Here is a 57,671-nt window from a genome sequence, read left to right on the forward strand (position 1 = left end):
CACTGGCCCGGGCCGCCCCCGGGGCGCCGGCCCGCGCTGGGCCCCCGCCACCTGCCGCGCCAGGGGTTCTTGCCGCCGGCGCTCCGGCTTTCTGCTGCCGCCGCATGTTCACCGTGTGGCCCCGGTGCCGGCCGGCTCGCGGCCGCGTCCCCGGCAAACCTGCCCGGGTGTCGCGGCCGCGGGGCTGCCGCAGAAATGCGGCTGACCTCTTGTGCCCGGGTGATGAACGTGCGGGCGGGTCCTTTCCCTTGTCGGTCGGAGTGGGATGCCCCCTCACGCCGGCTCCCCCTCACGCCGGCTCCCCCTGCCCCGGGAGGGATTGAGCACGGCCGTCGTCACCGCCGCCCGTGCCGCCCATGGGATCGTGTGCTCCACCCGCGGGACGCCGTCCCGGGACCGCCTTTGTGACTGCGGCAGGCGTGTGCGTGCCATGGGGTGCCCGGCCTTGGCCGGGGGACCGCCTGGACGTCGTCACCGCCTGCGACGAGATCACCGAGGCTGCCGGTCAAGTGCCGGCCGGGCCGCTGTTCGGTGTGCGGGTGCTGCTGTGATCAGCCGCACGGCGGCCGTGGCGGCACACCGTCCCTTGCGGCAGGGCCGGCCCGGGGGCGAGGAGATGGCCAGGGGCCCAGCAGGTCGCTGCCTGCGCGCGGTCCTGTGCGGCTGGGTCAGGTCCACGGGATGGCCGGTAGGTGTGCCGGTGGGGGCGCGTTGTGGTCATGAATGCCACGGCGGTCGCCCCATCCCGCTGAGGGGCAGGGTGTGCCGTGGTCGTGCTGCACGCACGCGGTGGCGGTGGAGGGCCGGTAGGTGTCGTCGCCGGTGAAGGTGGCGGTGTAGCAGGTTTTGTTGTGGTGTCGGCCCGGCACGGTGCAGGTGGCCTGGCCGTGACGGTCGGTCGTGGCGGTGCACAGCAGGGTGGAGTCGGTGGTGAATGTGATGGTCTTGCCCTTTAGGGGCCGGCCCTGGGCGGTCAGCGTGGCCGTCAGGGTGACACGGTCGTTGCCCCTTGCACCCGGCTCGTTCTTCTTGTGTTCGTGCCTCTTTTCTGCCTTCAGTTTCAGCGTGGTGGGGATCGTCGGCGGCTGCTGCAGCGGGGTGATCCCGGTCGCCACATCGACGGGGTTTGCGAAGCCGGTGATGGTGTCGGGCAGGACGGTTGGCGCAGTGGTGGTGTTGTCGATCACCGATACGGTGCTGGAGATGGTGTTGGTGACGTAGACGCGGGTGTTGTCCGGGGTGACCGCCGCGCCCTGGGGCTGGCGGCCGACGGGGAGGGTGGCGATCCGCGTCGGGGGATGGCCGGCATTGGTTTGGATCACCGACACGGTGGCGTCGGCGAAGTCGGTGACGTAGACGCGGATGCCGAACGCAATGGTGGCAACCGCCAGACCACGCGGCTGGCGGCCGACGGGGATGGTGGCGACGGGTCCAAGCGTGGTGTCGATCACCGACACGTTGTTCGAGCCCGAGTTACTGACGTACAGGACGGTGGTGCCGCCGGGAGAGGCCACGGCCGCCACGTCCCAGGGGCCGACGCCGACGGAGATGGAGCTGAGGACGTGGGGGGGATTGGTGGTGGTGTCGATCACCGACACGTTGTTCGAGCCGGTGTTGGTGACGTAGAGGCGGGTGCCGTCCGGGCCGAACGCGACGTTCTGAGGGAAGGCGCCGACGGTGATCGGTTGGCCGATCACGGTGTTGGTGGCGGTGTCGATCACCGACACGTTGTTCGAGCCGGAGTTGGCGACATAGACGCGGGAGTTGTCCGGGCTGACCGCCAGGCCGGCCGGGGAAGTGCCGACGGTGATCGGTTGGCCGATCACGGTGTTGGTGGCAGTGCTGATCACCGACACGGTGTTCGAGCCGGAGTTGGCGACGTAGACGCGGGTGCCGTTGGGGCTGACCGCCACACCGACGGGCGCGTCACCCACGGTGATCGGTTGGCCGATCACGGTGTTGGTGGCGGTGTCGACCACCGAGACGGTGTCCGCGCCGAAGTTGGTGACGTAGGCGAGCGAGCGGCCCGCCTGTGCCGCAGCGGGCGTGACCTGGGACAGCGGCACCACCACTCCTGCCAGCACCACCAACCCCGCCACCCAGACACGCAACAGTCTCCGCCATGCTCCCCCGCCCCCGCCCCCGCCCTCGGCCCCGTGACTTCGCCCCGCGCGCCCTTGCCCCAGCTTGCTCGCCACCGAGCCACCCGTCATCACAACCTCCTGCCACGCACACGCCGTGCGTTGTGTGCTCCGGATGAAGGCGGCATCCCGGCGGGGACGTCCGAGATCACCGCGGAGCTGATGATCGCTGCTGGTGGACGCTATGCCGAGACCGACCTGTACCTGTACTCAAGCCAGTGAGAAAGGCCCGTACGGGCGGGCCGCATAGCCCGAATGGCCTGCCGTCACGGACGCCTCGGCCCGCTCACCGCCACTCCACTGCCCGAAGAGCACCGGGTGGACGCGGCGTTTCCATCGATGGGTGCTACTTTGACGGCTTTTCCGTTGGCCGTCGGACTCGGCCGCGGCCGGCAGGCCGCGCACCGGCCAGATCTCCCGCGTCCCATCCGCCGCGAGGGGGTGCGCACGTTTGTCCACTGCCGCCGTCACCGGTGCCGCGCGTCGTCGGGAGTGTCAACTTAACGGCCGGTCCTGGTTGTTGAGGTGGCCAGTGGCTGCTTGGGCTCAGTCGGCCGTCGACGGCGATCTGGAAGGCGTTCAGCGGCGCCAACAAGCCCCGTTTCCGCCTGAGTGTCGACGGCGTGCCAATTGTTGCTCCATGCGTGCGTACCTGCGGTGTCGGCGGCGCGCGGTGCAGGTTGATGACGCAACGATCGGTGTTCTCAACAGCAGTTTCCTGGGTAGAGGGATTTCCGAATGAGAGATAGCCTGCGCCGCGGCGTCGACCGGCGGTCTGTGTTGAGGACGGCGAGTGGAGTGTCGGTCGCGGCAGCCGTGCCGGCGGCAGGAGTCCCGGTAACGGGCACGAGCACGGTAGCTCTTGCGGTTGGGATGTCGCCGGACGGCAGTTGGCCGGAGCCTGAGCATCTGCCTGTTACTGAAGGCTGGCTGGCCAAGAAGTTCGCCGCGGGGGACGACGGAGAGCACTTGAGTGATCCCGACCACAGCTTCTCCGGCGTAGGGTGGATCAGGGCGAGGGTTCCGGGGACGGTGCTCGCGACGCTTACGGAAAGGGGCCTGGTCCCCGACCCTTACTTCGGGTTGAACAACCTGCAGATCCCTGATGCCGGCGAGGTGGGGATCGGAGAGTACACGTACTGGTTCCGCACCCGTCTTCATGTACCGAAGAAGCACGGTAGCAGGGGTGGCCGGTTCTTCTTGGAGCTGCGTGGCACCAACTACAGGGTTGACGTGTATCTGAACGGCTCCAAGATCAACAGGGATCCCTTGGTGAGCATGTTCCTGCGTCATCGGCTGGACATCACGACTGCCGTGCATCGGGGCAGAGAGAATGTGCTGGCTGTTCTCGTCACGCCACCGGATCCGCCAGGAAATCCACAGTCGGGAGCAGGTCTGTTTGAACCTGCCGGATCCAGCTGCCAGGGCGGGGACCACCTCATCGGACGGCGCACCGTCGACCAGGTAAGCGGCGGGTGGGACTTCTGGCAGCCGGTCAGGGACCGCAACACGGGCATCTGGGACAAGGTCAGCCTGGAACTGACCGGTCCGCTGGTGTTCGACTCCGATCCGAAGATCACCACCGACATCACATGGCAGTCAGGGTCCGCCACGCAGGCGACGGTCTCGGTCACCGCGTCCGTGCGGAACACAGCCGCTACCCCGCTCCCAGCTCAGCTCAAGGTGCGCTTGGGACGACGCACGGTGAGAGGCCACGTTCTCACGGTCGACGCCGCTCAGACTGCGACCTTGACGGCCTCGGTGGTGGTGGACGATCCACAGCTATGGTGGCCCCACGGGTACGGCACTCCTCACCTGTACCCGGCGACGGTGGAGCTGATCAGCGAGCGCCGGCTGTCCCAGTCCTACCAAACGGACGTCGGGATCCGGGAAGTCTCCTCCGCCGTGGACCCCGTTACCCTGGGGCGCAAGTTCACCGTCAACCGCACACCGATCTTCATCCGCGGTGGCGCATGGGTGGCCGCGGACGCCCTGCTAAGACTGTCCGCACAAAACTACGACGACCAGATCAGGCTCCACCAGCAGGCGAACCTGAACCTGATCCGTATCTGGGGCGGCAGCATCACCGAACGGCCCGAGTTCTACCAGGCCTGCGACAAATACGGTGTGCTCGTGTGGCAGGAATTCTGGATCACCGGCGACTGCGACCCCGACGAAGGAAACCCAGCAGACCAGCAGCTGTTCCTGGACAGCGCCCGGGACGCGGTACGGATGCTGCGCAACCACCCCAGCCTGTGTCTGTGGGTAGGAGGCAACGAAGGGCCGCCCCCCGGTGACCTCGACAGCCGGCTAGCCGCGATCATCCAGGCCGAAGACGGCACCCGCCCCTACGTGTCCTACTCCACAGACCCAAACGCCGGACTTGGCACCGACGAAGGACCCTACACCGACGGTCCTTACGGAATTCTCTACCCTCGCCAGTTCTTCGACGGCACGTGGACCACCCATCATGTCGCGACCGGTGGCCCCCTGCCTTTCACCCCGGAGACCGGCTCGGTGGGCACCCCAGTCGCCGAGACGATCCGCGCGATCATGACCAAGGCCGACGCCGAGGACTTCCCGCAGATCACCCAGGAGACCTGGCCACCCAACAAGGCCTGGTACTTCCACCTGTGGATCCCGTTCTTCAACGGGACCAACACCACCAAGGACCAACTCCTTCTCTACGGGCAGCCGGCCACTCTCGAGGAGTTCTGCGAGCAGGCGCAGGCGGCCCAGTTCCAGCAGTACAAGGCCATGTTCGAAGGCCGCAACGCCGCGATGTGGCGCTGGTACACCGGCGGCGTCATCTGGCGCTCCGCGCCCGGCTGGACCGGCCTGCGCGGCCAGCTCTACGACTGGTACCTGGAACCAACCGGAGGCTACTGGGGAGTGCGCAAAGCCGGAGAACCACTCCACCCCCAACTCGACCTCAGCAACCTCAACGTCGCCGTCGTCAACAACACCCGCGCCACCAGCAGTCCCACCCACCTGGTCATCACCGTCGTCGGACCAGACGGCCACATCGACCACAGCAAGACCCAACGACTGGACATCGGCCCCATCCCCGCCGCCAGCCAACAGGTCGTCACCAGCCTCACCGGCAAGCTCACGCCCAACGCCTTCCAACTGGTCAAACTCCAGCTCCACGGCCATAACGGCGCTCTCATCAGCGACAACACGGACTGGCTCTACAACGCCCCCGGCCCCCAGCCCGACCTCGCCTACGCTCCCCTCCGCCACCTCGCCCCCGCGCACATCAGCGCACACGCCCGTCGCAAGCACGACGAGGACTCAACCATTGAGATCACTCTGCGCAACCGCAGCGAGGTCATTGCCTTCCAGGTCCGCATTCAGCTCATCGACGCCAGGACCGGCAAACGAGTCACCCCGGTGTACCTGACCGACAACTACCTCAATCTTCTGCCCGGCGAAAGCACAACCATCCAGGCGCACTTCCCTCACTCCCGACGCACACAGACCCAACTCCTCATCACCGGATGGAACACCTTGCTGAAGGACTCAGGCTGCGTCCCGATCCACTGGGACTGACGACCACACATGCCGTGCGCGAGCGTATCTGAAAGATCATGTAAGTCCGTGATGTGACAGGCTGGCCGTGGGCTCTGACCTGGGCCTTCGGCCAGCCGGGACGGACGGACATGAACGACAACGAGATCCCGGCCGTCGAAGAGATCCCGGCTGTCGAACGGGTCGAGGACAAGCTCGTCGACGAGGTCGTCGAGCGGCTGCTGGACCGCGCCGACGCCTCGGGCGCTGCCCTGCTGGGTGAAGGCGGGCTGCTGACGGCGGTGGACCCGGGCCGTGCTGGAGAAGTTCCTTACACGCCCTGATGTGCGGCCGGTTTTTCGCCTGGCGCGCTGTTTCCGGCCTGGCTGCTGTGTCTGGTGTGGTGGTTTCCGGCCGGTCTTTTCGTGTGTGGCCGGTCGTTTAGTTGGGGGCGGGTTGGAGGAGGAGTAGTGGTGTGCCGGTGAGGAGGACGGCGACGCCGGTGATTGCTCCCCATCCGGCGTAGAAGAGGCTGGAGCAGCCCACCCACAGGCAGGCTAGGGCGAGGATCGCGGGTGTCAGTGGATACAGCGGCACCCGGTAGTGGGTTTCGCTGCCGGTTTCCCGGCTGCGGAAGATGTACAGACAGATCGCGACGAGCAGTATGAAGAACCAGAACACTGGGGAGGTGTAGGCGACCATGGCCTGGAAGCCGGTGCGTGTGGCGGCTCCGAGGGCCACCAGCACGGCGGATACGGTGCCTTGGAGCAGCAGCGCGTTCGCGGGGGTCGAGCCGTGTTCCTTCCACCTGCCGATCGAGTGGAGTGCGGCCACGTCGCGGCCGAGGGCGTAGTAGGAGCGTGAACCGGTGATGATCAGGCCGTTGAGGGTGGTCAGGGTGGACAGGACGACGACGATGCTCAGCAGGGTGGCGCCCATGTCGCCGGCGACGATACGCATCATCGCGGCGCCGACGGCGTTGCTGCTGCGGATGGCGTCGAGTCCCAGCACGTGCAGATAGGCGGCATTGATCGCGACGGATACCGCGATGACGATGACGACGCCGACCACGAGGGCGCGGGCCATGTTGCGTCGTGCGTCCTGCAGTTCGCCCGACAGGTAGGCTGCTTCGTTCCAGCCGCCGTAGGTCAGGAGAATGAACATCATCGCAAGGCCCGCGTCGCTCAGGGAGAGGCTGTGGGGTGTCTGGGTGCGCGAGGTGGGCACCGTCGCGAAGATGGCGGACACGATGATGGCGATCATGGACAGCACCGCGATGATCTCGACGATGTTCTGGGTGACCTTTCCCGGCGTGGTGCCCAGGTAGTTGACGAAAGTGAACAGCAGGATCGAGGCAAGGGCGTAGATGCCGGGGCCGTAGGTCCCCAGCCGCCATACGGTGTTGGCGTAGTCACCCATCACGAAGGCGGCGGCGGCGATGGCGCCGGGCTGGATCACGCTGCACCGTGCCCAGGCGAACAGCAGGGCCACTTTCGGTCCGTAGGCCTCGCGCAGGAACGCGTATTCGCCGCCCGTGTTGGGCCGTGCGCTGCCCAGTTCGGCGTAGCACAGGGACCCGACCACCGTGATCACTCCGCCGAGCAGCCACAGCAGCATGAACACCGTGGCGTTGCTGGAGTAGCTCGCGACCAGTGACGGCGTTTTGAAAATGCCGATACCGAGGACGATACCGATCACCATGATCGAGACGTCGGTGGGCGTCATGCTGGCCGGGACAGCCGCACGGGTGGAGGCGGGCATGCGGGCACCTTGCAGGGGGAGGGCGTAAGAGCGGTCGAGGGCCGCTCGGCGGCAGCCCTCGCTCACCGGGGGGCAATGCGCGCATTGATGCTAGCGGGTGGATGAGGCCGCGTTCGCAAGGACGCGACCAAGCGGCACGGGGCACATCGAAGGCCCCTGCCACCGTGCTGCGCCGCTCCTTGCGGCGATGGCCTGCTCCAGCCCGGCGAGCGGTCACGCAGGTCCGCCTGGAGTGCGGGGTACGTCTCCGGGGCTGGGGGAGTCTTTCGTGCCGTTGGCCGCCTGCGTACGTGCTGCGGCCGCCGGGCCGCAGGATGCCGTCCCGGCGGCCGGGGACAAGACGGTGGGGCGTGGGCCGTTTGCCGGCTCGGCGGCAGCCGGGCCTGACGAGGAGAGTCTGCCCGGGTGCGGCAGATCACCTGATGCTGCAGGACAGGAGGCGGTATCCGAATCCACGTGTCCGGGCGGTGTGCCCGGTGAACGTCGCCTGGGAGGAGACCACGCGCGGGCCCTGAACGTCCCCGATCTTCGCTATCTGGCCCTGGGGTGGGTGGGCCCGATGGGACGCGGGCAAGAGGTGCGGTCTGCCGCACCAACCGTCACCGCCGGTCATGGCAGTGCCCGTCACCGGCTTTCGCAGATGTGGGCCAGCGCCTGGTCCAGGCCCGTCTTGTGGACGGCGTCCAGGCCCAGGGCCCGGGCGGTCGTCTCCTTTTGCTGCCTCAGCAGTGCGCTGCAGCCGGGGCCGTCCAGCAGGGGCCGGGCCTGGACGATGGCGGCGAGCAGCCGGCCGTCGATGCGGTCCAGGACCGGCCGGACCTGGGTGGCAAGGTCGGGGCGATGGGTCGGTTGCTCGGCGGGCTGCGCGTGCCACCTGGTGTAGAGCGCACGCTGAACGTCCTTGTTCGCCGCGATCTGGTCGGTGAAGATCCGCCGGACGGTGGCCGGGGGGATCCCGAGTTGTGCTCCCTGGGCAGCCGCACTGTCCAGGACCGTCTTCTCGCGGGCCGGGTCGTCGATGGGCTGGCGGGTTCCCCATTTGGCCGCGGCCACCGTGTCCGCGGTCATCACGCGCTCGCCGGCGAGCCGCGCGATCGTTCCCAGTGCCGTTTCGGCCGTTGCGGTGCCCTGCCGGGCAGGCCTGCTGCTCGCATGGGAGGAGTCGCAGGCCGCGAGGGCGGCCGCTGCGACACCGGTCAGGGCAAGCACGGCAACCCAGCTTCGGATAGCGCTCATGAGATACGACTATCCGTTGCCACGGGGCCATGGTGCAGTCGCCAATCGGGGGATGCGGGGGCGGAGCCGAAGACTGCGGGCAATGCGACGTCACCCGGATGCCTCACAGCACACACGCACCCCCCTCGAAGACCACATGACGGGTGCAGGGCGGGCAACTGCTCATGACTGCCACAGCACGGGCACCTACCCTTGCTCCCACCGCGCACTACGACGCACGACATGCCGCCGCGCAAGGCATCGAGCGCCCCTGGCCCGCCCCTCGCCACGGGTGTTCAGCGGCGTAGTGCGCGGTGCTCCTTTTGCCGAGGGGACTTTGGCCGGCCCGGGACCTGTGCCGTGCGGCGCCGCCCGGCCAGGCAGGGCTTTGCCCCGGGGTGCCGATCCCGGCGCCGGGCGGCACGCGTGCATCGGATCACCGAGCCGCCTGCCGGTGCCTGCCGGCAGCACCGCCCCACCGCACGCCACCGGGTGTGCCGGCACACCCACCCCATGCCATGCGCCGATCCGGCCGGGCGCATCCGCCTGCGACCGCGGGGCGCCGGCTTTCAGCACGAGGCGGCGCAGCCGCCGCCCGTTCCCCTCCCCACGGTGGTCACGGCAAGCACCGGCCCCCTGCCCGCCCCACCCGCAGCCCATGCACCCGTCCCGGCAAGGGCCGTGCCGTCAGGGCGGTCGCACGTTGCGGGGCCGTGCAGAGCGCCCGTGGCCCGCGCACGTGGACGCGCCGCCAGCACAGGCACGACACCAGTGATCACCGGGGTGCCTGTGCCTGTCTCACCCCGCCGCCTGGACCGGCCCGGCGATGTCCCCCAGGCGGAGGGTCTGGCGGTTGACCCTGGCGATGAACCGCGTACTGCCACCGCGGTGCCGTGGTGCCGGCCCGGTGCCGGAAGCGGGCTGGGCGACATGACGTGCCGGCCGGCGCGGGGCCCACAGCAACGGCTGAACGCATATACCTGACGTCCGGTCAGCATCTCTTCGCCCTTGCACGGGCCGGGATGCGACGGCGACTCATGCACGCTTGTGTTTCTCCTCGACGATGACCCGATCCGACAGCGGACTTCGCAACGGCCCCGGGGCGTGGCCGGCGCCGCCTGCCCGGCCTCGGTCCGTCAGGGCCGTTCAGGCGCAAACCGGCTGACGGGTGCGCACCTTTTCAGGGCGCGGCTTCACCGCGAGCGCACCGAACACCATGTACGCCGGCAGACACCACCTGCCGGCCGGCTGGTGTTGGCGAGTTCCTGTGTCCGGCGACGGTGATCGGCTGCTTCTTGTGCCGCCTGGCCGGCCGGCCCCCGGCGGTGATCACGCCGAACCACCGGCCTCCCGCTCGTCGCACTCGTCAAGCATGCACATGTCGCGGTCCGTTCGCGTCATCCGGCCCGAAGGCTTCACCGGCCTCGGCCCTGGGAGCCAGAACCCTGAAAAGGGCGGCTGGCTTGCTCCTGCACCCGCAACCCCTGCCCGGCCGGACAGGGGCTTGACGAGTCGTCAATTTCCTTTCGTGTTCTTCTCGGCACCGTCACACATGCGCGTGCCGGCAGTCTCTTGCACATAAAAACGCCCCTCCCTCTTTTTTACGCTTCGGTGACGACCGTGGTGTCTTTCTTACATCGTGTATTGGGGCGGGCATCCGCGTCGTTGCCCGCTGGTTATGATCCGCAACGGCTCGGGCTGCCTTGAGCGACCGCATCTGATGCCTTGCGTCCGGCCCGGCCATTGCGGTGCATGTCCGTGCCGCTTTATGGCGCCGCCTGCGCCGAGGGGGAATACGGCAGGACCGAAGTCGTTTCAGGAGCAGATACCCACCAGGTGCCGGGTGCAGGCCTTCACCCGCGAGGGAGAAGAAGGGCCCGGCGCGACTGCTCGCGGGGGACTGCGGCTGTGCCGACGCCGTCGGTTGCACGTCGTCGAACGCGGCTGCTGTCGGGGCTCGTTGACTCGGGTCGCGTCATGCCGTTGGGGCGTGTTTGCCGGCAGCGCGGGGAAATCAGGGGAGAGGATTGGCAGTTGCGTTTCGACGCAGGGGAGAAAGTTAACAACGGGCGAGGGGAAAACGGTGGGCAGGTGCAGCCGTGGCCTGTTGACGGCTACACGTTCCAAAAGGAGCTCACCAACGGGGCCACGTCGTCCACGGTGCTGGCGCGCCGGGGGACTTCACGCCGTGTCGTGATGATCGAATATCTCTGCTGGGACGGACTCGGAGATGCGGTGGCCCTGGAGCGTGTGCAGGCCGACAATGCGGCGCTCTGCCTGGTCAGGGATCCGCGTCTGGCCCGCATCTACAGCTGCCACGTCGGTGTGCACGGCATCGCGGCGATAAGAGAGTTCATTTCCGGCAGCAGCCTTCGGCAGGTCCTGGATATGGTGGGCACCCTCGGGCCGTCCGTCGCGCTGTTTGTTGTCCTGCAGTGCCTGCACGGTATCGCCGCCGTACACGAGAACGGCATCGCGCATGGAAACTTCCGCGCGGAGTCGGTGATGGTCCTTCCCGACGGAAGGATCAAGATCGTGGGCTGTGCGCTGCGCGGTGACACGGCAGCCACCGCCGAGGCGCACCACGACATTCGTGCGGCCGCGATGTTGCTGATCGAGTGTCTTGCCGGCCGGCGCGGTCCGTTCGAGCCGCCCGGCTGGACCGGCCGCACAGCCGCAGAGCAGGCCGGCGTGGTGCGCTCGCTGTTGTCCCTCACCCGCCAGGCCGTGGCCACGTCCACGGCCGGACGGCAGCTGCAGGCGGCGCAGTTCATCCGGCTGCTGACCGAGTGGGCCGAGACCACCTTGGAGGAGGGCTGGCAGGCCCGTGCACAAAGCGAGCTGGCGGCGGCCGTCCGGCACGCTCCCGCACCCGTGGACGGCGCCGACTGGGCCGGGAGCACATGGCCCGTCCTCGTCGGTCTTTCCACCTCGGTCGTGCTCAGCGTCACCGAGTACTTCGCAACCCTCCAGGGCAGCGGCATCCACGATGTCTGGCCCGTCTGCGCGGGCCTTGGATCCTTGGCGGCGCTCATCGCCACCGCGGCCCTCGCCACCCGCCACAGCACCGCGCCCGAAAGGTCCGTGACGTTTTTGCCGATCCCGCCGGGGCCGGCGGGGCGGGCACCGACGGCATCCCCGCCCAGTGATGCGGCGCAGGATGTTCCTGACCCGCCCGGCCACCCAGCCGCCCCGGACGGGCCCGGGCCGTGATGCGCCTTGGGGCCGGTTCGGCACCGGCCGGCCTCCTGACGCAGCAGCGGCTTGCAGTGTCCGCCGTGCGAGCCCCCTACCCGGTGCAGGGCCGCCCGCAGCCATTTTCCGGACGGCCGTGCTGTCGTGCGATCAGGCCGTGACGAGGCATCGACGTGCGGCGCGGCCGGCCGCTGGTGCGGGGGTGCCGGTGATCCCTGCCCGCGCATGGGGTCTGAACCAGCTGCGGAGGCCGGCCCCTTGATGCCGGCATGGTGCGCCGCCAAAGCAGGACCCCCGGCATCCGGATCAGCGGAAGTGGATCACCACTCGGGCACTGGTGACGGGATGCACGGTGAGGTGGGCGACGCCCCTGGCATTCGCGTAGTCCTTCGTGCCTCCCGTCACCTGCTTCGTGAGATGCACGACCTTGGGCAGCGTGGCGGGCTTGACGGCAGGCATCGTCCGGGAGCCCTGAAGGGTGATCTGACCGTCGGGAGTGTTGAGGGTCTGCGGGCAGTCCACCGTCCGGTTGCGGCCCTTCACCGACTTCACCGTGCATTCGTACCTGAAGGTCCCGTAGGCCTTGCCCGTCTTGGTGTTGGTGGTCTTCCCCGAGCCGCCGAACGTCGAACCCACCGGCCCGTACGGTGAACCGTGGTGCTCGGTGTTCGTGGTCGTGACGTCGAGAACATGGGCGGAGCCGCTGCTGTGCTGCGGCGCGGCGACAGCAGGCAGGGCCAGTCCGAGAGCGCCGGCTGTGCCCAGCGCGCCCACCAGCACCGCTCGAGGGCCGAACTTTCGCATGTGTCTGTCCTTTCGCTTGAACCCAGGTGAATGTGCGCCGGACGAAGAGCACACGGTCGGCTGCCGGCGGCCGGACACCCGAAGGAGCCGGCCTGCCGCGCCATGACGAAGCCAGGCATGTGCCCGCACCGTCGCCGCAACCGTGGCACTCGTCTCGTGGTCGGCTCGGCCGCCTTTGAGGAGTGCGCACCACGCAGTCCGTTGTGAACTGGCTGTTCTCTACCGTCTGCCACCACCCACACCGCCGGTGTCCGACGGTCGGGGGAAAGCCCGGAGGAGCGTCCCCCACCGCGGCCGGCACCCGCTTCGCGCGGCCGGGCCGGCGAACCGCCACGGCGCGGCCCGCCGGCAGGCCGGGCGGGGACTGCGGCGTGCCCGGGACGTGAAGCGGGACCGTAACCGGCCCGCTCCTGGTGGCCGCCCGGCCGTTGCCGCCCGGCCTCCTCGCGGCACCCGCACTGCGCGCCCTCGCCCTTGACGCGCATCCTGCGCGTCAAGAGCGAGGTGGCCGGCCGGGCCGGGCGAGGCCCGTCGCGCGAAACGATGCCGCACGGCCGGCACGCGCACGCGGCCCGCCCCCTCTTTTTCAGCGCCGGTGCCTGCCCCGCGTGGCCGCCTCCGGCGGCCGGTGCCTGCCCCGCGCGGCCGCCGCCGGCGCAGGACGCACCGACCACCGCACGCGCAGGTAGTCCTGAGCGCCCCAGCCCAGGACGGCCTGGGCCAGCAAAGACGGCAGCATGGTGTCACTGTGGTCGAACTGCTGCACCGCGGTGCGGCAATGCCAGCACCTGGATATGTGGGTATTGACATCCCCCGACACCGGCCGGTTCAGCGATGCCAGAAGCAGCCGGGAATACCGGCTGCATTCAGGATAGGGCGCCTCCTCGGCGTGAATTTCCAGGCAGCGCTGCAACAACAGCCCCCGGGAACGGGCAGCCTCCGCGGCCGCGGTGACTTCAGGAAGACCGATCAGAACGGCAACGGTGGCAATGTCCTCCCGCTCGACATGCAGGTGCCACAGCAACGTCTGCGTCACGGCGGGCAGAGCGCGAAAGGCCCGCTCCGCCAGACGGCGATCGGGTTGTATCCCCGATCTGCGGCTGCGAATGGCATCGTGAAGCGCCGCGTCCAGCACGACATCGTCCCCGTCGACGCCGGCCTCGGCCGCCACCCGCACCGCTCGCAGCAGGTGGGGGCGCACCACGGGCGGATGCGCGTAATGGATGACCTCGGCGAGAAACGACTGAGCCGCGCAGGTCTGCAACCTCGATTCCGAGGCTGCTCCGGCTGCGCACAGGCTCGTGTAAGCACGTACGGATTTCCAGTGCCGAGCCAGCAGTGCGGCGACGCAATCTTTGCGCGAGCCTTTGCTGTGTGAAATCTCGGTCATGAGTGCCGAGTCTGACATGGGAACAACATTGTCCATTTGTTTCGGCTCCAGAAAGATGTGAGCTTCAGAACGACGGGGCATGCGCCTTTCCAAAAGATGTTGATTACATGATTCGTGGCACCGGATGACGCCTGCCCGCTCTTCCCACGGTGCAATCGTCATAAAAAGGCCGCAGTTTTTACAAGGTTGAAACCCCGGCGACGGCCGGTCGGGTCTCAACGCCGGGACCGGCTATGCCCCCTTCCACCCAAGGTGATGGCCGCGAATGAAAAAAGAGGGGCAATCCCTGCCTCGTGTCGCGTGCTGCGGCGTCGGGGATTCACGCTCTCCCGGGCCGGGGCGGGGCGGCCGGGGCGTGGGACCCGCCGTCGCCTGGCTCAGCGGATCCGGGCGCCTGCACCGCCGCCGCCCGGGGCGGGTTCGGCCGCAGGTGCCGAGGTCCTCACGCTCCATGCGATGCCGGTGGGGGTGGATGTAGCGGATCGCGGCGGAGGGTCTGTTGCGGATCAGGCCCGCGGGCTGCCCTGCCGGGTTTGGCCTGCGAAGGCGGCGGCCGGGCAGGGGGCAGGTGGCCGGACAGCCGTGGGCAAGCCCGTTTTCACCCCTAGTCTTTTGTGCCCCCGGCTGCCGCGGCCGGGCACACGTGGGTCTTCGCCGTGAGCAGCCCGGCGAAGGCGGGCCGACTCGCTTCTCGGCCCGCCCCGGGCCGGTGCCGGCCTCCGGTGTCCCCGGCCGGCATTCCGGCACCGCACCCCGGCCGGTATGCCGGCACCGCAGCCCGGGCGGACGGCAGCCGCCGGTGTCTCTCGTTCGGGCCCTCCGGCGGTCCTCGGCGCCGGCCTCCTCGCGGTGATCACCCGGGAGGAGGCCGGGACGGGCACCAGCGGTGGCGGCCTGCCGGTGTGCTGCGTCCGTCCGGCGGTTCCCGGCCGGCCGCGGAGCGTGTCGTCCGGGCGGCGGGGCAAGGGGGTCCTAGTTTCGGGCCTGGTGGCCGCCGTCGCCGTATCGGCCCCGCCCCGACTCCCAGGTCAGCAAAGGGACCAAGGCATGACCCACTCCTTGCACCACCTCTCCTGCGGCCCCGGCGCCATGCCCGCAGGGTCCACGCCGTTCGCCGGCAGATGCCGCATCGGCGTCCGTATGGCCCTCGCCACTGTCACAGCCGCGGGAATGATGTCGCTGGCAGGACCAACACCCGGATGGGCCGTCCCAGGCCACCAGCCGTCCCGGCAGGCGCCCAGCTACTGCATCAGTGTCAACGGCACTGTGGTGGCGCGCAGCGGCAGCGCCTTGTGCCAGTCCGCGTCCGGAAGCGTTGCCGTCGCCATCGGTGCCCAAAGCATCGCGCACGCGCTCAATGGCCAGAACAGCACGGCCGTCGCTGTCGGCGTGGGCAGCACCGCCTACGCGACCCAGGCCAACAACAACACCGCCACCGCCGTCAACGACCAGCTGGGCCATGTGGCCAAGGCGACCGCGACCGGAAACGCCGTCACCGGCGCCGGCAGCTACACCGCCATCGCCGTCGGCTGCGGCGCGCACGCCGAGGACGACAACAACCTCGACACCTGCCCCGGGACCGGCGCCGTGCAGGCAGCCCCGCAGCACAAGCCGCACAAGCCGCACAAGCCGCACAAGCCGCACAAGCCGCACAGGCCGCGGCCGCCGCTCGGCGCACCGCCGGTTGTCGGCAACATCTGCGTCCGGGTCAACAACATCCAGCTGATCGGACGCGGCTCGGCACAGTGCTCACGTGGCGCAGGCGTGGCCATCGCTGTCGGCGCGGGGAGCAGGGCCACGCTCGCCGGTGGTCTGGGAGCCGGACCCAACATCGCCGTCGCTGTCGGGGCGAGCACGAGTGCGTTCGCGGGCGTCGGCGGCAACAACATCGCCGTCGCCAACAACGCCAACAGCACCGCGACGGCCAGTTCGCTGGGCGGCAGCAGCATGAACACCGCCATCGCCGCAGGAGGGTGCACCGCGGACGCCGAAGGCACCGGTGAGGTCGTCAACTGCGCCCCCGACTGACGTCCCTCGCCCCGTCACGCCCGCTGCCTCGCGCCGTGCGGTGCGGCCGGTGTCCGGCCACGGCGCCGCCCGCATCATCCGGCGGAACCAGGGGGCATCAGTGCTGATGCATGCGGGTTCGCCGGTGATGGTCCGGCGCGGATGTGTCGGTGGGCCGGGGCGATCCCAGAAGGAAGGTAGAGCTGCGTGATCGGCGGCCTCGCGTGGGCGGTGGCCGCCGGGCGGGGCTCGCGCGGCGCGGCCCGGATCGCGGCGGCTTGCCTGGTGGCGGCGATGGCGGCGGTGCCGCCCGGCCCGGCACTGCCGGGCCCACTACGGCGTGGGCGCCTTGATCAGCAGTACCGGGGCATCGCCTGCCGGGCAGCTCCAGGCAGGCGCAGGCTTCAGCGCACCGGGGACGTACGCGCGCGGCGTGCCGCGCGGCCGCTGGAAGGTGCGCCTGCGCTCCCGGATCAGGCACTGGGGGGCGCGGGCGAGGGCCCCGTACGGCCCGGGCCCGGCCGCTGCCCGGCCGCTGCCCGGCCACGGGTCCGATCCGGGCGCCGTCGATGTGTCATGGCAGCCCGGTCAGCAGCGAGCGGGTGTGCGCAAAAGCAGCCGGGAGCCCGTCTTCGCCGGTGTTTCCATGAGGCCCGGGACCTGCGGTGAGGAACGGATGGCCGGGGGCCTGCAGTGCGGAGTGCACGGTCGAAAACGACGGAAGACGAGCCGATCCGTTGGAGAGCGCCTGATGGGAGGCCTCCCTGCTGTTGGCATACACCTGGTCCGGGGCGCCGGCGGCGGAACTCACCCAGACCGACGCCAGAATGACGAGGAGATCCACCTCGCATTCCGGGATCACGTTGTGCAGGACCGCGTCCGCCACACCGGCCGCCACTCCCGCCTGGGCCGGACCCAGGATCATTTCCCCGTGCCATCGGCTGATGACCGGCACTTTGCTGATGAAGAGAGTCATGGGCTGGACGGGAACACCGGGCCGCACGGCGGCGAGGAAGGGCGCGGGCTCCCGCGAGCAGGTGGCCAGCGCCGCAGCCCAGGCCGTACCGACCGGCCCCGACCGGGGGCCGACGACCGTGGTGATGCGAGCGCCGTTCGGGCCCTCGCCGATGAAGGATTCGCCAATGTCCACGCCGGTACCTCATCCGGTTCGACACGTCAGCGGGAAGCGGATGGTGCAGCGGCCGCTCCCCCTGGCCGTCCGGTTCCCGCGGCGGCCGCGGGAACCACGGGGTGCTCACTGTTCGGGGGAGTGGATGCCAGGGACGTCTTTGCCGTTGCGTTTGTGCGTGCGCGCCTCCCCGGTCTCCTTGCGCGCGTGCCTGCTGCGCAGGATGTCTCTTGCCAGGAGCAGGTCGTCCTCGGTGAGCCCGAGTTTTTGGGCGATGAGCCGCACGGCGGGAGCGTCGACCTGCGGCGCGCCCGCGAGGACGATGGCGAACCGGGCCCTTGCCGGAGCGCCGCAGTCCCGCCGCCCCAGAAATCCGCCGTTGTCCAAAAGTGGCGGCACGATGGTCGCCGGTGAACGGGGAGCGCGTCGATCAGATGTATCCATGGTGCGCACTCCTGACGGATATGCGAAGCGGAGAACGGGGCAACGTTATGAGGCGCTCATCAGTCCTTCAACACGGGTTGTCCGCACCGCAACAGGCATGGCGAAAGGGCTGTTCCTCCCCTCCCTTTCCGGGCGCCCTCCAGCCCTGTGCGCAAGGAAAGAGAGGCGTCCTTGCCCCCTTCACAAAGCCGCGGATCCGCCCAAGGGAGCGGGGCCGCGAGAGGCAGGGGCGGGATTTTTGCGGCCACCCGCCGCCAGTCCCGGAAATTTTTTTACGGCACCCCGCTCAAACCGGGCGGATATGTCCATCCGGCCTGCCGGGCGGTGTACCGGCGGATGGCGCTCGGCCCGCCGCCGGCGCATCCTGGCCCCGCCTTCGGCTGTCCCGGCGGCCCCGCCCGGCCCCACGGGCGGGCGGGCGCGGCGCCGCCTTGGCCCGTGGCGGCCCGCACCTGTCCTGCATCCTCCCGCAGCCGGGCGTGCCGTCCCGGCCGCGGCAAGCGTCAGCCGTCCGCACCCGGTACACGGGCCTCGCCGCGCGGCCGTGCCGTAGGGGGCGGATGCTGGAAGGGGTCGGGTACCAACCGTCCGCGGCAGTGCGTGCGTGAAAAGTGGTGGAACCGCATGTCTGGAATGGCGGCGCGAGTACGGGTGGTCGTCGTGGACGATCATCCGATCTACCGGGAGGGAATCGCCCGAGGTCTCACCCTGAGCGGCCAGATCGAGGTCGTTGCCGAAGCAGCCACGGGGCGTGAGGCACTGGAGGCGATCCGCGCGGAGAATCCTGCCGTGGCCGTGGTTGACTACCGGCTGCCCGACCTGGACGGCATCGCGGTGGTCCACGCCGTCCATCGCGACGACCTGCCGACGAGAGTGCTCATCTTGTCCGCGACCACGGAAAGCTCGGTCGTCTTCCGGGCCATCCAAGAAGGGGCCGCCGGATACCTGGCCAAGGAGTCCCGCCGCGCCGAGATCGTCGATGCCGTGCTGAGAGTCGCCAAGGGGCTGACCGTCGTGCCGCCCGAGCTGACCAGCGACCTGGCCGCCGAGATCCGCATGAGAGCGGCACACGACACCCCCGTACTCACCGAGCGTGAACGGCAGGTGCTGCAGGCGTTCGCCCGAGGCCTGAGCATCCCGGACACCGCCAAGGAACTCGTGCTGGGTGCCAGCACGGTCAAGACCCACGCCCAAAGACTCTACGAGAAGCTCGAGGTCTCCGACCGGGCCGCCGCCGTGGCCGAAGCGATGCGCCGCGGCCTGCTGGAATGACCGATCCCTTCACACCGTGTGAGCGGGCCGCGCCCGTGCGGTGCGCGGGCGTACCGTGTGCGGGCTGCCGGTGCTGCCCGGGCCCGGCGGCACCCGGCCCGGAGGCAGGGCGGGCGTCGAGCGCGGCCTGGATGCCTCCACGCCCCGAGATCACAAGACAACCCTGATTCGGCCCCGTCGCTCTGCAGCTCATCGAAGCAAATGTCCTCGGCCTTCGCATACAGAGCGTATCCGGCGAAAATGGCGGTCATGTCCATCAGAATCTCCGCTTCCTCAAGGTCACTCGTCGGGCAATGCGAAAGTCGTCGACGTCTGCCGCAAGGCCGGCGCACGTTTCTCGCTCGCGGTCGCGGTCGGGAAGGAGATCCGTGAAGCCATCACACACCTCGCCGAGGACGCCTGGACACCGATCAAGCACGCTGCCGCCCTCGGGGACGCCGAGGAGGAAACACCCGGAACCCGCCCGAGCCCCGTGATCAGAATTCACGCGCGGTGGATCGGCTGAAATGCTTACGACCTCGGGGGAAAAAGGGACTGTAATCGTTTGGCTCTGTTCTGTTCCGTAATCGGTGGTGACCTTGCGTGACTATGTGCTGAGCGGAATGCGGTGGCGGAGGAGTATCCGAAGCCTGCACGGCCCGCGCATCTGCCACATGATCCGTTTGGTGCGGGTGTTGACGCCCACGGTACGGCCGTTGCTCCAGGGCAGGGCCAGGCCCGCGTTGACGGCTGCACGGTCGAGTTCGGGGCCGTTGCAGAAGCTGTGCAGGTGGGGCAGGTCGGCGCCGCGGGCCTGGGTGATCCAGTCGGTGAGCTTGGAGTCGTTGCTGCCGTCGGGGGTCAACAGGACGGCGAAGTCACGGATGAGTGCCGCAAGTTCAGTCATCTCGGAGCAGGCCGCAGTGATCAGCCCGAGCAGATCGGTGTCCTTGGTCCGTAGGTGTTCGGGGTGCGTGAGCAGGAGCCGGGCAAGACGGCGAGGGGTGGTCACGGGCCGGTCGCCTTCGGCACGGCCCTGGTGGATGGGGGCGCCTCACGTGAGCTCGCGGCCCCGGGTCTCGGGCAGGCCGAGCAGCGCCAGTACGGCGATGGCGTACCCGACGGCGCCGAACACGAGCGCTCCGCCCACGCCGCAGCTCGCCGCGAGGAACCCCACCAGGGTCGGGAAGAACGCGCCCGCCGCGCGGCCGGTGTTGTACGTGAACCCCTGGCCCGTCGCCCTGAGCGCGGTCGGGTAGAGCTCGGCGAGGAAGGAACCGAACCCGCTGAAGATGGCCGACATGCAAAAGCCCAGCGGGAAGCCGAGGACCAGCAGCAGGTCGTTCATGCCGGGCGGGATGTGGGTGTAGGCCAGGATGGCCAGCGCCGAGAGGACCGCGAAGAGGGTGATATTGCGCTTGCGGCCCAGCCGGTCGGTGAGGTAGCCCCCGGTAAGGTAGCCGATGAACGCGCCGGAGATGAGCAGGGCCAGATAGCCTCCCGTGCCGACGACGGTCAGGCCTCGGCCGGTCTTGAGGTAGGTCGGCAGCCAGGTGGCGAGCGTGTAGTACCCGCCCTGGACACCGGTCGAGAGCAGTACGGCGCACAGTGTGATGCGCAGCAGCCCCGGCCGGAAGATCCCCGTGAAGGAGCCCCGCCCGGTGCTCTCGGCCCGGGTCCGGGCGAGGGCCGGCGCGTCGGTGACGTGCCGCCGGATGTAGATGACCAGCAGGGCGGGCAGGGCCCCGGTCCAGAACATCACCCGCCACGCGCTGTCGTCGTCGAGGAAGCCGAACACCAGCGTGTAGACGGTCACCGCCAGCGCCCAGCCGACCGCCCACGCACTCTGGACGCCGCCGAGCGTGCGCCCGCGGTGCCGGGCGCAGGCATACTCGGCGACCAGGACAGCGCCGACCGCCCACTCGCCGCCGAAGCCGATGCCCTGCAGGGCACGGAAGACCAGCAGCGCCTCGTAGCTGGGTGCGAAGCCGCACAGGACGGTGAAGAACGCGTACGTGATCACCGTGACCATGAGCGCCTTCGTCCGGCCGATCCGGTCGGCGAGGATGCCCGCGAGGACTCCTCCGACGGCCGAGACGACCAGGGTGACGGTGGTGAGGAGGCCGCTCTGGCCGCTGTTCAGCCCAAAGTGGGCGGCGATCGCCACCATGGTCAGCGGCAGCGTGAAGAAGTCGTAGGAATCCAGGGCGTAGCCGCCGAACGCTCCGGCGAAAGCGTGGCGGCCACGCGGGCCGAGCGCGCGCAGCCAGGCGAACGGGCCCGTGTCCTCGCGCCGTTCGCCATCGTCCGCGCTCACGCCGTCATGCGCCGTCATTCGCGTCTGCACCCCGTACGAAGAACCGGCCCTGTGCCCAGGACCCTACGTCGTGCCCGGCGTGATGTCCCGGGGAACCGCCGGGCGGGACGGCGCGACCGCGACCGGGCTCCTCCCGGCCGGGGGGTGCCCCTATCTCCTTCGTCAAGGGGCAGGGCGGTTGTTCTGTCGTAGTTCAGGAGGTTTGGGGGACGGGGTGTGGTTCGAAGAAGGTGCCGTCGCGGAGCATGGCGAAGAGCACGTCGACACGACGGCGGGCGAGACACATCAGGGCCTGTTTGTGACGCCTGCCCTCGGCCTTCTTCCGCTCGCAGTATGAACCGCCCCGGCGTGTCCGGAGACTCAGTGGATGTCAAGTCCGTTTCTGGTAGCGGCCTCGTCCGGGTTGGGTGAGGAAGCCTTGGCGGGTGAGGCGTCCGAGGCGGCTGCGGGTGATGTCGACGGATGCCTCGTCGGTGGACATGTCGAGGAGTTCGTGCAGCTCTCTTCGGCCCGGCTTGCTGCGCCGGCGGCCGGTCGGGTCTGCGGTTGTCGGCCGGCGTCGCGAGGCGGCCCTGGCGGGCTACGGCCCAGGCCGTGTGCCCGCAGGGCTCGTACCTCGCCCCGGCTCCGGTCACTGCTTGGGTGCGGTGGTGTGCCGGCTGAGGAAAGCGAAAGCCGCCGGATACAGCCGCGCCCAGGTGTTGTAGTTGTGGCCGCCGGTGGGCAGCACCATGGTCTGCGTCCGCACCCGGGTACCGGCGGCCGCCTTCGTGAACTGCTGCAGACAGCGCGGCGGGCTGAAGCGGTCCTGGGCGGAGGTGGCCAAAAACAGGTTCACCGGGGCGGTGGTGTGCGCCACCATGTGCGTAGGGCTGGTGCGCTTGCGTACCTGCGGGTTCGTGATCACGTCGGGGTCACCGGTGAGCGGATCGGGATCCAGCGCGGCACCGGTGCCGAAAACCTTCGGATAGGCCAGCGGGAGCCGGGCTGCGCAGAACCCCCCGGTGGAAAAGCCCATCACTGCCCAGCTCTTGGAGCCGGGAAGGGTGCGGAAGGCGTGGCCGAGCAGGTGCGGCACGTCACGCGCCAGCCAGGTGCCCACGTTGGTGCCGGCCTGGTTGGTGCAGTCGGTGTTGATGCCGCCCGGATCGATCACCGGCATGGCCAGGATGAAGGGGTGGGTGGTGCCTGCTTTCATCAGCTGCCGGAAGTCCTGGGGCATGCCTCCCTGGTCGACCCAGGATTCAGGGCTGCCCGGTACGCCGTGCAGGAGCAGGACGACCGGGAAGCGGTCATGGCGGTAGCGGGGCTGGTCGTACTGCGGAGGTGTCCACACGATGACCTGTCCGGACAGCTTGGACTGCTTGCCGCGGAAGTAGGTCTGCTGCACTCCTGTGGTGCTGTGGGTGAACTCGGCGCGGTCGGCCGCAGGCCCGGGCATGGCGGCGGTCTGGGTGTCCCTTCCCATCAGGTCGTTCCAGGAGGCGTACAGGCCGTAGTCGTTGTTGATCCGGACGGCGACCACGCAGATCGCGGTGAGCTGGCACAAAAGGATCATCACGAGCCGCACGAGCCAGCGCAGCGGGCGGGGGCCCTTCACACGCGAGCAGAACATGATGGTTGCGGCCACGCACACGATGGTGGCCGCGATCAGCAGGTGGAAAAGGGGTGTTCCCGTCAGGCTCATGGGTCGGTCCCCGGCAGATTGGTGTCGGACAGTGACAGCCGTGCACGCCGTGGGCCGCTGTACGGCCGCGGGCGGCGTAGGCGTGTGCGGCGTCACCTCACGGCTTCGCGTCGCCGCGGCCGGGGGCATTGCCGCTGTGGGTGGGTGTGCGCTGCAGTGCGATGAGTGTGTGGGTGCGTTCCTCCGCCTCCGCACTGCAGGCGAACTCCGTGCACCCCGGCCGGCTCATCAGCCTGCGGCGGCCTCACCGGGCCCGGGTGGCGGTCCTACGATCACGGTGAAGCCGACGGGAGCATCCGGCGGCCGGTACTCGACGGCGGTGTCCCCGAGCTGCTTCACGTAACGCGTGTCCATGTCTTCAGGCTGGCGGTGTGATGCGCCGCAGGAGAACGGCCGATCGCCGTAGCCGCCGGATGAGACCGCCTCCCCCGATCAGCGGGACACTGCGGCCACACTTTGCCGGCGCCGCATTCTTTTCCCGGCCGGGCAGGCGTTGGCGGCGCCCTCTGTCGCCCTCGCTTCCCTGTCGCCTCGCCATCGGCCGGCCGGCGCCTTCCGGGGACGAAAGTGGCTGCGGACCGGCCTGCCGGCCCGCGCTGCCCGGCTGCTTGACCCGCGCACGGCCCGGGGAGTGAAGACCGGGCCGGCCCCGGGCGGCACGGCCGCCGATCAGCCCGATGAGGACAACACCCCCGCTGCGACTGCCGTCGTGCCGTACCGCCCGGCCGCAATGCAGCGCGGTGACGGCGGCGGCCGGGCCGGCGCACCCTGGGGTGCGCCGGCCCGGCAAGGCGTTGGTTCATATCAGTGCGGCGGCCATCTGAGCGGCGATCAGCTGCGGGTGACTGGCCGGCAGGTGGTGCGTGGCGTGCGCTACGAGCTCCAGCCGGGCCTGGGGCAGTTCCCCGGCCAGATGGCAGGTCTGGGCCGCGGGGATGTGCACGTCCTGTGCGCCGGCCAGGATCCGCACCCGCCAACCCAGCGCCCGCACAGGAGCGAGGTCGTGCTGTTGGCCGGTGAGATCGTTCCAGAGGGCGGCGATGTCGGCCGTGCGTAGCAAGTGCAGCCCCGCCCGGTGCGGCGGCTTTGCCGGCACGTGCGAGGGGACGAACGGGCGCAGCGCCCAGCGGTTGGAGGCCGGCAACTGCCGCCGCACGATGTCCATGAGCCCGGGCGCATGGGTGCACACGGTGGCCAGCAGGTCGCGTCCTGCGGCAGCGAACAGGTGCTTGATCCCGGTTTCGGTGCGCGTGCTCGCCCCGACAGGCGGCGGCGAGATCAGAACGAGGCCGCTGATCTTGTGGGTGAGATGCGGATGCCGGGCGGTGGCCCGCATGAGGACCATGGCGCCCATGGAGTGCCCGCCCAGCACCAGGGGCCCCCTCGGCGCGACGTGGTCGATGACATAGGCCAGATCGTCGGCGAGCCGGTCTAGGGCGAGCGGTGCCGTGCCAGGGGTGGACCACCCGTGCCCGCGCTGGTCGTAGCGTACGACGCGAAGATTTTGGCCCGTCAGCAGCGGGACATGGCGGTGCCACAGCGCTGAGGTGGCAAAAAGCCCGTGAACGAGGAACACGGTGCCCTGTGCGCTGTCGGGGCCGTCGATGTATGTGGACAGCCGAGCGCCGTCCGGGAACGGCACCATCACATGCCGGGCAAGGCCGGAGGCAGGGGTGTGAAGGTCACGGGAAGCCATCAACTCTCCTGGACGAAGGACGAGGTGGTGCCGTAGTCGGCTGCCACCGGGTCTGTGTCCGGGTGGGCTCCCAACGCCGCCCGCACCCGGAGATACGCCGCGAGTCGGGCTTCGGCCAGGACGCCATCGCATTGCCGACCCCTGCCCCGGCACATTCCTTGCTCGCGCTCGACGCTATCGATGGCCACCGTGAGCGGTGCTCCCCCGACCGGCCCAGTCAGTGGAGGAAACTCCCGGTCACCCTCAAGCCCCGACGTCACTCATCAGGGCGCATGGCAGGGTGGGCGCGGACCGGGAGGCAACGGACACCCCCCGCAGAGCCGCTTTTTCGGGTTCGCAGGCTGCCCGGTCACCCGGCGGCGGTGAACCAGCGGGCGCCACCCACGAACTGCTGACCGCTCGCCGTGCGGGCAGTCACCGTTGCCTGCGTGTCCCGCATCCGGGCCTGCGCCTGTGCACGGCCCGGAATCCGCCGGCGATGAGTCTGTGCTGCCAAGGGGTGCGCCTGACAGGTCCACCGCCACACCCTCCGGTTGGGGGGCGTGATCCGGCCGGGCAGGTGACAGTGTTGACCACCATGGCAGACAGGCTTCGGCCGGGAAGGCCGCGACCCTCGCCGAAAGGCCGGCGCGGCTGAGAAGACACCCTCGACCGGCCGCCGCAGCAGTCGGACGTCGACTGCGGCAAGGTCATGAGTGCTCCCAAGGGCTCCTCCCGAGCACTGACGACCTCGACGACGAGCAGCCGAATTTCCTGGGCATGGCTGCTACCGACAGCTGCGGCGGCCCTCCCGGCCGCCTCGACACCGCGAGAGGCCCGACTGCCCAAGCGCCCCGCCGTGACCGATGTCGCACCTGAGGTGGTCGTGTCGCGGCATCGGCTCCATGGGCAGTTGAAAACCCGGGCTGCCCGCGGAGTTACAGCACGGCGTGGAAGCGCCGATGAACGTTTGCGGCGTCATCGACGCTTCCAACGGCGACCACCGCCCAGAACCTGTCCGCCCACACGCAAGATCCGTCTTCCCGCGGAAATGGGGGCCTGTCGATGAAGATTGTGAAGCGGCGCTTGGTGCGGATCACCGTCGTTGCTGTCCTTGGCACGGCCTGCCTCGCCCTGACGGGCACCGCGGTGGCGAACACCCGGGCTTCGCCGTTCGCCGTCGTCGCGCACAGGGTCACCGGACGGGGGCCGGCCTGCCCGCCCCCGTGCCCGTTTCGCACAGCGGCTCCTGCTCGCCGGCCGTCAAGCCCGCACTGAGGGGCGAGAGGGACCTGCGCGCCGTCGGCGGCAGCACAGCCACACTGCAGCGCACGACGCCCTGCGACCGTGATGTCGGTGTGTGCCGGCCTTTTGGCCGATGGCGCGGCGACCGGCCGCGGCCAAACGGGCGTGTCTCCTCCAGGTGCGCAGCGAGCAGTGGCCCACCCCGACGTGCTCGTTGATGAAGAGGCATCAGCAGGCCTTTGCAGGCGAGCGGGTGTGAAGGCGACAGAGCTGACACATGGCTTTGCCCATGGGTGGCCGGCCCGCGGCCGGTCAGGACGGCAACCCGCGTTTGTATGGTCGAGCGCCGTGAGCGGCCCGCGCTCCTGCGGCCCCGTGCAGGTACCGGCCGGCCTCAACGGGCTGCGTCCCCCCTGCCCCGGGCGGCTGACGCGAGGAGGTGTCGGCGTCGGCTGCCCGAGCGACCGGTACTTCTTCGCACGATCGACACCAACCGCCATAGGAGGACGCAGCGGTGAGTGACCACAGACAACAGCGGATCGACGCCCTCAAAGCAGCAGCCCGCCGCAGGTCGCAGGAGAAGGTGAAGGCCGCCGAGACGGCCATACGAGACCTGTGTGAGCGGGGCGAGCAGGTGACCTTCCAGGCCGTCCAGCGCCAGGCCGGTGTCTCGCTGAACTTCCTTTACAAGACCCCGGAGCTGCGGGCGCGGATTGAGCATCAGCGACGCACCTACCGTCCACCCCTCCCGCCCCCGCCCCCGGCCGAAGGCGATCGGACCAACACCGCTGCTGCGGATCCCGCCCTTGACGTCGCCCGGTTGAACAAGCGGCACCACCAGGAGGTTGCGCAGCTTCGCAAAGCGCTGGCGCAGGCCCGTGCACAGAACCTGGCCCTGCGCCGCGAACTGGAGCGCCGGCGCTCCTCACCCCGTTAGCGTGCCACCGGGCCGTCCACCGCTTCATCCCCCGATCGCCGGCCTCGGGGCCGGACGGCGTTGAGCACACTGGTGGTCCGGGGGTGAAAAGGGAAAGGAATCACCGTCATGACCACTCGGATCGTCCGCGCCTTCAAGGCCATGCTGGAAGGCTGCGACCGTTTCGGCTACTACCTGCAGGTTCCCCCTCTGGCAGGTCCGCCGCCCGGCCGGGCTGCGCATACGGCTGCCGGCGGTCAAACCCCTCACGGCCCGGCCACCGGCCGCCCGGTTTCCTGATCGGCCTCGTGCCGCGCCCGGTGCGCGGCAGGCCGCGGTAGCCGGCGCCGGACCTCTGCGGACCGTGCACCGCCCCGGCCCGTGGCCTGCATCGGGCGGTTACCGACGCCGCGCGATCGTATGCATCGCAGGCCGGGCCCGGCCTGCTCATCGAGGCAGTGCCAAGCCCGGCCGGCGTACTGCTCTTTTCGGCGCCGGTGTTCTTGCGGGACCGGCGCCTTCACCACCACTGCGGCCGGCGTCCTGGTGGCACTGTCAGCCATCTTGGCCGCGGCCGTGCTCCTGCCCGGCATCTCGAGGGCGCAGATCATGCAGATCACGGCGGCCTGCGCCGTCGCCGGGGCGCCGGCGGCGGGGTATGCGTGGTGCCGGCGCCCGAGGGGAGCACGCCCGCGACCGGCCGGCCGCAGGATCGGCATGGGCGCGCTGCGCGCCTACCCGCTGGTCTCATCAAGGTCGTGACCGTGGGCCACTGACCGCAGGGCACGGCCCCGGACGCCACGCCCGCGCGGTGCGGATGAGGATGGCCGAGCGGGGCGCCACCGCCGGCGTGCTCGTGCTGAGGACCGCATCCGCGCCGCCCGCGCCACCGGCCTGCGCAACCTTCCCCTCCACGGCGCCGCACAGAACCAGATCTGGCTGGAGATCATCCAGATCGCCCTGGACCTGCCGGCCTGGATGCCCCTGCTCGCCCTCACCGGCGCCGCCCGGCTCTGAGAGCCCCGCCGCCTGCGGCTTCGGCTGTTCTCCACCGCCGCCCAGCTCATCACCACCGGCCGCCGCCGCCACCTCCGCCTGGCCGGGCACTGGCCCTGGGCCGACGTGATCAGCGCTGCCCTGGACCGGCTCAGTGTCCTCCCGAACCCCGGCTGACCGGCACGTTCCCGTCCCTGCGAGCAGCACCACTTTGACCGGAGCCGTGGAACCCGGCGCACACCCGACGCGACAACCGGGCCGTCAGCCTGCCCAGACGCCGAAAGTCACCACCAACACTCACCACAAAGGGTCCGCCAGCAAGCTGACGGACCCTCATGAATGATCGAGGCCAGCCCGTAATGCAACGGCATTGGGCCTGGGTGCCCGGCACCACCTTGGTATCTTCACCGGCACCCTGTTCGTCCTTTCCCGGGCCGAACCCTCCTTTTATGCCATCCTCAATACCCGCACCCCGAAAAACCCCCACAATCCGCCTCATATCCATGATCGGAATTCACGTGGCGGATCCAGGAAGAATACCTATGGCGCAGCCGTCAAAAGTTCTTACACGGCAGGCCTCCTTCTGGCTTTAGCCGCCTTTTATGTCAACCTCATGCACATCTCAGGGCGACTGGCATCTTCCATCAGCACCGGGAAAAGGCCACTCGCCCACCTCCACCGTCGAACAGGAGGGACCGCTCATGTCAAGGTATCGGGCGTGGAGGCGGGCCGGAAAGAAACTAACACTGGCAACTGCCTCGTTCGCGACGGTAGCAGGGCCCAAGGAGGCAGCCTCCCCTCGCGTCGTACCGACGCAGATCCGCTCGGCCGCTTTCCGTACGAAGGAGGGATCATGCATGTCGAACAGCAGCACACGGGGGCGGTACAGACGAGCACTGGCGCTCATGGCGGCCGCGTTCGGGGTGGTGGCGCTGACGGCGACACCGTCCTCAGCAAACCCGTCCGTGTTGTGGTACGACTTCCCGTCCCCAACCTCACCGGACCAAACCGCGATCCGGGCGGCAGTAAACAATGCCTGCAACACCACGCCAGACAGGTGCATTTTCGTTGGCCAGCCGGACGGTGCGTATGTCGCTCCCACGGTGAGTGCGGCGCACCTGAGCCAGCCTCACCATCTCCCCGTGGTGGGTGGTGACTTCGGTTCCCCGATACTGACCGACTGCTCCGCCACAACAACAAGCACTCTTAGGTACCAGGCAACCGTGATGGAAGGCACCACCGACACCGTCGGTGGGGGGGTGAAAGTGGGGCTCACCCTCTTCAAAAAACTCGAGATCGGCGCTGACGCGAAGGCCGAATACCAGTTGCTGCACCAGACTACGGCATCGGTCACCGCCGACCTGCCGGTGCCGCCCGCATACACAGGAGAGATCTTGCGCTCCCAGGTCGTCCGGACCGTCACCGGCTGGCTGTGGTACACGGGTGACAGCGGCACCAGCTACAGGATCCACGAGCGGTACGAAATGCCCGTCCCCGAAGGCACCGACGGCGTGCACAGCCAGCTCCTGCCCACCACCACCCGCTTGACGTCCCGCGCTCAGCTCACCAGCCTGTGCCCCAACTGGACCTTCCCGTGGCAGAGCATCGCCGACGGCACCACCCTCAAGGCGGGCTGGTCGGTGCAGGCAAACCTCACCCGCCTGGTCATGCAGAGCGACGGGAACCTGGTGATGTACCGCCTGCGTGACGGCCAGGCCATCTGGTCCACCCACACATCCGGCCACCCGGGCGCGTACGCCGTGATGCAGAAGGACGGCAACTTCGTCATCTACGACGCGAACAACAGTTTCCTGTGGAACAGCAACACCGCTTGGAGCCAGGACAGCCCCGGCGCCTGGGCGGTAATGCAGGACGACGGCAACTTCGTCATCTACAAGCTCGCCGGGGGTCCCGGCAGGGGCGGGGCCCTGTGGGCCACCAACACCACCGCGGCAGCGAAGTGACGACTTCTTGCACCTGACTCCGCCCGGTACCGGGCGGAGTCACCCGGCCGCACGGGCCCGCTACCTTTCGCCCCTCGTTGTGAGGGCGAAGGTGGCGGACTCCCGCCGTCGACGGCAGCACGCCCCGGCACCCCACAGCGCGCACCACCCCGCTGGTCACCCAGCACGACCGCCACCGGCCCAGTGCCCCCACGAAGGCCCCCAGGTGGCCTCCGATCCGACGGTCTCCCGGGTCGAAACGCTTGCTGCCGGCGGGAAGCGGGTGCTGGCGGCGCTCCGCACCGCCCGTGCCGAAGTACGTGAGCATGTTTGGCAGTTGGCCGGTGAGACAGCACCGGACGCCGACGGACAGGTCACCGTGGACATCGACGGCGTCCTCGTCCTGGCGCACTCCGAGAAGCAGGACGCCGCCGCGACCTGGAAGAAGACCTTCGGCCACCACCCGCTGATGGGGTTCGTCGACCACGGCCGCGGCGTGTCCGGCGAGCCGGTCGTGGGGCTGCTGCGGCCGGGGAACGCAGGCTCCAACACCGCGAGTGATCACATCGAGGCCGCCCGGCCGGCGCTCGCACAGCTGCCCAAACGCTACCGGCGCGGACGGCAGACGCTGATCCGCTGCGACTCCGGCGGCGGCACCCATGAGTTTGTGGCCTGGCTCGCCCAGCGCGGGCGGTGGCTGTCGTACTCGGTCTAGATGACCAGCACCGACGCCATCCACCAGGCCGTCTTGAAGATCCCGGCGTCGGCCAGGACCCCGGCCGTCGAGCCGGACGGCGAGATCCGCGACGGCACCTGGGTCGCCGAGATCGACGCCGGCAGCGACTGCCTGACCGGCTGGCCGAAGGGCATACGGCTGATCGTCCGCAAGGAACGCCCGCACCCGGGCGCCCAGTTGCGCTTCACCGACGCCGACGGAATACGGCGACCTGTTTCGCCACGAACACCAAGAACATCCCGATCGCCGAACTGGAGCTGCGCCACCGCCAGCGCGCCCGCGCCGAGGACCGCATCCGCGCCGCGCGGGCCACCGGCCTGCGTAACCTGCCCCTGCACAAGGCCGCGCAGAACCAGATCTGGCTGGAGATCGTCCAGATCGCGCTGGACCTGCTGGCCTGGATGCCGATGCTCGCTCTCACCGGGGCCGCCCGGCTGTGGGAGCCCCGCCGCCTGCGCCTGCGGCTGTTCTCCGCCGCAGCCCAGCTCATCACCACCGGACGCCGCCGCAGCCTCCGCCTCGCAAACCACTGGCCCTGGACCGGCATCGTCACAGACGCCCTCGACCGGCTCGAAGCTCTGCCGAACCCCGGCTGACCAGCAGCACTGCGTCCCTACGAGCGGCACCACCACGACCGGAGCCGTGGAACCCGGCGCCCACCCGGCGCGACAGCCGGGCCACCCGCCTGCCCGCAAGCAGAAATCTCCCCTCCGAACCAGCAGAAAGGGTCCGTCAGCAAGCTGACGGACCCTCATGTAAGATCGAGGCTAGAATCTGACGAATTCGCCGAAACTGGCACCCGCCATCAGCCGGGCAAGCTCCTCGCACACGTAGAATCGCTCGCCTGTCAGAAGCTGTCCTTCCCTGGTGAGAACGACCATGATGCGATACACCTGCTTGTTGTGTGGCGTTTTCAGTCGCAGGTCGTATTCCAGGCAGGCGCTGTGTGAATCCCAGCACTCACTTACGGGCGCATGTGATTCAATCAGCGGGAAGAAACTGTTGAAGTGCTCTCGATAGAATCGCTCTACCTTTTCTCTGCCTTCGAGTCTCAAGCGGGCCGGGTGGAACTCGTAGACAGGATTCTCGACCAGCGTGTTCATTGTGCCCTGCAGATCGGTGTTCGTCTCGCAGGTCGAATGGGTCATCATGAGCTCACGCATTTTGTCTGCCGACATCTGAACCGGCCTTCCCTGCGTCGGATTTATGAATCGTTTGTCCTGCTGAAGATACCTTGCCCTCAGCAGGGGAAGGGCGGGCAGCGGCACGTGGGGGCCTGGCCGGGTGCTCGGGTCTGCTTCGGTCCATGCTCGGTTATTTCGGCGCCGGGAAGAGGGATTCCTGGGTCGTCTGGAAACGGTAGGACTCGGTGCCGGTCTGGATCGGCGTGCAGCGGAACGTGACCTTGTCGGCGATGGCCGCGCAGAGTCGGGCGTCGCCGAAAGCCTTGTCCCACTCGGTGAACGGGGAGTTCGTCGCGACTGCGGTGGTCTTGCGTTCCTCGCGCTCGGTGAGGATCTGAAACAGCAGCTTCGCTTCCTTGCGGTCCAGGTGGAGATAGCCGAACTCGTCCAGACAAAGAAGATCGACTCTGCTGTGGCGGGCGATGGCGGAGGACAGCTTGCGGCTCGCGTCGGCTCGGCGAGCTCTTTTCACCAGCGCCGAGGTGGTGGTGCAGCGGAACCGACGGGCCGGCCTCGGCGATCGCGGTGCCGATCCCGATGAGGAGGTGGGACTTACGGTGGCGCTGTCATCGATCAGGACCAGCGGGCGGCCTTCACGGACCCAGGCCGGGGACTTGAGGTCCGCGGCGACCTCGGGAGTGACGGTCGGTTTTTTGGCGAAGTCGAAGTCCTCCAGCCGCTTCGGACGGGGGAAGCGGGCCAGGCGCAGCAGGCGCTGCCGGCGGCGGACGTCGCGGTCGGCGAGCTCGACCTGTAGCAGCTCGGGTAGGAACTGTTTGTAGGTGGTCTGCTCGCGCCGGGCGGGGGTGGAGAGCTCGATGAACCGCTCGCGGAACGCGGGCAGCTTCAGGTCCCGGCATGCCTCGTCGATGAGCATGTCCTCCGGATCGCCCGGCAGGGCCACCCGGCGCGGCACAACCCGCTCGGTGTCCAGGCCGTCGTCGGCGTCGGTGACGGTGATCGTGGGGCTCATGCTCCGTGGCCTTTCCGGGTCTTGCTGGTCGTGACCGGGGTCAGGAGCCGGTCGTACTTGCTCATGTCCGGAAGCGTCGTGCGCTGGTCGGGAGGCAGGCGGCGCGCGTGCAGGGAGATCACCTGGGCTCCGGGCCGGCCCCCGGTGACATCGCCCTGGGCCGCCAGGCTGCCGACCGGGTCAGTGAGGAGCTCGGCGTCCTCTGTGTCGGTGCCCTCCATCGCCTTGTGGGCGATCGCGATCATGTCGGTTAAGACCGGGCCGATCCGCCAACACGTGGTCATCGCCGCGGTCAGCGCGTCGGCGGGCAGCTGACGGTGCAGCAGCCAGGACCTCGATCAGCATCCGGGTGCCCTCGCGGTCGCCGGCCTTGTGCTTGGCCGCAGCCCAGAACGCCTCGTGGACCTTTGTGCAGCCACCCTCGGCGCGGGCCTGCGCGAGCGCGGAAGCGCCGGCGAAGGCGCCGGGCTTGACCAGCAGAACCGGAAGACCTCACCGAACGGCAGCAGGCGAGGCTGTCACTGATCCAGACCACCAACAAGCCGCTGTACCGGGCCTATCTGCTCAAGGAACAGCTGCGGAAGGTCTTCACGCCGGCGGTCCCGAACGCGTCACCCTCCTGGATGCCTGGCCGGCTCCAGCAAGCTGAAGCCCTTCGTGAAACTCGCCCGACGCGCGCACCTGATCGAGCTGCCCAGACCCACAGAAACGAGCGAGCGGTGAGCGCGCTGCGGACCGGCGCCGCGACGCAGCAGGCTTACAGGCGGGTGCCGCGGTGGAGGGCGGCGACGGCTTGCTCGAGGGCGGCGATGCGGTCGGCGAGGCCGGCTGTGCCGGCGCCGTCGGTTTCGCGTAGGAGGAGTTCGATCTGGCAGAGCTGCTCGGTCAGGGAGGCGAACGGGTCGCTACGGCCGGTTGTCTCCCGGTCGTGTCCTGCGCCGGTTCTCGGGGCGCCTGGCGCCGTGTGGCGGGGGATGTCCACGGTGGGTGCCTCCCGGGAGGGGCCGGCGCCGTCGTCGTCCCTCACCAGCAGCCGGCGCAGTTGCTCGGCCTGGGCGGCGAGTTGGCGGTTTTTGCGGTGCAGTTCCAAAAAGACGTTGACTTTGGTGCGCAGTAGCCAGGGGTCGAGGGGTTTGGTGAGGAAGTCGGCCGCGCCGATGGCGTATCCGCGGTAGGCGAAGTCGGGTTCGCTGTCGGCTCCGGTGAGCAGGATGATGGGGGTGTCCTTGGTCTGGTCGAGGCGTTTGATGTTGGCGGCTGTCTCGAAGCCGTCCATGCCAGGCATGTAGACGTCGAGGAGGACCACGGCGAACTCCTGGCGGAGCATCGCTTTGAGTGCTTCTTCGCCCGATCGTGCGCGCACGACGCGGTCGAGTGAGCCGAGGACGGCTTCGAGGGCGATGAGGTTTTCCTCCATGTCGTCGACGATCAGGATGTGCGAGGTTGCGGCGGCGTCGGTGTTCATGACGAGCCCTGCCCGGACGTCGTGGCGTCGGTGCCAGCCTGCGGTGTGCGCGGTGGTGCGGAGCCGGCCGTGGCGGGGGCTTTGCCCGGACCAGCCGGCGGTGCGGTGCGGTCCTTGTCACGGGGTGCGCCGCGGTCGGCGGGGTCCTTGGACAGTTGGACGCGAGGGGCGGCGTGCGCCGGGGACGGACAGCTGTCGGGCGCGTTGTTGGGGCCGGGCCCGGTCCAGGGGCCGTCTTCGGGGGCGAGGAGCCGGCAGACGACGGTGAGGAGCTGGTCCACGTCGACGGGTTTGGGGATGTAGTCGGAGGCGCCGCTGGCGATGGCTTTCTCGCGGTCTCCGGGCATGGCCTTGGCGGTGAGGGCGATGATGGGCAAGGTGGTGTGGTGGGAGGTGCACCGGATGGCCCGGATAGTCTCATATCCGTCCATTTCGGGCATCATGATGTCCATCAGGACGACGCGGATGTCGGGGTGTTGGTCGAGTACCGCGAGTCCCTCGCGGCCGTTCTCGGCGTACTTGACGCTGATTCCCACCCGGCCCAGGACGTGGGTGAGAGCGAAGGCGTTGCGGATGTCGTCGTCGACGATGAGGACCTGGCACCCGGAGAGCAGTTCTCCCGCGCGGCCGCTGCGCCATTCCGTCAGCCGTGTGGTTTCCGGCCACTTTTCGCCGCAGTCACTGCCGGTGCGTGTGCCGTATGCGCTGGTGTCGTCCGAGGGGGAGGGGCAGACCGGGAGGGCAGCAGGCAGCGGGGCAGGTGCCGTCGGGGTGTGCGCCTGGGCGGGGCCGGCCGGCGGGAGGGCGGGGACGCTCTTGGTGTCGGTGCGCTGGGGGGCGGCGGGTATGCCGGGGTGGCGTGCGGGGACGTAGAGGGTGAACCGGGATCCGATGCCTTCGGTGCTTTCGGCGACGATGCGGCCGCCGAGGAGCCCTGCGACTTCACGGCTGATGGACAGCCCCAGCCCGGTGCCTCCGTATTTGCGGCTGGTGGTGCCGTCGGACTGCTGGAAGGCGTCGAAGATGATGGAGAGTTTCTCCGGTGCGATGCCGATGCCGGTGTCGGTGACGGAGAAGGCGACGACTGCTTCGGCGCCTCGCAGGGTCTCTTCTTCGAAGCCCCGTCCGGTGGCGCGGGTGACATGGAGTTCCACGGTGCCTGCGGCGGTGAACTTGATGGCGTTGGACAGCAGGTTGCGCAGGACCTGCTGCAGGCGTTGTTCGTCGGAGAACAACTCGCGTGGTACGTCCTCGGCGACGCTGACGTTGAAGGTCAGGTTCCGGTCGGTGGTCAGGGGCCGGAAGGTGGTGCGGACGTAGTCGAGGAGCTTGGTCAGCTGCAGTTGCTTGGGGTGCACGTCCATCCGGCCGGCTTCGATCTTCGACAGATCCAGGATGTCGTTGATGAGTTGCAGCAGGTCGGAGCCGGAGCGGTGGATGGTGGCGGCGAACTGCTCCTCCTGCTCGGACAGGTGCCCGTTGGGGTTGTCGGCCAGCAGCCGGGCGAGGATGAGCAGTGAGTTGAGCGGGGTGCGCAGTTCGTGGGACATGTTGGCCAGGAACTCCGACTTGTACTGCGAGGAGGTGGCCAACAGTGCGGCCTTCTCCTCCAGTTCGGCGTTGGAGCGCTGGAGTTCGTCGCTGCGCTTGCGCAGTTCGACGGTCAGACGCTGGGAGCGGGTGAGCAGGGATTCGGTGCGGGCGTTGGCGATGATGGTGTTGATCGATACGCCGATGGTGTTGACGAACTGGTCGATGAACGCGAGATGGACTTCGTTGAATTTGCTGAGGCTGGCGAGTTCGATGACTCCGAGGACCTGGTCCTCGAAGAGGATGGGCAGGATGACGATGCTGACGGGGGGCGCCTCGCCCAGGCCGGAGCTGATGTCCATGTAGTCCTGGGGGACGTCGGTGATGAGGATGCGTTTCTTTTCCAGGGCGGACTGGGCGATCAGGCCGCCGCCCAGGCTGCCGGGCGGCGGCTGGCAGGTGTCCTCGCCCGCGGCGTTGGTGCCGTAGCCGGCGATGAATTCCAGTCCCTCGCCGGGCTTGGCGCCTTCCTCGGCGAGGAAGAACGCGCCCAGTTGCGCGTTCACCAGCGGTGTGAGTTCCCGCAGGATCAGGTCCGCCACTTCGACCAGGTCGCGGTGTCCCTGCATGAGGCCGGCGATGCGGGTGAGGTTCGACTCCAGCCAGTCCTTGGCGCGTGTGGTCTCCCTGAGGTTGGCCACCATGAGGTTGACGTTGTTCTTCAGTTCGGCGACCTCGCCCTTGGCCGCGACGGACACCGAGCCGGTCATGTCGCCCTGGGCGACGGCGCTGGCGACCTCGGCGATCGCCCTGACCTGGGTGGTCAGATTCGAGGCAAGTTCGTTGACGCTGGTGGTGAGGCGTTTCCAGGTGCCGTAGACGCCTTCGACACGGGCCTGGCCGCCCAGCTGTCCCTCGCTGCCGACCTCACGGGCGACGCGCGTGACCTCCGATGAGAAGGACACCAGGGTGTCGACCATGGTGTTGATGGTGGTCTTCAGTTCGAGGATCTCGCCGCGGGCGTCGACGTCGATCTTCTTGGACAGGTCGCCCTGCGCGACGGCGGTGGCGACCTGGGCGATGTTGCGGACCTGGGAGGTGAGGTTGTCGGCCATGAAGTTGACGTTGTCGGTGAGGTCCTTCCACACTCCCGACACCCCGCGGACCTGGGCGCGTCCGCCGAGGTTTCCTTCGGTGCCGACCTCGCGGGCCACGCGGGTGACCTCGTCGGCGAACCCCCGCAGCTGGTCGACCATGGTGTTGACGGTGTCCTTGAGCTGCTGGATCTCACCGCGGGCGTCGACGGAGATCTTCTTGGACAGGTCGCCGTCGGCGACGGCGGTGGTGACCTGGGCGATGTTGCGGACCTGCGAGGTCAGGTTCGACGCCATGAAGTTGACGTTGTCGGTGAGGTCCTTCCACACCCCCGACACCCCGCGGACCTGGGCCTGCCCGCCGAGGTTTCCTTCGGTGCCGACCTCGCGGGCCACGCGGGTGACCTCGTCGGCGAACGCCGACAGCTGGTCGACCATGGTGTTGATGGTGGTCTTCAGTTCGAGGATCTCGCCCTTGGCCTCGACCGTGATCTTCTTGCCCAGGTCGCCCTCGGCGACGGCGGTGGCGACCTGGGCGATGTTGCGGACCTGGGAGGTGAGGTTGTCGGCCATGAAATTGACGTTCTGCGTCAGGTCCTTCCACACCCCCGACACCCCGCGGACCTGGGCGCGTCCGCCGAGCTGTCCTTCGGTGCCGACCTCGCGGGCCACGCGGGTGACCTCGTCGGCGAACGCCGACAGCTGGTCGACCATGGTGTTGACGGTGCTCTTGAGCTGAAGGATCTCACCGCGGGCGTCCACGGTGATCTTCTGGCTGAGGTCGCCGTTGGCGACGGCGGTGGTGACCTGGGCAATGTTGCGGACCTGCGAGGTCAGGTTCGACGCCATGAGGTTGACGTTGTCGGTGAGGTCCTTCCACACCCCGGAGGCGCCGCGGACCTGCGCGCGTCCGCCGAGCTGTCCTTCGGTGCCGACCTCGCGGGCCACGCGGGTGACCTCGTCGGCGAACGCCCGCAGCTGGTCGACCATGGTGTTCACGGTCAGCTTCAGCTCCAGCAGTTCGCCGGTGGCCTCCACCGTCACCTGCCGGGTCAGATCCCCCCTGGCCACCGACGTGGTCACGACCGCGATGTCACGCACCTGCGCGGTGAGGCGCGCCGCCATCGTGTTGACCGCCTCCGTCACATAGCGCCAGTCACCCGAGAGCCCCTGCACCTTGGCCCGGCCCCCCAGCCGCCCCTCGGTACCGACCTCCCGCGCGACGCGGGTGACCTCGGCGGTGAACCGCGACAACTGCTCGACCATGCGGTTGACACCACGCCCCAGGCGCCGCAGGTCACCGCGTAGCTGACGGTTGCCGTCATGCAGGTCCACGTGCTGCGTCAGATCCCCGTCGGCGACCGCGTCCAGTACGTGGGTGGCCTTGGCCATCGGCAGCGCCAGAGCCTCCAGCAACGAGTTGGCCGCGTCCACACTCGTCGACCACGCCCCCTGCCCGGGGCTCGCCTCCAGGCGTTCGTCCAGCCTGCCCTGGCGCACCACCTCACGCCGCACACGCTCCAGTTCGGCCGTCAGGTGGTGGTTGCGGGCCACGATCTGGTTGAACACCCCCGCCATTTCGGCCGCGATTCCCCGGTGCTGGCCCTGGACGCGGACAGAGAAGTCACCGTCACACAGAGCACGCATTGCGGCAAGGATCGGCCGTAGTTCGGCCGTGCTCACCCCCTGGTCACTGCAAGAATCAAGACCCGAAAGGCCGCTCTGCGGGTCCAATACGACACCGGCGGCGGGGGAGTTGGATTTAGAAGTCATGGGCGCAGCCAATCTCTGGCATTTCGCATACAGCAAGTACTATAAGACGACCCGTTGGGCTGACGTAAAGCATCAGTTACCTTTTTTTCGAGGTGGCCCATGAAGACATCGTCCCCGCAGTCGCGAATCTCGATATCATCCGCCAGAATGACGCCTGCGCGTGCGGCATCCGGCGCCTGCGCCCTCGTGCACGCTCTGCTCGCCGGGCGCGCATCCGCCCCCGACGCCCACTCCGGCACGTGCAGCGAGGAAATGATCGACGCCGTCATGCTCCGCGTCAGCGAACTGGTCGCCGTCGCCGCCCGCCACGCGGACCGGGAGGTCGAGGTCATCTGCCGGATCGACAACGGCCGTGACAGCGGTACCGAGATCGAAGTGATCTGCCGGGTCAACGATGCCCGCTGGCCGCTCACCTGCCCGCCGCCGGGCACATCACCGCCGGACGGGAAGGAGAGCGGCGCCACCGTCCCGGTACCCGCACAGCCCACCGGCCGCCGAGCACACTGCGACCACACCCCGGCCATGCACAACCCCCGCGGCGGACCGGCCGAATACACCATGCGGTTGCGGCTACGGCAACCACCACCAAACGACGTGCCCCCAAGCCGGCCCGCAGCGGCCCGCGCCCCCCTTCCCGCCGGCCCGCAGCCGGCCCCCGCCGCACCCCGTGCGCACCACGACCACCTCGGACCCTTTTTCCTCGCCGAAGCCAGCGAACTCCTGGCCGGCCAGCTCGACGAGAACCTGGTGGCCGCGGTCGCAGGCCAACTCCTGGTCCCCCGCGTCGCCGACTGGTGCGGAGTATGGCTGACAGGCACGGAAGGAACGATGCGCCTGGCGCGGGTCTGGCACGCCCAGGAACATCTGATCGACCCGCTGCGCACCCTGCTCGCGCACAACCCGCCCGCCGCCACCCCGCGCGCGAGCCAAATCCTGCTGCCCACGGCCTCCGTACTCGCCACGGACGCCGCCTTCGCCCTGCCTCTCAGCGCCGGCCGCTCCTGCCACGGCATGCTCGTGATCGGCGTCGCCGACCGGCTCCAGGCAGACGGTGTCCTGCACCAGGTCGAAAACCTCGCACGGCTCATCGCCCAGGCGGTCTGCACCGCCCGCCAGTACGCGCAGCAGACCACCATCAGCCAGGCACTGCAGCGCCATCAGCTGCCGGCCTCCCTGCCCTTCGTGCCCGGCATCGACGTGGCCATCGCCTATGAGCCCCGCGAACAGGCACAGACTGTCGGCGGCGACTTCTACGACCTCTTCCACAAGGGCAACGGCCGCTGGTGCTTCCTCCTGGGCGACGTACAGGGCAAAGACCCCGAGGCGATGTCCCTCACCGGACTGGCCCGGCACACGGTGCGCCTCCTGGCCCGCGAAGGCCACAGCGTGGAAACCGTCCTGGAACGCCTCAACATCACACTCGCCGACGAAAGCGCCGAAGCCGGCGCAGAACTGGGACGCTTTTTGACCATGCTGTACGGGGAACTGGAAGCGGACCTGACCAGCGGGAAAGTGCACTGCCGCCTGGCCAGTGCCGGGCATCCGCTGCCCCTGCGGCTGTCCACCGACGGCACGGTGGAGCCCGCCGCGCAGCCGCAACTGCTCCTCGGCGTCGACCGCAGCGCCCGCTTCGGCGCCGATCACCTCGTCCTCCTGCCCGACGAGGTACTGCTCTGTGTCACCGACGGCGTCACCGAACGCCGCAGAGGCAACCAGCTGTTCGACGACGCCGACGGCCTGGCCGCGGCACTCAGCCGCTACACCGGCATGAGCGCCGTGGCGGTGGCGAACCAGGTACGGCAAGCGGTCCACGACTTCAGCCTCGAACCGATCCAGGACGACCTCGCGGTCATGGCCCTCAAGGCACTGCCCCCGCAGGAGTGATGACGACCCTGCCCACTCGCATGCATCCCGCCCAGCCATCCCACGCCACCCGCAGGGCACGCAGAACACCCCCGGCACGGCGGGCGCCGGCGACGGGCCGAGCGATCCGCGCCGGCGCTCTGCCGGCCGTCGGCCGCCCAGGATCTCCAAAAAAGGGGGGCCCGCGCCGGCCACGGCACGGGCACGATCGCCCCGCGCGGGGACGAAATCGTCGTTGACGTACACGCACCGCGTGGCTTTGCCGGGCAATGCCTGCGGGCCCAAAGCCACGGTAATGAGAAAACGCTGTGGCGGCGGCCGGAAACCGGATCCGGCATCCGTGAAGCCAAGGCACCCAATTACATCGCTCACCCGCGCCAGAAGCATAGCCTCGATGCCACGACCGTCCCCGCGAAAGTTGCCCGGAATGCAACGGTGGCCATAAACCCGGGTGGGTCTGTGATGCGGCCGGCGAATCCGGGCAGGCAGGGGGCGCAGCCCGGGAAGTGTGGTGGGCGTGGGGTGTCCGCCGGTGGCTCCGCCGGTCGGACGACACCGTCCAAAAGGGCAGCCGGTAGCTTCGAAGGCGGCAAAAAGGAGTGAGCCGGGGCCGGCGCCGCGCACCGACGGACCGTGCCATGGGCGGCTGGTTCTGGGGCACGCGGGCCGGCGGGCGAGCCGGTCACCGTCGCGCCGCAGTGAAGGGACGGCGTGAGAGATGACTGGATGGTGGCTGCCACGGCAGGCACGAGTGTCCCCGCATGCCTGCAGATCGTGAGAGCTCGCACGGCCGCCCGGCGAGAGCAGGACTGCTGTGCGCACCGGCCGGCCGGCACCGGCGAACTCACGCCGGTTCGTGGGCGCCAACTGGCCAACGGTCGTCAGTTGCGATGCAGACAACCGTCATTGCCGCTCCGGCCGGTCCGTTTTTAGCCTTGTGCGCGTTAAGCGATCGTCAGCTGCCGAATGGGGAGATGATCGCCTTGGACGACACTCTTGTGGAAACTCTTTCGGGGAGAGCCGAGATCTGGATCGACGGACGGCACGAGTCCCTCTCCCAGGCGCGTAGCGCCTGCGGCCGTCTCGTCGCCAACGCCCACTGGCAGCCAGAGGCACAGGAAGACCTGGTGCTTGTGGTGTCCGAGCTGGTGACGAATGCCTGTCGGCACTCCCCGGGACCGTGCAGGATGAACCTTGAAGTGTCGAACGAGGCTGCGATCGTCGAGGTATGGGACAGCAGCCCTCATGTGCCGGCCCTGCCCGACCCCTTCACCGCCCGCGCGTGCGAAGAGGAACCGGCGTGCAGCGGATACGGACTGGGCATCGTCGCCGCCCTGTCCACGTGCCTTGAATTCTTCCCCCAGGAGATCGGGGGCAAGACCGTCCGGGCAGTCGTCGTTCCATAGCCTCCCTTGCGGCCTGCCCCTCTGCGGTGGCCGAGCCGACAACGAGGGTATGTCCGCCTCCCCGGCGGCTGCCCGTGCCGCAGTACCTGACCACTGCCGGCACGGGCAGCCGCCAGGGCGGCGGACAGCCGCCACGGGCAGCGGCACAGCCGGCCAGGCGCCGGCCGGCATCGACAGCGGGCCGTGTCAGACGGTGACTTTGGCCGTACGCACCCTGGGCGGCAGCAAGAACACGGCACACAGCAGCGAGACCCCCAGCAAGGTGTCCGCGACCACGAATCCTGCTTGCACGGCGGGGACCGTGACGACGCCCGCCCTGTCGAACTCATCGTCGTTGACGCCCAGCACGACCGCTCCCGCCACTGCCAGCCCGAAGGCCCCGCCGAGCTGGCGCAGCATCTGCCGCAGCACCGACGCGTCGGAGATCTTGTCCTGGGGAACGGAGCTCATGAGTTCCGCACTCAGGGCGGGGATCGGCATGCCCAACCCCAGGCCCGTCAGCGCCATTCCCGGGACCTGCCACAGGTAGTCGGGCGAGGCCAGGGTGACCGACCAGGCCACCGCGCCGGCTGCGGCAGTGGCCAGGCCGCCCACCGTGGGCACCCGCACCGAGCGGAAATAGTCCAGCAGGTACCCGGAGGCGAAGGTGCCGACGGTGAGCGTGACGACCAGGGGAAGCAGGCAGAGAGCCGACGTCAGCAGCGACTGGTGCATGGCTTGGCGCAGGAAGACCGCGCCATGCACCAGCATGATCATCTGTGCGGCCTGCACAGCAAAGGTCAGCCCCACCGCCACGGCATACCGGCGGATTCCCAGCAGCCGCAGATCGACCACCGGCCGTCGGGAGCGCATACCGAACCGTACAGCGACGACCAACCCCACCCCGCCCGCCAGCAATAGGCCAACCGACCTGGGATCCAGCACTCCCCAGGCACCCCATCCATACAGTCCCAGGACGAGCACGCCCAGCGCCAAGGCCAGGGCAAGGGCGTGCCCCATCGCAAGCGGCCCACCCATTGGCGTGTTCCTCATCCCCGTCCGGGTGGTCATCCACAAGATCGCGGCGCTGACCGGAACATTCACCACGAAGACCGATCGCCATCCGAAGGACTGGGCGAGAACCGCCCCGACGAGGGGACCGAGTACGAAGAAGATCTGCGCGAGGCCCGCGTAGATCGCCAAGGCCCTGCCGCGTTCCCGCTCCTCATACAAATCCGTGATCATGGTGGTGGCCACCGGCAGCATCAGTGCCGCACCCGCACCCTGCACAAACCGGGCCGTGAGCAGGAACGGCCCGGCGACGATGTCCGGTGCCAGCGCACAGCTCGCGGAGCCCACGGCGAAGACCGCGACCCCGATCTGGAAGGTGCGCAGGATGCCGATCCTGCGGACCAGTACTCCCCCGACGGGGGTGAGCGAGGCCAGCGACAAGACGTAGACCAGCACCACGCTGTGCATGAGGAACGTCGTCAGATGCAAGTCCTGGGCCATCGGATCGAGACCGATCGCGACGACGGTCTGGTCCAGCATGACCGTCCCCCCGGCGCCTCCCATGGCCGCGAGGACGAATGGTTTGCGAGGTGCGGGAAGGCCCTCAAGGGACGTCTCGGTGGCATCTGACACGCCCGTTAAACGATCAGGACGCCCGGAGGTTGTGTTCCGGCCGGGCTCGCGCGGGCAGTGGATGAGGTTCCCCGCCCCTTGTCGGAAGCCGAGATGAACAGGGACGCCGATGCCACGACCAGGCGAGGGCCGACGTTGATGACGACCCTCTACGACGTGGGCGGTGTCCGTGCGCGGCCGGCGGCCCGGCGAGAGCCGGAGCACGGCTCGATCCACCGCGGACCATCCCGGGCAGTCGGGCCAAGCGGCAGCGGCGGCCTCTTGCTTCAGCTGTCCGCCTGGCAACCGACTGGGCGCCGCCCCTCGGGATGCGACTCCGGGGGCCAGGCGGCGTACGGCCCAAACCCTTGACGGCGCTGGGGGTCCAACCAGAGGGCGGGCAAGCCCTGTTGCACGCCCTGCGCCTGCGTCGGGCACCGGCGGTATGCCGTGGTGCCCACGGCGGCAACGGGCATGTACCGGGCGAGGGGCGAGTGTGAAAGTCTCTTACACACTGTCTTTTTCCTCCGGCTCGCGCCGCTTGCCGTGGCACTCTCAAGACGTATCTCGGGCGGCTGCTGTTGTTCAGGTGTGACGGGCCTGAAGTCCCAGCTTGCCGTTGTGTGTGCTGAACTGGGAGGGGACCCCATTGCCGAGAAGAGGGACGCGGAGGCGGGGCACAGAAGTGACGGCCCTCGGCTTCGCCCGGTTTGCGGCGACGGCGGCGGTGGCGGCACCGTCGTCGGCGGCTACCTCACCGCCCCATCAGGACATCGTGCGCGACGGCAACGCGGACGTCGGCACATGCAGCTTCACCCCCTACTTCGTGGGCACGGCGTATCTGAGCGATCCCAAGCCGGTGGATGGCACGGCGGAGTACAACTGCTCGCACGCACCGCGCCGATGCACCAGGACCTGGACTGCTCACCGCGGTACCACGGACAGTTTTGGTGGGCCCGTCACGGCGCGGGGCGCGAACCCCGGCAAGGCCCGTCTCTCGCCGACGTACCGCAACGCGTGGCTGACCACGCAGACGGTCACCAGGTCCGCCACGTTCACCCTGCGGCCCGGCCAGGCGGGACAGGTCCGCCCCTTTCAGGTGCGGCAGTGGGCCCGGGGCACCTGGCAGACCTACGAAGACTCCCACTGGGGACACTACTTCTGGTCCGTTCGCGACGGTGTCATCCACCCCGTCAAGGAAGGCTCGGACGGCATGCACGGCGACATCGACGTCACGCCCCACTGGATGATGGCCGCCGAGGTGACAGCCTGCCGATCGTCACCGGTCACACCCGCAGGCGCGGTCAGGCGCTGAACCCGCGCCCTGGATCGCCCCGCCCCCCTTGTTCGCGGCCTCAGGCGCCATCCGCCGGCCGGCCGGCGAGTGGGACCCCGCACGGCAACCCTGTCCGGGGAAGTCTCCTGGGGGGCGGGGTCCGCCGGCAGGGCCTCCTGGCGGCCGGGGACGTGATCCGGCCCGGCAGTGCCGGGAGGCCCTGTGCGCTGTGGAACGCAGTCGGCGCCGAACGCGCAGGCTGCCGCACCCCCCTCCTCCCTTGGCCCAGCGCACCCCGGCAGTGCCCTGTCAGGGGCCCGGGTCTGCTCCGGCGCGGTCGCCGCAGGCCCAGGTGGGGGAGGGGCCGCCCGCCGGTCGGCCCACGCGCGGACCCCCCCTCCGTCCCCCGGCCGGCCCGCGCAGGAGCAGCGCCTGGGCACCTACGCTGGGCGGTGTCGAGGTGGACCGGGGCGGCGCCGGAACGACGGCTGCTGACGCCGCGGTCATCCGCGCGGGACGTGCGACAACACCGCGTGCCGTTGTGCGGGCACGGTCACCGGGCGAGGCGACCTTCGCTGGGACGGCCGGCCCCTGACGGCCACGCCGCCCCGTGCGGGGGTATGGCGTTGCGCGGCCGCATTCCACCGAGAAGGCGAGGGCGGCACCGAGCCGTCCGACAGGCGAGCGGTTCCCAAGGTGACGGGCCCGCCACGATCAAAGTGACACACCGGAAAGAGGGGTCGTGATGACCGCACAGATGGCCTCCGGACTGCGCCGGGACCTGGATCTGCTGAATGTCCTCAGCAGCCAGGAGGCGATCACGTCGTCGGGCCTGGGAGTCAATCGCATCGCGGAGCTGAGCCGGCGGCAAAAGAGCCAGGTGTCACGCGCGTTGGCGGGGATGCTCCAGGCGGGCCTCGTCGAACGCGACCCCGAAACCCTGGCCTACCGGTGCGGCTGGCGCCTGTTCGACCTGGCGGCAGCCACCAAAGACAGCCACCTCGTCCACGCGGCCCGCCCCCGCCTGGAACGTCTGGCCGCGTCGCTGGGCAGGCCCGCCTATCTGTGCGCGCTGCGCGACTGCCACGTCACGGTTTTGTTGGCGGAGCCCAATACGAACCGCAGCCGCGCCGGCGGCCCGGGCGCGGTGCGCGTTCCGGCTCTGTCCACTTCTGCCGGGCGGGTACTGATCAGTGAGTGGGAGGAGAGCGTCGCACGCCGCGCGTTTGCTCATACACCCGCCGCGCCCGGCCTCTCCGGCCCCGATGAGATGCTCAGGGAACTGCGCCGGATACGTCATGCCGGATACGCGCACCTCGACGGGGAGTTCCACAACAAGTGGGACGGTATCGCAGCGCCCGTACGGGACTTCACGGCCCGGGCGGTGGCCGCCGTCAGCGTCCCCGTGCACCCGGACCGGACCCCCTCCACGCACGACGCTGTCATCCGCGCGACCCTGCGCTGTGCCGCGCAGCTCTCGCACGCACTGGGCCACTCGGAGCCCACCCACGTGGCCAGACCCCCGACAGTGACCGAGCCGCGCCGATGCCTCACACCGGGCTGCCCGGGCGCGGCCGTGCCCGGCTGAAGGCCGCAGGGCACGCCCCATGCCTCGCCCAGGGGTGTGCGGGGCGAGGGCCGGCCCCATGGACCCTGTCTTCGCTGTTCATCAGGGGAGGGCTGGCCTTGACCCGGCTGCGGCCGGCGGATTGCGGGCGCCGCCGCGGCCCCTGAGGCAGGGCGGGCACGACTGGGGCAGAACCGTTCGAAGCGCATGCCGATGCGCCGCACTTCACGGCCCAGCGTGGGGCGCCGAGCCCGTGCTGTCGGCTCCCGGATCGCCGAGGGCGCCGCTGTAGCCGAGTGTGCGGGAGAGCTGTGTGGCACATCGAAGAGTGACTCTGCCGGCGGCATCGAGTTGGTGATGGAGACGGCTGCGGGGGGCGCCGACGTTGATGGCGGCAACCAGCCGTCCACGCCAGTCGCGTACCGGGGCGGCAACGCCGACCAGACCGTCTTCGAGTTCGCCGTCGACTTTCGCATACCCCGCCGTACGGATCAGCTGCAGCTCATCGATCAATGCCCCGGCTGTTTGCACCTGCCGCATCCCGTGACCGTACCGTGTCACTTCGTCGGTGAAGCAGGCCCGCACGACGTCATCCTCCCAGTCGGAAATAAGGACACGGCCCGCTGAGGTCTGCGTGATGGGCAGGGTAAGGCCTTCCCACCCGAGGCTGCGAAAAGCATGTGGGGAAGGCTCGGTCAGCAGGGTCATCACATTCCGGCCGCGCAGCACGCGCAAATAGGCGGTCTCGTGGATCTGGGAAACAAGCCGGCGCAGGAAAGGGCCGGCCGTATGCACCAGCCGGCTCTCACCGGTGGCCGCTGCGAGAGCGTAGAGCCGCCAGCCGCATCGATAGGCCATGGTCCCCGGATCCCGGTCCACCAGGCCTTCCTCGCGCATGCCCGCCAGAGCGCGGGACACCTGACTTTTTTCACGCCCGGTCAGTTCGGAAATACGGGTGACACTCAGCCCCGGTCCCCGGGTCGCCTCAGGGCTTCGGAGAACTTCCAGGATCTCCAGATCCCGGCGGAGACCGATGGCCGTGCGCGCTGCGCTCACATCATGCTCCCCTTGGGTGCGGCTCAGGCAACTGCGGTTGCCGCATCTTATGCCGCCCACTCATCGGCTTCCAGAGCGTTTGCCGTGATGGAGGTAACGCGACTACGGCTCGACCCTGCCCGCTCAATTCCAGGCGGAGTGGCCAGTTGCGCACATCGCAATAGAGTTTGTCTTCTCTCCCGAATGCCACCTACTGTCGCGCATTGCTTGAACTCCGCCGGGTCGACTCGGGGCAGGCAGTCGACCCGGCGGAGGTGAGGATGCGCAGGCCGGGCAGCCCGCAGCGAGGTGATCCCGTCGGCGATCCTCAATGCGCGTCGCCGGGAAGGTGGAGCCGTGGACCGTCAGTGCATGACCGGGTACGGGAGACAGCGTCGTGTAGGCGGGGGCGGCTTGAAGGACGGGGGGCCGGGCCGGCTCCTGGTGGTCGGGGGAGGGCCCGCGGGTGTGGCGGCCGCCACGGCGGCGGCCAGACAGGGATACGGCGTCGTTCTCGCTGAACGCAACGCCCATCTCGGTGGGCAACTGTCCATTGCCGGCCGGGCACTTGCCCACCGCGAGTTGTGGGGGCGATGGCTGGCCTGGGCGGAGGCGGAACTGAAGGAAACCGCCGTCGAGGTGAGGCTGAGAACTCTGGTCACCAAGGATGAATGTGCTGTGTGGGACCGGATCGTGGTGGCCACGGGTGCGCGTCCGTCCGGGGCCCCGCCCACGCTGCCGGGTCGTTGCGCGGTCCTGGGGGCCTGGACCGCGATTCTCCGGCCGGCTCCGCTGTCCGGCTCGGTCGTGGTGATCGACAAGGACGGTGAATGGTCGGCGCTCGATGCCGCCGAAGTGCTGGCCACACACGGGCATGCGGTGTATCTGGTCACCGAGCGCGCTGCCCCGGGCCATAGGCTGCGCGCCCGTGAACAGGCAGCGTATCTCGCCCGTTTGGAGGCGCTGTCCGTCCTCGTCCTGCCCCGACACCAGCTCGTTGTCCAGGGCCAGGAGCGTCGTCTCGTCCTGCGTGACCTGTCCGTCGGTTCGGACAGGCCGGTCGCCGACCACGTCGGAGCCGTCGTCGTTGCGCCGGGCCGGATCCCCAACGATGCGTTGTGGTCGGAGATATCCACGCACCCGTGCGTCACGCGCGTGGCCGACGCCGTGGAACCCGGCGGGCTGGAAGACGCGATCATCGAAGGCACCCGGGCCCTCAAGCCCGCGTACCGGCCCTCCCCGTGCTAGAGGAGTACGATCACTGCGCTTCCAGCGCCGCACCCGGGCAGGTTGCACGGACATCTCCGGGGCTGTCGGCGGCCTTTGCGACGGTGCTGCCCGCTGCCCGCGCGCCGGCCGCACCACCGCACCCTTGCATCCACACGGTCGCAAGGGGCCGGCGCGGCGGCAGCCATGCCACCTGCAGGGGTCGGCCACGGCGGCGATCCGGTTGGCCGGACAGGGCGTGAGGCCGAAACGCGCGGCGCGGTGTGAAGCGGCGGCCCGATTCCTGCGTCACAAGCGCCCGACCCGGGAGGCCGCTTTGGGCCCGCCCGGCTGTGCTTTCGTCGGCGGCCTCGGGCGGCAAGGCGCCGTGTGCGCCGCGCGCTCGGCCGCGCACGAGGGCCTGCCCAACGCCGCGGCCACCGCCGGGCATGTGTGTGCGGGCCGACTGCCTCAGCGCACGAGCCGGCAGCACCTGTTGTGCAGCGAGGGGCAGGAACGGGGGGTGCGGGGCAGTGGCGGCGCGATGCCGGACCGAGGCGGTCTGCGCGGCTCGGCGTGGTGCTCTCCCTCTGTCCCTGGTCCCCCCACTGTCCCAGCCGCGCGGGCTTGCGACGCCATCCGTGAAGGAGACCGCCCTCACACACACTCGGGTCCCTTCGGCTGACCGCCCAGGGCGGACCTGCGCTGCAGCTCAGCCTCGACCAGCCGCACTTGCAGTGCCAGGGCCTGCAAATACCTGTATTCCTGTTCGGTGACGTCGATGAAGTCAGCGACGTCACCGAACTTGAGGCTGAGGTGTGCAAGGCCGTCTCGGGCGGTGCGCCCGTTCAACGTGGCGCTGGCCATTCCCGCCTCCAGGTGGGATCGCACCAACCGGGCCAGGAGCACCGGCTGACGGTGCAGCACGGGAACGAACTTCCATCTGCTGGGCCCCAGACAGAACAGCCAGTCCTTGGCCGACTGCACGAACAACTCGGAGCTCGGCGCGGCCACCGAGCCAGGCCACGCTCGTCGCGAGGCAAGCCGCCCGCCGGCGGCGATTGCTCCACCATCGTGAACGACGTCCGCTTCGACCAGCGATTTGGCGGGATTGATACGGGGATGCTTCACCGTCACCGTCCTCGGGGGACCTGCCGTCCCGCATGAACATGCGGGATATGGAGGGACAAGGATGGACACCTACTCATTCGACATCTCGAAGTGGTCATCGTTGGGAAACTTTCGGGCCGCTGTGACGACATCGACGCAGTCGCCGGTGTGTGTCACCAACGGCCCGGCCCGGTGTCGGCACCGCGGAACTGCCCGGCCCCACCGCCCGCGGCCGCCCAGCACGTGTGGCGGGCTGCCTGAACACACAGCCCTCGGGAGCGAACACCGTACGCGCGGCTGAGCAAGCGACCCGAAGAGACGAAGCCGACGGGGCAGGCGCCCTCATCGCGCGCACCGGTGCCCGGCCCGCGGCCGTGGCGGTGCGGCTACAAGGTGTTGTGTTGCCGCATGACCTGCAGGGCCTGCGTCGCCACCTGCAGGGAGAGACAAGAACGTGGGTCCTCGAGATCGACGGCGAGGATACGGGCGATGCGCTCGAGGCGCTCATACAGTGACGGCCGGGATATCTGGGCCGCCTCGGCCGCGGCCGTCTTGTTGCGTCCGGCGTCGAGGTAGCAGGCCAGCACGGACGTGAGACGGGTGCCGTGCCGGGCATCGTACTCAAGAAGCGGGCCCAGTTCGTTCTCCACGTAGCTCTGCAGGCGGCAGTCGTCGTGCAGCAGCCGCAGCAGACCTGTCAGCCGCATGTCCTGCGCCCTGATGTACGGGCGGTCGACCGGCTGGTCACTGCGCAACACCACTCCGAGGGCCTGCATGGCCGAAGTCAAAGTGTGTCGTGCGTCATGGATGGAATGCACCGGCCTGCCGACCGTGATGACGATTTTGTGTTCCCTCGTGCCGCCCGGGGCGGCGGGACCGAAGCACTCCTTGGCCAGCTCCCGAACGGCGCGGGAGAGGGAATCGACGACCTTCGTGGTGTCTTCGTGTTCGTCCGCCATCATCAGGACCGCCACAATCCCGTTGTCGAGCGCCGCCATGAGGGCACGGACCTGCTGACGCTGCAGTGCGGTGACGACGATGTCCTCCAGACAGCGCACGTCCGAGCGTGAGGGCCGATGACTGCCGCGCTGGCGGATGGCGATGCCGACGAGCCGGCAGTTTTCCACCGGAAGGCCCATGGCACGCGAGCGCAGCGCCGCTTCCTTGGCCGTGAGGGAGTGGGCCAGGACGGCTCTGAGCAAGGCCGCGTGCGCCTGCCGTTCCACATACTCCTCGCTGGCCCCGATCAGCTGGTTCAGTGCGAGGGTCTCCGCTCCTCTTTTCAGGGTCAAAGGCGGCAGTTCCGACCGGTCCCCGGCGGGGGCCGCGTGCGGCGCGTGGCCCCTGCGGCGCGCGGGCAGCAGCAAAAGACGTCCCCAGTCCCTGCCCCGCGCACTGACCGTGGCGGTCAGCCACTCGTCCTCCGCGGCGTGGCTGGGCAGGTTCCGCGTGGGGATCTGCCGGGACTGATCCTCCCAATCGGCCAGGAGGTGAGCCGGGTCCTCGTTCGCGCAGTCGTAGGCCAGCACTTGGTGCGCCAGGTTCTCCAGGACCACCGGGCGGCCCGAGAGAAGAGCGATCTGGTGCACGACTTCCCAGGGGCCGGCGCCCTCGAGAGCAAGCTCCGTAAAGACCTGGTGCGCTTCCTCCGCCGCTGTCAGGACAGCCAACCGCCTGTCCGCGATGACAAGGTTGACGGCCTCGGCGATCTCGGCCAGTTTCGCCGGCGGCTGCAGTGTCACCAGCGCAATCCGGTGCCGTTCAGCGGCACGGACCAGTGCCTTCGGCAGCACGCCCTCGAAGCACAGACCCAGCAGGACCACCAGCCCCGACACTCTCGCCTCGGCCAGCGCGGCCAACAGGGCATCGAGCGCCTGGGCGTCATCGGGAAGATTGATCCCGCTGGTGAGGACCAACTGTCCGGCCTGTGGCATTTGACTGGGCCACGCCATCTCATTGGTGTGCACCCACCGGACAGGCACAGAGAGATACTCGTGCCCAACGACCACGTTGGGTGTGCTCCGCGCTACGACTTCCAAGCCGAGCACATCCGCCAGACTTACCATGTTCTGCTCCAGCTACGCCCTGCTCGGCTGCGATCCATTCCCCCGACAGGTCGTAGACACGACGCCCCCGAGCGCTTTGTACAGGCGCACAGCGTAGAAATCATGATGAGCGCGGCCAACCACGGTTGCTCAGATTGCAACGGCACCCGATGCAACCGGGGCAACCGGAATGTCCGTATATCGCGGATTTTCGTACCCTGCCTCTTCCATACCTTCCTGTGAAGGGAAGCGGAGGTCGCGATGGGCCACGCAAACATCGTGCGGCAAATCGGCCGGCTCTACGCGGTGGTGTGCATGAGGACGCGCAGGATCGTCTACATCGCCACCAACCCCCGGTTCGCGGGCAAGCGGGCTCAAGCGTCCGGCGCGGCGCAAGCCTCCGGCCTCCACGTGCCCAAGCAGCGCCGCCCGGCCGACTAGAGCCCGGGCGGCATCGCGAGCCCCCTTCGGTCGAGCGGTCCCCACGCATGTATGTGCCTGCGGAGGAAGCCCTGCGCCACCCGCGTTGCGTACACCGCAACTGGGCTGCGCAGGCCAGGGGTGCGACCGGAGCTGTGACGCCCATCACGCGGGACTTCTTCCTGGAGCCACGGTGCGGTCAACTCACGTGAATTCACGGGGCAGTTGGCGCTGGACGCGGCTCAGGTGCCCGGCGAGTCCACTGCCCGGCAGCCATGCAATCCGCCTGCCGGATGAATTCAAGGCTTGTCTCCCATGGACGGCGCGCCTACGGTTCGGGTCACTTCGGGTGACCGCCGAATCCGCAGCAGCCAAGAAGGCTGCATCCTCAACCATTCAGCAGCGGGACTTGGCGACCCGACGCTGCCGCAGTGCCTGAATTCCGGCGCCGCTTGGAGTGCGGCTGCACTACGTGAGCCGGCAGAGCACTCCCATCGGAACCCGGCAGCCAACCTCGCACGCACCAGGAGAGGGTCAGCCATGCCAAGAACAGGAAGACGCCGCCGTCCCCTGATCGCCCGGATGAAGATCTGCCTCACAGCCGCGGGAACCTGCGGAGCCATATGCGCCGTATGCGCCCTGCCTCTCGCCGCGGCGGCCTCCGCTTTCGGTGCGCCGCAGGCCGCCGCGGCTGTCACGCAATCCACGGCGTTCCCAGAACGCCTCTCTTTCTCTCCACAGCAACTCCCCCCGGCCACCTACACCGTTGCCGCAGGAGACTGCCTGTCCGAGATCGCGGCAAGGCTCTCGCTGCCCGGCTGGCAGAAGCTGTACCAGGACAACCGGCGCACGATCGGCGACGACCCCTCGCTGATCCAACCGGGCATGAAGCTCGTGATCAGCGGCAATCCGGCGTCGGCCGCCTCCCCGGGCCAGGGCGGCGGACAGATCCAGAGCACGTCCGGGACACAGAAGAAGACCTATCCCGACAACCTCGACGGCTGGATCCGTGAGGCATTGGACGTCATGGGCCGCCACCACATCCCCGGAACCTACCAGGGGATCTACCGCAATATTATGCGGGAGTCCTCCGGGAATCCGAAAGCCGTGAACAACTGGGACTCCAACGCCGCTGCCGGAACACCGTCCAAAGGTCTTCTGCAAGTCATCGACCCCACCTTCAAGACCTACCATGTGCCGGGGACTTCGACGGACCCCTTCGACCCGGTCGCCAACATAGCGGCAGCATGCAACTACGCCGCCCACCGCTACGGTTCGATCGACAACGTGTACGGCGCCTACTGATCACGTGACACCGGCGGTGTCCTTACGACGCAAGTGCAGCTCAACGAGGCCGGCCACGTCACCGCAAGCAATGGCATCAAAGCTGCACTCCAACCACCTTCTCACGACAGGGAATTACTCAAAGTGAATGCCGCAACGCATTGGATGGGGCATGCCGGGTGCCGGGGCATCGACCCGGAGGAATGGTTCGTGGAAGGCGCCGCGCAAAGCCGCAACAGATCGCTGTGCCGCGGCTGCTCGGTCCGGACCGAATGCCTTGCCTACGCGCTGGACCAGCGCATGGACTTCGGTATCTGGGGCGGCATGACCGCACGCCAGCGGCGGGCGCTGCTGCGCCGCCGGCCGACGGTGGCCTCATGGAGCGACTTGCTGAAGGCGGCAGGCACGCAACATCAGCCCTGAGGCCCGGGTGATCGCCGACAGTCGCGGACATGATGCGCCCCCAGCGCCTGTGGTCACATCGTCTTTCTGCAGATCACGAGCGGTTGAGGGGGCCTTCAACTGCTGCTCTTCAAAGTCGAGTGAGTGAGGTCTTTCAGCGCGGCCACTGATCGGGTGACGGCGTAGGTGTCCGCAACGGACAAGGCTCCCGTGCCGTTGAGGGAGGTGTTCGACGTCTCAACTCGCTGGCACAGGAGCCTTGTTGGTTCTCTATCCTGCCGCAGTCGACCTGCCTCATGCCCTGGTCGAGTGGGTCACCATGCTGATCGTCACCCGCGAGGGTGACCGCCGCTGCAAGCTCCCACCGCACCAGCGTGCTCTGGTCGGTCTGGTGTACCTGCGCCAGCACATCACTCTCGCGCAGCTTGCGGCCGGCTTCGGAATCTCGATCGGCACCGCCCACGCCTACACGGCCGCGGTGATCGGTCTGCTCGCCGACCGCGCGCCCGGCCTCCTGCGCGCGCTGCGTGAAGCCGGCCCCGGCTACGTCCTGTTGGACGGCATGCTTGCCGAGTGCGACCGGGTCGGCGACAGCCGCGCAGACTACTCCCACAAGCACCGCCGGCACGGAGTGAACGTGCAGGTGGTGACCGACCCGGCGGGGCGGCTGCTGTGGATCTCGCCTGCACTACCCGGCCGCGCTCACGACCTGACGGCGGCCCGCACCCACCGGATCATCCGGATCTGTGAGCGCCAAGGCGCCCCGATCCTCGCCGACAGGGCCTACATGGGCGCCGGCCCGTGGGTGACAACATCCCTCAGACGCCCGCCGGGCCGAGAACTCACACCGACCCAGCAAACCGTCAACCGTGCGCTGTCCGCGGCGCGGGCACCGGTCGAGCGTGGCGTGGCACGACTGAAGTCCTGGCGCATCTTCCGCAGATCAAGGTGCAGCCCGAACCGAATGACGTCAATCGCCGCGGCCGTCCACACCCTGGAGCGGCAGCGCTGAAAGACCTCACAGACTCATACACAGCGGCCGTTCTCTTGTACTTCATGACTAGACATCTCGAAGCGTGAAGAACGGCCGCCCCTGCTGTCCCGGAAAGAACCGCAGATCAGCAGGTCGGGTGACCTGCGACGTTAAACGCCAAGCTCAACCCAAACCACCCGCGTTGGGGAAGACCCCGGGAAGTGATCACGCGAGGGCACAAGCGCAGATGCTCTGCTGCTGCGTGGGGTGGGAGGAACCTGAATACAACTCTTCTGCGTCTGCCTGAGCAGCGAGTTCGTCCGCGTTCACATGAGTGTCATAGCCTGGCGAAAATATCCCTGATGTCCATCATTCTCCTCTATTCTTTGGGTGTCCCAGCTTCTGGCGGCGGAGCTGCGAGCACTGATTGAGACGCGCTCTCTTCAGCCCGAGAGTCCAACTCTCATCACCAAACTGCCCGCTCCCGGTCTCGTTCGACAGAGCCGATCAGAGGATCGATCGGAGGAAACTCCCCCCTTGGCCTCGATTCGTCAGCGGGGTTGAGTCGCTGACCGGTGCGACGGTTCGCCCGTAATGTCCTGTGCGGGTGAGGGGCGGGGCGTCGCGTAACGCCGCGGCTGCGCCGGGTTCCACGGGCCCGGAGAGTGCGGGTTGTCTTCCTTCCTGGTCCTCGTTGTGGCAGGGGCCCGGCTGTCAGGCGGAAGCGCATGGTCTGTGGCTCCGCGTGGGTCAGTTCGTCGTGGTCGTGGAGGGTGAGCAGGCGGAACCAGGCATCGAGGTCGCAGGCGAGGTTTGCGGCGAGCATCCAGCCGGTGTTGACGTCCCACGACGTGGACGGGAGGTTCGCCAGGTCCATCGTCTTGTTCGTGCGCACGCGGTCTTCGACTTCGGCGTGGTCGCGGTGGAAGGCGTCGAGGAACTGGATCTGGTGGGAGCCGGCGATGCCCCATAGATGCCGGATGCTGGTGGCGCTGATCGAGTACCACCAGCCGGTCCTCTTCTCGAAGTCGGTCAGCTTCTTCATCTGCCGCCCGGAGGGGCGGACGCGGCGGACGATCAATCGCATGCCGTCCGGCCAGCCCTCACGGGTGTTCAGGCCGGTCAACTCCGCGACGTGGTAGCCCGCTTGAAGCTGGCCGTCCTGGGTGAGTGAAGTCTCCCACGCACTTTCGGGGAGCTTCGCGATCGCGGCCTCGTCCTCGGGTGTGATCTTCCAGCCGACGGTATAGCGGACCGTGCGCCGCTTGGTGTTCAGCGCCTCGAGATGCTCCAGCAGACCGTGGGTGGCCCCGCGCCGTCGACCAGCTTGCCCTGCGAGGAGTGGGGGATCTGCTGCATGCAGGCGGTGAGGATGCGCACGTGGTCGTCCACGGTGTTCGCGCCCGCGTTGCCCGCGCGTAGCTCCAACGCAAGGCTCTCGCCGGTGTTCGCGCACCAGCCGCCCAGCGGGTGGAAGCCGAACGTGCCCTTGACGTGGCCGCGGCCCCTTCTTTCTTGGACGCGCTCGTGATGATCGTGGCGTCCAGGTCGACGACACCCCATCCCTTTAGATGCCGCCAGGCGACGGTGAGCCACGGAAAGCCACCCGGCCGCAGACGGAGCAGCATCCACACGTGCCGGCGCACCCGCCGCCGCACCTTCGCGATCTTGATCAGGACCGTGTCGTCCAGTCCCGCCAGCAGCCTGCGCATCGTCGAATCCGAGACCGCAGTGCCGAAAAGTCCCCGGTGGTGGAGCTGAAGCTGCTCGGCCTCCAGCAGACTGCGTGCGCCCAGCCCGATCGCAACGGCAGGTTGGATGAGCACCCCGGCCCGCTCACGCCACCCGGCGCTCAAGCTGGACGGGAGCACCCCCGCGAGCCCTCGCGTCAGCCCCACCCGGTCCGCCAGACGGCGCAGCAGCACAGCCCGCGCATGCCCGACCAGCCCCTTCCCTCGGCTGCCACCGGCAACCCGCGGTCCCGCCCTGTACGCTCGCTCACCACAAAGGTGTCCTGACTCCTGCACCGGATACGGCCTAGACACTCGCATCCTCGCAGGCCAGCGGCACCTTTCTACTGTCAGGGCGTGGCTCGACCACTGAATAGCCAGGGTCAGCCTCTGCCGTGGACCTGCTGCAGGGCGGGGTGTCAACGGGCATGCAGGTCTCCCCAGAGGGTCAGCAGGACCCGAGTACGGACTGGAGCAGGTGCAGCGCGAGCATCGAAGTCACGGTGCGCTGCGCTCCCTTCCTTGCCGTGGGGGAGCAAAAGGTTCTCAACGTGCCGCCACCGTACGGGGAACGGTGTGAGCACAGGCCGCCGTCCGGAGTTCGGCTTCGAGGGTTTCCAGGGTGCGGCCCTTGGTCTCGGGGACGTGGAGCTTGACGAAAGTGAACGAGAAGATCCCGGCCACCACGAAGAGGAAGAAGGTGTTGGAGACGCCGATGGCGGACACCAAGGGCGGGAAGCCCAGGCCGATGACGAAGTTCGTCATCCACAGCGCCACCGCCGCGACGCCCATGCCGAAGCCGCGCATCCGCATCGGGAAGATCTCCGAGAGCATCAGCCAGGTCACCGGCGAGATCGCGCCCTGCTGGAAGGCGAGGAAGGTCACCGTCATGGCGAGCACCGCATACGCGCGGCCCTCGCCGGCCGGCAGCACCAGGGAGAACACGCCGATCAGCAACAGCGCGGCCGTGGTGCCGACCAGTCCGGTCATCAGCAGCGGGCGGCGGTTGACGCGGCCCAGCAGCCAGATGCCGACGAAGGTCGCCAGCACCGAGATGACGCCGTTGGCGATGTTCGCGCTCAGCGCGCTGTTGGAGGTGAAGCCGGCGTCGGTGAGGATCTGCGTGCCGTAGTACATGATCGTGTTGACGCCGGTGATCTGCTGCACGATCGCGATGCCGAAGCCGATGAACATCAGCTTGCGCACCCAGGGTGTGGTCTTCATGTCCTGCCAGCCGCCGAGCTTTTCCTGCTCGTCCTTGACGGCGAGCGCGGAGACTTCGGCCAGCTCGGCCTCGGCCCGGGTCCGTTCCCGTACCTGTTTGAGGACGTCCAGTGCTTCGGTGAAGCGGGTCTGGGAGGCCAGCCAGCG

General features: G+C 68.8%; 41 protein-coding genes and 4 pseudogenes (1 of these 45 running past the window's edge). 20 read left to right on the forward strand and 25 right to left on the reverse strand.

The features are described from left to right. The first annotated feature begins 404 nt into the window (after positions 1 to 404). Positions 405 to 551 carry a hypothetical protein gene (locus AB0D93_RS32905; protein WP_362127391.1) on the forward strand — a complete coding sequence of 49 codons (147 nt, stop codon included), beginning with the start codon at positions 405 to 407 and terminating at the stop codon, positions 549 to 551. Between the two features lie 117 nt (positions 552 to 668). On the opposite strand, the gene AB0D93_RS32910 is transcribed toward AB0D93_RS32905, so the two are convergent. Then, positions 669 to 2,213, reverse strand: coding sequence for a beta-propeller fold lactonase family protein (locus AB0D93_RS32910; protein WP_362127394.1), 1,545 nt, complete (start codon positions 2,211 to 2,213; stop codon positions 669 to 671). Positions 2,214 to 2,939: 726 nt separating this feature from the next. On the opposite strand from AB0D93_RS32910, the gene AB0D93_RS32915 reads away from it, so the two are divergent. Both AB0D93_RS32915 and AB0D93_RS32920 read left to right on the forward strand, forming a co-directional pair. After that, on the forward strand, positions 2,940 to 5,693 hold the full coding sequence (locus tag AB0D93_RS32915) for a glycoside hydrolase family 2 TIM barrel-domain containing protein (RefSeq protein ID WP_362127397.1): 2,754 nt from the start codon (positions 2,940 to 2,942) through the stop codon (positions 5,691 to 5,693). A 110-nt stretch (positions 5,694 to 5,803) separates the two neighbouring features. Further along, positions 5,804 to 5,995, forward strand: a complete 192-nt coding sequence (locus tag AB0D93_RS32920; protein WP_362127400.1) for a hypothetical protein — start codon at positions 5,804 to 5,806, stop codon at positions 5,993 to 5,995. Positions 5,996 to 6,092: 97 nt separating this feature from the next. Here the strand turns inward: AB0D93_RS32920 and AB0D93_RS32925 are convergent, their stop codons facing one another. Then, on the reverse strand, positions 6,093 to 7,412 hold the full coding sequence (locus tag AB0D93_RS32925; RefSeq protein ID WP_362127403.1) for an APC family permease: 1,320 nt from the start codon (positions 7,410 to 7,412) through the stop codon (positions 6,093 to 6,095). A gap of 624 nt (positions 7,413 to 8,036) precedes the next feature. After that, positions 8,037 to 8,648 carry a chorismate mutase gene (locus tag AB0D93_RS32930; RefSeq protein ID WP_362127406.1) on the reverse strand — a complete coding sequence of 204 codons (612 nt, stop codon included), beginning with the start codon at positions 8,646 to 8,648 and terminating at the stop codon, positions 8,037 to 8,039. Between the two features lie 2,013 nt (positions 8,649 to 10,661). On the opposite strand from AB0D93_RS32930, the gene AB0D93_RS32935 reads away from it, so the two are divergent. After that, complete coding sequence (locus tag AB0D93_RS32935; RefSeq protein ID WP_362127409.1) at positions 10,662 to 11,840, forward strand: hypothetical protein; 1,179 nt, start codon at positions 10,662 to 10,664, stop codon at positions 11,838 to 11,840. 288 nt (positions 11,841 to 12,128) lie between these two features. On the opposite strand, the gene AB0D93_RS32940 is transcribed toward AB0D93_RS32935, so the two are convergent. Continuing rightward, positions 12,129 to 12,626, reverse strand: a complete 498-nt coding sequence (locus AB0D93_RS32940) for a hypothetical protein (protein WP_362127412.1) — start codon at positions 12,624 to 12,626, stop codon at positions 12,129 to 12,131. Between the two features lie 586 nt (positions 12,627 to 13,212). After that, on the reverse strand, positions 13,213 to 14,016 hold the full coding sequence (locus AB0D93_RS32945) for a hypothetical protein (RefSeq protein WP_362127415.1): 804 nt from the start codon (positions 14,014 to 14,016) through the stop codon (positions 13,213 to 13,215). Between the two features lie 1,047 nt (positions 14,017 to 15,063). Between AB0D93_RS32945 and AB0D93_RS32950 the strand changes: the two genes are divergently transcribed. Continuing rightward, on the forward strand, positions 15,064 to 16,044 hold the full coding sequence (locus AB0D93_RS32950; protein ID WP_362127418.1) for a hypothetical protein: 981 nt from the start codon (positions 15,064 to 15,066) through the stop codon (positions 16,042 to 16,044). Between the two features lie 553 nt (positions 16,045 to 16,597). On the opposite strand, the gene fae is transcribed toward AB0D93_RS32950, so the two are convergent. After that, on the reverse strand, positions 16,598 to 17,173 hold the full coding sequence (gene fae, locus AB0D93_RS32955; protein ID WP_362127421.1) for a formaldehyde-activating enzyme: 576 nt from the start codon (positions 17,171 to 17,173) through the stop codon (positions 16,598 to 16,600). 105 nt (positions 17,174 to 17,278) lie between these two features. Then, positions 17,279 to 17,596, reverse strand: a complete 318-nt coding sequence (locus AB0D93_RS32960) for a hypothetical protein (protein ID WP_362127424.1) — start codon at positions 17,594 to 17,596, stop codon at positions 17,279 to 17,281. A 624-nt stretch (positions 17,597 to 18,220) separates the two neighbouring features. Here AB0D93_RS32960 and AB0D93_RS32965 point away from each other — a divergent pair. Continuing rightward, on the forward strand, positions 18,221 to 18,868 hold the full coding sequence (locus AB0D93_RS32965) for a response regulator transcription factor (protein ID WP_362127427.1): 648 nt from the start codon (positions 18,221 to 18,223) through the stop codon (positions 18,866 to 18,868). A 586-nt stretch (positions 18,869 to 19,454) separates the two neighbouring features. Here AB0D93_RS32965 and AB0D93_RS32970 read toward each other — a convergent pair. The 6 genes and pseudogenes from AB0D93_RS32970 to AB0D93_RS32995 form a co-directional block, all read right to left on the reverse strand. Then, positions 19,455 to 19,886 (reverse strand): annotated as a pseudogene (locus tag AB0D93_RS32970) (ISL3 family transposase); the annotation flags it as partial. A 15-nt stretch (positions 19,887 to 19,901) separates the two neighbouring features. Then, a complete protein-coding gene (locus tag AB0D93_RS32975; RefSeq protein WP_362127431.1) occupies positions 19,902 to 21,164 on the reverse strand; it encodes an MFS transporter in 1,263 nt (420 codons plus the stop codon). A gap of 193 nt (positions 21,165 to 21,357) precedes the next feature. After that, positions 21,358 to 21,501 (reverse strand): annotated as a pseudogene (locus tag AB0D93_RS32980) (IS110 family transposase); the annotation flags it as partial. Between the two features lie 294 nt (positions 21,502 to 21,795). Continuing rightward, positions 21,796 to 22,851: an alpha/beta hydrolase-fold protein gene (locus AB0D93_RS32985; RefSeq protein ID WP_362127434.1), complete on the reverse strand. Its 1,056-nt coding sequence runs from the start codon at positions 22,849 to 22,851 to the stop codon at positions 21,796 to 21,798. Between the two features lie 228 nt (positions 22,852 to 23,079). Then, entirely contained in the window at positions 23,080 to 23,205 is a 126-nt protein-coding gene (locus tag AB0D93_RS32990; protein WP_362127437.1) for a hypothetical protein, read from the reverse strand. A gap of 445 nt (positions 23,206 to 23,650) precedes the next feature. Continuing rightward, positions 23,651 to 24,547, reverse strand: coding sequence for an alpha/beta fold hydrolase (locus AB0D93_RS32995; RefSeq protein WP_362127440.1), 897 nt, complete (start codon positions 24,545 to 24,547; stop codon positions 23,651 to 23,653). Between the two features lie 1,738 nt (positions 24,548 to 26,285). Between AB0D93_RS32995 and AB0D93_RS33000 the strand changes: the two genes are divergently transcribed. The 5 genes and pseudogenes from AB0D93_RS33000 to AB0D93_RS33020 all read left to right on the forward strand — a co-directional run. Further along, positions 26,286 to 26,708 carry a DUF6262 family protein gene (locus tag AB0D93_RS33000; RefSeq protein WP_362127442.1) on the forward strand — a complete coding sequence of 141 codons (423 nt, stop codon included), beginning with the start codon at positions 26,286 to 26,288 and terminating at the stop codon, positions 26,706 to 26,708. 108 nt (positions 26,709 to 26,816) lie between these two features. Next, a complete protein-coding gene (locus tag AB0D93_RS33005; protein ID WP_362127445.1) occupies positions 26,817 to 26,987 on the forward strand; it encodes a hypothetical protein in 171 nt (56 codons plus the stop codon). 537 nt (positions 26,988 to 27,524) lie between these two features. Then, positions 27,525 to 27,860 (forward strand): annotated as a pseudogene (locus AB0D93_RS33010) (transposase); the annotation flags it as partial. A 680-nt stretch (positions 27,861 to 28,540) separates the two neighbouring features. After that, positions 28,541 to 29,647, forward strand: a complete 1,107-nt coding sequence (locus AB0D93_RS33015; RefSeq protein WP_362127448.1) for a hypothetical protein — start codon at positions 28,541 to 28,543, stop codon at positions 29,645 to 29,647. Between the two features lie 196 nt (positions 29,648 to 29,843). Next, a pseudogene (locus AB0D93_RS33020) lies at positions 29,844 to 30,958 on the forward strand (IS1380 family transposase); the annotation flags it as partial. A 171-nt stretch (positions 30,959 to 31,129) separates the two neighbouring features. Here AB0D93_RS33020 and AB0D93_RS33025 read toward each other — a convergent pair. The 5 genes from AB0D93_RS33025 to AB0D93_RS33045 all read right to left on the reverse strand — a co-directional run bounded on the left by AB0D93_RS33025 (position 31,130) and on the right by AB0D93_RS33045 (position 38,255). Continuing rightward, positions 31,130 to 31,540 carry a hypothetical protein gene (locus AB0D93_RS33025; protein ID WP_362127450.1) on the reverse strand — a complete coding sequence of 137 codons (411 nt, stop codon included), beginning with the start codon at positions 31,538 to 31,540 and terminating at the stop codon, positions 31,130 to 31,132. Positions 31,541 to 31,676: 136 nt separating this feature from the next. After that, a complete protein-coding gene (locus tag AB0D93_RS33030) occupies positions 31,677 to 32,519 on the reverse strand; it encodes an ATP-binding protein (RefSeq protein WP_362127453.1) in 843 nt (280 codons plus the stop codon). Continuing rightward, a complete protein-coding gene (locus AB0D93_RS33035) occupies positions 32,516 to 32,764 on the reverse strand; it encodes a hypothetical protein (RefSeq protein WP_362127456.1) in 249 nt (82 codons plus the stop codon). The genes AB0D93_RS33030 and AB0D93_RS33035 overlap by 4 nt, the downstream gene beginning before the upstream one ends. Before the next feature lie 512 nt (positions 32,765 to 33,276). Next, the gene (locus AB0D93_RS33040) at positions 33,277 to 33,984 is read right to left on the reverse strand and encodes a response regulator (protein ID WP_362127459.1); all 708 of its coding nucleotides are present in this window, start codon (positions 33,982 to 33,984) and stop codon (positions 33,277 to 33,279) included. Further along, positions 33,981 to 38,255, reverse strand: coding sequence for a HAMP domain-containing protein (locus AB0D93_RS33045; protein WP_362127462.1), 4,275 nt, complete (start codon positions 38,253 to 38,255; stop codon positions 33,981 to 33,983). The genes AB0D93_RS33040 and AB0D93_RS33045 overlap by 4 nt, the downstream gene beginning before the upstream one ends. A 273-nt stretch (positions 38,256 to 38,528) precedes the next feature. Between AB0D93_RS33045 and AB0D93_RS33050 the strand changes: the two genes are divergently transcribed. Further along, positions 38,529 to 40,265, forward strand: a complete 1,737-nt coding sequence (locus AB0D93_RS33050; RefSeq protein WP_362127465.1) for a PP2C family protein-serine/threonine phosphatase — start codon at positions 38,529 to 38,531, stop codon at positions 40,263 to 40,265. An 869-nt stretch (positions 40,266 to 41,134) separates the two neighbouring features. Then, positions 41,135 to 41,650, forward strand: a complete 516-nt coding sequence (locus tag AB0D93_RS33055) for an ATP-binding protein (RefSeq protein ID WP_362127468.1) — start codon at positions 41,135 to 41,137, stop codon at positions 41,648 to 41,650. Between the two features lie 186 nt (positions 41,651 to 41,836). On the opposite strand, the gene AB0D93_RS33060 is transcribed toward AB0D93_RS33055, so the two are convergent. Then, the gene (locus tag AB0D93_RS33060; protein WP_362127471.1) at positions 41,837 to 43,180 is read right to left on the reverse strand and encodes an MFS transporter; all 1,344 of its coding nucleotides are present in this window, start codon (positions 43,178 to 43,180) and stop codon (positions 41,837 to 41,839) included. A gap of 847 nt (positions 43,181 to 44,027) precedes the next feature. Here AB0D93_RS33060 and AB0D93_RS33065 point away from each other — a divergent pair. Together AB0D93_RS33065 and AB0D93_RS33070 are read left to right on the forward strand one after the other, a co-directional pair. Continuing rightward, on the forward strand, positions 44,028 to 44,567 hold the full coding sequence (locus AB0D93_RS33065; protein WP_362127473.1) for a hypothetical protein: 540 nt from the start codon (positions 44,028 to 44,030) through the stop codon (positions 44,565 to 44,567). Positions 44,568 to 45,273: 706 nt separating this feature from the next. Beyond that, positions 45,274 to 46,116, forward strand: coding sequence for an IclR family transcriptional regulator C-terminal domain-containing protein (locus AB0D93_RS33070; RefSeq protein WP_362127476.1), 843 nt, complete (start codon positions 45,274 to 45,276; stop codon positions 46,114 to 46,116). A 204-nt stretch (positions 46,117 to 46,320) separates the two neighbouring features. On the opposite strand, the gene AB0D93_RS33075 is transcribed toward AB0D93_RS33070, so the two are convergent. After that, positions 46,321 to 47,151 (reverse strand): IclR family transcriptional regulator, encoded by an 831-nt coding sequence (locus AB0D93_RS33075; RefSeq protein WP_362127478.1) that lies wholly within the window; start codon positions 47,149 to 47,151, stop codon positions 46,321 to 46,323. Positions 47,152 to 47,502: 351 nt separating this feature from the next. Between AB0D93_RS33075 and AB0D93_RS33080 the strand changes: the two genes are divergently transcribed. Beyond that, a complete protein-coding gene (locus AB0D93_RS33080) occupies positions 47,503 to 48,378 on the forward strand; it encodes an FAD-dependent oxidoreductase (protein WP_362127481.1) in 876 nt (291 codons plus the stop codon). 615 nt (positions 48,379 to 48,993) lie between these two features. Here the strand turns inward: AB0D93_RS33080 and AB0D93_RS33085 are convergent. Both AB0D93_RS33085 and AB0D93_RS33090 read right to left on the reverse strand, forming a co-directional pair. Beyond that, on the reverse strand, positions 48,994 to 49,467 hold the full coding sequence (locus AB0D93_RS33085; RefSeq protein ID WP_362127484.1) for a hypothetical protein: 474 nt from the start codon (positions 49,465 to 49,467) through the stop codon (positions 48,994 to 48,996). Between the two features lie 365 nt (positions 49,468 to 49,832). Then, positions 49,833 to 51,512 carry a PucR family transcriptional regulator ligand-binding domain-containing protein gene (locus tag AB0D93_RS33090; RefSeq protein WP_362127487.1) on the reverse strand — a complete coding sequence of 560 codons (1,680 nt, stop codon included), beginning with the start codon at positions 51,510 to 51,512 and terminating at the stop codon, positions 49,833 to 49,835. 240 nt (positions 51,513 to 51,752) lie between these two features. Between AB0D93_RS33090 and AB0D93_RS33095 the strand changes: the two genes are divergently transcribed. From AB0D93_RS33095 to AB0D93_RS33110, 4 genes are all read left to right on the forward strand, one after another. Then, entirely contained in the window at positions 51,753 to 51,932 is a 180-nt protein-coding gene (locus AB0D93_RS33095) for a hypothetical protein (RefSeq protein WP_362127490.1), read from the forward strand. Positions 51,933 to 52,451: 519 nt separating this feature from the next. Next, positions 52,452 to 53,216, forward strand: coding sequence for a transglycosylase SLT domain-containing protein (locus AB0D93_RS33100; RefSeq protein WP_362127565.1), 765 nt, complete (start codon positions 52,452 to 52,454; stop codon positions 53,214 to 53,216). Between the two features lie 144 nt (positions 53,217 to 53,360). After that, entirely contained in the window at positions 53,361 to 53,618 is a 258-nt protein-coding gene (locus AB0D93_RS33105; protein WP_362127568.1) for a WhiB family transcriptional regulator, read from the forward strand. A gap of 241 nt (positions 53,619 to 53,859) precedes the next feature. Beyond that, on the forward strand, positions 53,860 to 54,609 hold the full coding sequence (locus tag AB0D93_RS33110; protein WP_362127493.1) for a transposase family protein: 750 nt from the start codon (positions 53,860 to 53,862) through the stop codon (positions 54,607 to 54,609). Positions 54,610 to 55,036: 427 nt separating this feature from the next. Here AB0D93_RS33110 and AB0D93_RS33115 read toward each other — a convergent pair whose 3' ends face one another. From AB0D93_RS33115 to AB0D93_RS33125, 3 genes are all read right to left on the reverse strand, one after another. After that, positions 55,037 to 55,867: a transposase gene (locus tag AB0D93_RS33115; RefSeq protein ID WP_362127571.1), complete on the reverse strand. Its 831-nt coding sequence runs from the start codon at positions 55,865 to 55,867 to the stop codon at positions 55,037 to 55,039. Then, entirely contained in the window at positions 55,843 to 55,998 is a 156-nt protein-coding gene (locus tag AB0D93_RS33120; RefSeq protein ID WP_362127592.1) for a hypothetical protein, read from the reverse strand. The genes AB0D93_RS33115 and AB0D93_RS33120 overlap by 25 nt, the downstream gene beginning before the upstream one ends. A gap of 848 nt (positions 55,999 to 56,846) precedes the next feature. Continuing rightward, a protein-coding gene (locus AB0D93_RS33125; RefSeq protein WP_362127496.1) for a sugar porter family MFS transporter crosses the window boundary here: on the reverse strand, positions 56,847 to 57,671 show its 3' portion. 609 nt of this gene lie beyond the right edge of the window; the window shows 825 of its 1,434 coding nt (coding positions 610–1,434); its start codon lies off the right edge, out of view; its stop codon occupies positions 56,847 to 56,849.

Source organism: Streptomyces sp. NPDC048191 (genome assembly GCF_040652655.1).
GTDB lineage: Bacteria > Actinomycetota > Actinomycetes > Streptomycetales > Streptomycetaceae > Streptomyces.

Bases quoted from the DNA above. Each gene is read 5' to 3' on its own strand.
- AB0D93_RS32910 (WP_362127394.1), bottom strand. From the start codon at position 2,213: ATGACGGGTGGCTCGGTGGCGAGCAAGCTGGGGCAAGGGCGCGCGGGG.
- AB0D93_RS32945 (WP_362127415.1), bottom strand. From the start codon at position 14,016: ATGACCGAGATTTCACACAGCAAAGGCTCGCGCAAAGATTGCGTCGCC.
- AB0D93_RS33090 (WP_362127487.1), bottom strand. From the start codon at position 51,512: ATGGTAAGTCTGGCGGATGTGCTCGGCTTGGAAGTCGTAGCGCGGAGC.
- AB0D93_RS32960 (WP_362127424.1), bottom strand. From the start codon at position 17,596: ATGGATACATCTGATCGACGCGCTCCCCGTTCACCGGCGACCATCGTG.
- AB0D93_RS33015 (WP_362127448.1), top strand. From the start codon at position 28,541: ATGTCGAACAGCAGCACACGGGGGCGGTACAGACGAGCACTGGCGCTC.
- AB0D93_RS32990 (WP_362127437.1), bottom strand. From the start codon at position 23,205: ATGGACACGCGTTACGTGAAGCAGCTCGGGGACACCGCCGTCGAGTAC.
- AB0D93_RS32940 (WP_362127412.1), bottom strand. From the start codon at position 12,626: ATGCGAAAGTTCGGCCCTCGAGCGGTGCTGGTGGGCGCGCTGGGCACA.
- AB0D93_RS32950 (WP_362127418.1), top strand. From the start codon at position 15,064: ATGACCCACTCCTTGCACCACCTCTCCTGCGGCCCCGGCGCCATGCCC.
- AB0D93_RS33105 (WP_362127568.1), top strand. From the start codon at position 53,361: ATGGGGCATGCCGGGTGCCGGGGCATCGACCCGGAGGAATGGTTCGTG.
- AB0D93_RS33035 (WP_362127456.1), bottom strand. From the start codon at position 32,764: ATGATCGCGATCGCCCACAAGGCGATGGAGGGCACCGACACAGAGGAC.
- AB0D93_RS32925 (WP_362127403.1), bottom strand. From the start codon at position 7,412: ATGCCCGCCTCCACCCGTGCGGCTGTCCCGGCCAGCATGACGCCCACC.
- AB0D93_RS33060 (WP_362127471.1), bottom strand. From the start codon at position 43,180: ATGCTGGACCAGACCGTCGTCGCGATCGGTCTCGATCCGATGGCCCAG.
- AB0D93_RS33095 (WP_362127490.1), top strand. From the start codon at position 51,753: ATGGGCCACGCAAACATCGTGCGGCAAATCGGCCGGCTCTACGCGGTG.
- AB0D93_RS33080 (WP_362127481.1), top strand. From the start codon at position 47,503: ATGACCGGGTACGGGAGACAGCGTCGTGTAGGCGGGGGCGGCTTGAAG.
- AB0D93_RS32995 (WP_362127440.1), bottom strand. From the start codon at position 24,547: ATGGCTTCCCGTGACCTTCACACCCCTGCCTCCGGCCTTGCCCGGCAT.
- AB0D93_RS33025 (WP_362127450.1), bottom strand. From the start codon at position 31,540: ATGTCGGCAGACAAAATGCGTGAGCTCATGATGACCCATTCGACCTGC.
- AB0D93_RS33070 (WP_362127476.1), top strand. From the start codon at position 45,274: ATGACCGCACAGATGGCCTCCGGACTGCGCCGGGACCTGGATCTGCTG.
- AB0D93_RS33100 (WP_362127565.1), top strand. From the start codon at position 52,452: ATGCCAAGAACAGGAAGACGCCGCCGTCCCCTGATCGCCCGGATGAAG.
- AB0D93_RS32965 (WP_362127427.1), top strand. From the start codon at position 18,221: ATGTCTGGAATGGCGGCGCGAGTACGGGTGGTCGTCGTGGACGATCAT.
- AB0D93_RS33030 (WP_362127453.1), bottom strand. From the start codon at position 32,519: ATGAGCCCCACGATCACCGTCACCGACGCCGACGACGGCCTGGACACC.
- AB0D93_RS33055 (WP_362127468.1), top strand. From the start codon at position 41,135: ATGCAGACAACCGTCATTGCCGCTCCGGCCGGTCCGTTTTTAGCCTTG.
- AB0D93_RS33050 (WP_362127465.1), top strand. From the start codon at position 38,529: ATGACGCCTGCGCGTGCGGCATCCGGCGCCTGCGCCCTCGTGCACGCT.
- AB0D93_RS32920 (WP_362127400.1), top strand. From the start codon at position 5,804: ATGAACGACAACGAGATCCCGGCCGTCGAAGAGATCCCGGCTGTCGAA.
- AB0D93_RS32930 (WP_362127406.1), bottom strand. From the start codon at position 8,648: ATGAGCGCTATCCGAAGCTGGGTTGCCGTGCTTGCCCTGACCGGTGTC.
- AB0D93_RS32985 (WP_362127434.1), bottom strand. From the start codon at position 22,851: ATGAGCCTGACGGGAACACCCCTTTTCCACCTGCTGATCGCGGCCACC.
- AB0D93_RS33045 (WP_362127462.1), bottom strand. From the start codon at position 38,255: ATGCGTGCTCTGTGTGACGGTGACTTCTCTGTCCGCGTCCAGGGCCAG.
- AB0D93_RS33005 (WP_362127445.1), top strand. From the start codon at position 26,817: ATGACCACTCGGATCGTCCGCGCCTTCAAGGCCATGCTGGAAGGCTGC.
- AB0D93_RS33040 (WP_362127459.1), bottom strand. From the start codon at position 33,984: ATGAACACCGACGCCGCCGCAACCTCGCACATCCTGATCGTCGACGAC.